51 protein-coding genes (1 of these 51 only partly in view) are annotated in these 55,598 nt (G+C 74.9%); 28 read left to right on the forward strand and 23 right to left on the reverse strand.

The features are described from left to right. The first annotated feature begins 147 nt into the window (after window positions 1-147). From ACGFSC_RS40080 to ACGFSC_RS40090, 3 genes are all read left to right on the forward strand, one after another. Window positions 148-954, forward strand: a complete 807-nt coding sequence (locus tag ACGFSC_RS40080; protein WP_359900235.1) for a Mut7-C RNAse domain-containing protein — start codon at window positions 148-150, stop codon at window positions 952-954. Between the two features lie 95 nt (window positions 955-1,049). Continuing rightward, a complete protein-coding gene (locus tag ACGFSC_RS40085) occupies window positions 1,050-1,175 on the forward strand; it encodes a hypothetical protein (RefSeq protein WP_359900237.1) in 126 nt (41 codons plus the stop codon). Window positions 1,176-1,183: 8 nt separating this feature from the next. Beyond that, window positions 1,184-3,049, forward strand: coding sequence for a CocE/NonD family hydrolase (locus ACGFSC_RS40090; RefSeq protein ID WP_359900239.1), 1,866 nt, complete (start codon window positions 1,184-1,186; stop codon window positions 3,047-3,049). Between the two features lie 70 nt (window positions 3,050-3,119). On the opposite strand, the gene ACGFSC_RS40095 is transcribed toward ACGFSC_RS40090, so the two are convergent. After that, window positions 3,120-4,196 carry a restriction endonuclease gene (locus tag ACGFSC_RS40095; protein ID WP_359900241.1) on the reverse strand — a complete coding sequence of 359 codons (1,077 nt, stop codon included), beginning with the start codon at window positions 4,194-4,196 and terminating at the stop codon, window positions 3,120-3,122. A gap of 296 nt (window positions 4,197-4,492) precedes the next feature. Here ACGFSC_RS40095 and ACGFSC_RS40100 point away from each other — a divergent pair, with 296 nt between their 5' ends. Then, window positions 4,493-4,993, forward strand: a complete 501-nt coding sequence (locus tag ACGFSC_RS40100) for an inorganic diphosphatase (RefSeq protein ID WP_359900243.1) — start codon at window positions 4,493-4,495, stop codon at window positions 4,991-4,993. A 52-nt stretch (window positions 4,994-5,045) separates the two neighbouring features. Here the strand turns inward: ACGFSC_RS40100 and ACGFSC_RS40105 are convergent, their stop codons facing one another. Then, entirely contained in the window at window positions 5,046-6,305 is a 1,260-nt protein-coding gene (locus ACGFSC_RS40105; protein WP_359900245.1) for a pyroglutamyl peptidase, read from the reverse strand. Between the two features lie 305 nt (window positions 6,306-6,610). Between ACGFSC_RS40105 and ACGFSC_RS40110 the strand changes: the two genes are divergently transcribed. Next, entirely contained in the window at window positions 6,611-7,711 is a 1,101-nt protein-coding gene (locus tag ACGFSC_RS40110) for a TerD family protein (protein WP_359900247.1), read from the forward strand. 115 nt (window positions 7,712-7,826) lie between these two features. Then, window positions 7,827-8,441: an SUKH-4 family immunity protein gene (locus ACGFSC_RS40115; RefSeq protein ID WP_359900249.1), complete on the forward strand. Its 615-nt coding sequence runs from the start codon at window positions 7,827-7,829 to the stop codon at window positions 8,439-8,441. Window positions 8,442-8,584: 143 nt separating this feature from the next. Here the strand turns inward: ACGFSC_RS40115 and ACGFSC_RS40120 are convergent, their stop codons facing one another. Next, window positions 8,585-9,220 carry a TetR/AcrR family transcriptional regulator gene (locus tag ACGFSC_RS40120; RefSeq protein ID WP_359900251.1) on the reverse strand — a complete coding sequence of 212 codons (636 nt, stop codon included), beginning with the start codon at window positions 9,218-9,220 and terminating at the stop codon, window positions 8,585-8,587. 117 nt (window positions 9,221-9,337) lie between these two features. On the opposite strand from ACGFSC_RS40120, the gene ACGFSC_RS40125 reads away from it, so the two are divergent. Next, window positions 9,338-10,375: an aldo/keto reductase gene (locus tag ACGFSC_RS40125; RefSeq protein ID WP_359900365.1), complete on the forward strand. Its 1,038-nt coding sequence runs from the start codon at window positions 9,338-9,340 to the stop codon at window positions 10,373-10,375. Window positions 10,376-10,540: 165 nt separating this feature from the next. On the opposite strand, the gene ACGFSC_RS40130 is transcribed toward ACGFSC_RS40125, so the two are convergent. Further along, window positions 10,541-11,515, reverse strand: coding sequence for an NAD-dependent epimerase/dehydratase family protein (locus ACGFSC_RS40130; RefSeq protein ID WP_359900253.1), 975 nt, complete (start codon window positions 11,513-11,515; stop codon window positions 10,541-10,543). Between the two features lie 381 nt (window positions 11,516-11,896). Between ACGFSC_RS40130 and ACGFSC_RS40135 the strand changes: the two genes are divergently transcribed. The 7 genes from ACGFSC_RS40135 to ACGFSC_RS40165 all read left to right on the forward strand — a co-directional run bounded on the left by ACGFSC_RS40135 (window position 11,897) and on the right by ACGFSC_RS40165 (window position 21,082). Beyond that, entirely contained in the window at window positions 11,897-14,668 is a 2,772-nt protein-coding gene (locus ACGFSC_RS40135; RefSeq protein ID WP_359900255.1) for an SdrD B-like domain-containing protein, read from the forward strand. A 119-nt stretch (window positions 14,669-14,787) separates the two neighbouring features. Then, window positions 14,788-15,597: a hypothetical protein gene (locus ACGFSC_RS40140; RefSeq protein ID WP_359900257.1), complete on the forward strand. Its 810-nt coding sequence runs from the start codon at window positions 14,788-14,790 to the stop codon at window positions 15,595-15,597. Between the two features lie 219 nt (window positions 15,598-15,816). Then, window positions 15,817-16,707: an ABC transporter substrate-binding protein gene (locus tag ACGFSC_RS40145; protein WP_359900259.1), complete on the forward strand. Its 891-nt coding sequence runs from the start codon at window positions 15,817-15,819 to the stop codon at window positions 16,705-16,707. A 31-nt stretch (window positions 16,708-16,738) separates the two neighbouring features. Beyond that, window positions 16,739-17,767, forward strand: a complete 1,029-nt coding sequence (locus ACGFSC_RS40150; protein WP_359900261.1) for an amino acid ABC transporter permease — start codon at window positions 16,739-16,741, stop codon at window positions 17,765-17,767. After that, the gene (locus ACGFSC_RS40155) at window positions 17,764-18,564 is read left to right on the forward strand and encodes an amino acid ABC transporter ATP-binding protein (protein ID WP_380351096.1); all 801 of its coding nucleotides are present in this window, start codon (window positions 17,764-17,766) and stop codon (window positions 18,562-18,564) included. Before ACGFSC_RS40150 ends, ACGFSC_RS40155 begins: the two co-directional genes overlap by 4 nt. 29 nt (window positions 18,565-18,593) lie before the next feature. Further along, the gene (locus tag ACGFSC_RS40160) at window positions 18,594-20,222 is read left to right on the forward strand and encodes a D-aminoacylase (RefSeq protein ID WP_359900263.1); all 1,629 of its coding nucleotides are present in this window, start codon (window positions 18,594-18,596) and stop codon (window positions 20,220-20,222) included. Then, complete coding sequence (locus ACGFSC_RS40165; protein WP_359900265.1) at window positions 20,219-21,082, forward strand: serine hydrolase; 864 nt, start codon at window positions 20,219-20,221, stop codon at window positions 21,080-21,082. Before ACGFSC_RS40160 ends, ACGFSC_RS40165 begins: the two co-directional genes overlap by 4 nt. A 65-nt stretch (window positions 21,083-21,147) precedes the next feature. Here ACGFSC_RS40165 and ACGFSC_RS40170 read toward each other — a convergent pair whose 3' ends face one another. Then, on the reverse strand, window positions 21,148-22,074 hold the full coding sequence (locus ACGFSC_RS40170; RefSeq protein WP_359900267.1) for a LysR substrate-binding domain-containing protein: 927 nt from the start codon (window positions 22,072-22,074) through the stop codon (window positions 21,148-21,150). A 9-nt stretch (window positions 22,075-22,083) separates the two neighbouring features. Continuing rightward, window positions 22,084-23,430, reverse strand: coding sequence for a diaminopimelate decarboxylase (gene lysA / locus ACGFSC_RS40175; RefSeq protein ID WP_359900269.1), 1,347 nt, complete (start codon window positions 23,428-23,430; stop codon window positions 22,084-22,086). Window positions 23,431-23,610: 180 nt separating this feature from the next. Between lysA and ACGFSC_RS40180 the strand changes: the two genes are divergently transcribed. From ACGFSC_RS40180 to ACGFSC_RS40190, 3 genes are all read left to right on the forward strand, one after another. Next, window positions 23,611-24,282 (forward strand): GntR family transcriptional regulator, encoded by a 672-nt coding sequence (locus tag ACGFSC_RS40180; protein WP_359900270.1) that lies wholly within the window; start codon window positions 23,611-23,613, stop codon window positions 24,280-24,282. A gap of 104 nt (window positions 24,283-24,386) precedes the next feature. Beyond that, a complete protein-coding gene (locus tag ACGFSC_RS40185; RefSeq protein WP_359900272.1) occupies window positions 24,387-25,646 on the forward strand; it encodes an MFS transporter in 1,260 nt (419 codons plus the stop codon). Between the two features lie 164 nt (window positions 25,647-25,810). Next, window positions 25,811-26,380, forward strand: coding sequence for a Uma2 family endonuclease (locus ACGFSC_RS40190; RefSeq protein ID WP_359900274.1), 570 nt, complete (start codon window positions 25,811-25,813; stop codon window positions 26,378-26,380). Between the two features lie 2 nt (window positions 26,381-26,382). Here the strand turns inward: ACGFSC_RS40190 and ACGFSC_RS40195 are convergent, their stop codons facing one another. Then, complete coding sequence (locus ACGFSC_RS40195; protein WP_359900276.1) at window positions 26,383-28,449, reverse strand: MDR family MFS transporter; 2,067 nt, start codon at window positions 28,447-28,449, stop codon at window positions 26,383-26,385. Window positions 28,450-28,737: 288 nt separating this feature from the next. Between ACGFSC_RS40195 and ACGFSC_RS40200 the strand changes: the two genes are divergently transcribed. Further along, window positions 28,738-30,243: an MFS transporter gene (locus ACGFSC_RS40200; protein WP_359900278.1), complete on the forward strand. Its 1,506-nt coding sequence runs from the start codon at window positions 28,738-28,740 to the stop codon at window positions 30,241-30,243. Beyond that, window positions 30,240-30,881, forward strand: a complete 642-nt coding sequence (locus ACGFSC_RS40205) for a maleylpyruvate isomerase N-terminal domain-containing protein (RefSeq protein ID WP_359900280.1) — start codon at window positions 30,240-30,242, stop codon at window positions 30,879-30,881. The genes ACGFSC_RS40200 and ACGFSC_RS40205 overlap by 4 nt, the downstream gene beginning before the upstream one ends. Before the next feature lie 118 nt (window positions 30,882-30,999). Here the strand turns inward: ACGFSC_RS40205 and ACGFSC_RS40210 are convergent, their stop codons facing one another. Both ACGFSC_RS40210 and ACGFSC_RS40215 read right to left on the reverse strand, forming a co-directional pair. Further along, window positions 31,000-31,875 carry an ABC transporter permease subunit gene (locus tag ACGFSC_RS40210; RefSeq protein WP_359900282.1) on the reverse strand — a complete coding sequence of 292 codons (876 nt, stop codon included), beginning with the start codon at window positions 31,873-31,875 and terminating at the stop codon, window positions 31,000-31,002. Then, complete coding sequence (locus ACGFSC_RS40215; protein WP_359900284.1) at window positions 31,872-32,795, reverse strand: ATP-binding cassette domain-containing protein; 924 nt, start codon at window positions 32,793-32,795, stop codon at window positions 31,872-31,874. The genes ACGFSC_RS40210 and ACGFSC_RS40215 overlap by 4 nt, the downstream gene beginning before the upstream one ends. Window positions 32,796-32,921: 126 nt before the next feature. Between ACGFSC_RS40215 and ACGFSC_RS40220 the strand changes: the two genes are divergently transcribed. Both ACGFSC_RS40220 and ACGFSC_RS40225 read left to right on the forward strand, forming a co-directional pair. Further along, entirely contained in the window at window positions 32,922-34,145 is a 1,224-nt protein-coding gene (locus ACGFSC_RS40220) for a sensor histidine kinase (RefSeq protein WP_359900286.1), read from the forward strand. 50 nt (window positions 34,146-34,195) lie between these two features. Next, complete coding sequence (locus ACGFSC_RS40225; protein ID WP_380351156.1) at window positions 34,196-34,831, forward strand: response regulator; 636 nt, start codon at window positions 34,196-34,198, stop codon at window positions 34,829-34,831. A 125-nt stretch (window positions 34,832-34,956) separates the two neighbouring features. Here the strand turns inward: ACGFSC_RS40225 and ACGFSC_RS40230 are convergent, their stop codons facing one another. Both ACGFSC_RS40230 and ACGFSC_RS40235 read right to left on the reverse strand, forming a co-directional pair. Next, window positions 34,957-35,796, reverse strand: coding sequence for an SAM-dependent methyltransferase (locus ACGFSC_RS40230; RefSeq protein WP_359900290.1), 840 nt, complete (start codon window positions 35,794-35,796; stop codon window positions 34,957-34,959). A gap of 145 nt (window positions 35,797-35,941) precedes the next feature. After that, on the reverse strand, window positions 35,942-36,691 hold the full coding sequence (locus tag ACGFSC_RS40235) for a hypothetical protein (protein WP_359900292.1): 750 nt from the start codon (window positions 36,689-36,691) through the stop codon (window positions 35,942-35,944). A gap of 454 nt (window positions 36,692-37,145) precedes the next feature. Here ACGFSC_RS40235 and ACGFSC_RS40240 point away from each other — a divergent pair, with 454 nt between their 5' ends. Further along, window positions 37,146-39,944, forward strand: a complete 2,799-nt coding sequence (locus ACGFSC_RS40240) for a hypothetical protein (RefSeq protein WP_359900294.1) — start codon at window positions 37,146-37,148, stop codon at window positions 39,942-39,944. Window positions 39,945-40,076: 132 nt separating this feature from the next. Here the strand turns inward: ACGFSC_RS40240 and ACGFSC_RS40245 are convergent, their stop codons facing one another. From ACGFSC_RS40245 to ACGFSC_RS40255, 3 genes are all read right to left on the reverse strand, one after another. Continuing rightward, the gene (locus tag ACGFSC_RS40245; protein ID WP_359900296.1) at window positions 40,077-41,090 is read right to left on the reverse strand and encodes a DUF1648 domain-containing protein; all 1,014 of its coding nucleotides are present in this window, start codon (window positions 41,088-41,090) and stop codon (window positions 40,077-40,079) included. After that, window positions 41,087-41,434, reverse strand: a complete 348-nt coding sequence (locus tag ACGFSC_RS40250) for a GntR family transcriptional regulator (protein ID WP_359900298.1) — start codon at window positions 41,432-41,434, stop codon at window positions 41,087-41,089. The genes ACGFSC_RS40245 and ACGFSC_RS40250 overlap by 4 nt, the downstream gene beginning before the upstream one ends. Before the next feature lie 122 nt (window positions 41,435-41,556). Then, window positions 41,557-43,347 carry an oleate hydratase gene (locus tag ACGFSC_RS40255; protein ID WP_359900300.1) on the reverse strand — a complete coding sequence of 597 codons (1,791 nt, stop codon included), beginning with the start codon at window positions 43,345-43,347 and terminating at the stop codon, window positions 41,557-41,559. 280 nt (window positions 43,348-43,627) lie between these two features. Here ACGFSC_RS40255 and ACGFSC_RS40260 point away from each other — a divergent pair, with 280 nt between their 5' ends. Both ACGFSC_RS40260 and ACGFSC_RS40265 read left to right on the forward strand, forming a co-directional pair. Next, window positions 43,628-44,176, forward strand: coding sequence for a universal stress protein (locus ACGFSC_RS40260; RefSeq protein WP_359900302.1), 549 nt, complete (start codon window positions 43,628-43,630; stop codon window positions 44,174-44,176). 6 nt (window positions 44,177-44,182) lie between these two features. Continuing rightward, window positions 44,183-44,599 (forward strand): hypothetical protein, encoded by a 417-nt coding sequence (locus ACGFSC_RS40265; RefSeq protein WP_359900304.1) that lies wholly within the window; start codon window positions 44,183-44,185, stop codon window positions 44,597-44,599. A 53-nt stretch (window positions 44,600-44,652) separates the two neighbouring features. On the opposite strand, the gene ACGFSC_RS40270 is transcribed toward ACGFSC_RS40265, so the two are convergent. Continuing rightward, window positions 44,653-45,081: an RNHCP domain-containing protein gene (locus ACGFSC_RS40270; protein ID WP_359900305.1), complete on the reverse strand. Its 429-nt coding sequence runs from the start codon at window positions 45,079-45,081 to the stop codon at window positions 44,653-44,655. 29 nt (window positions 45,082-45,110) lie between these two features. Continuing rightward, on the reverse strand, window positions 45,111-45,479 hold the full coding sequence (locus ACGFSC_RS40275) for an RNHCP domain-containing protein (protein WP_359900307.1): 369 nt from the start codon (window positions 45,477-45,479) through the stop codon (window positions 45,111-45,113). A 290-nt stretch (window positions 45,480-45,769) separates the two neighbouring features. Here ACGFSC_RS40275 and ACGFSC_RS40280 point away from each other — a divergent pair, with 290 nt between their 5' ends. Then, window positions 45,770-46,366: a GNAT family N-acetyltransferase gene (locus ACGFSC_RS40280; protein WP_359900309.1), complete on the forward strand. Its 597-nt coding sequence runs from the start codon at window positions 45,770-45,772 to the stop codon at window positions 46,364-46,366. A gap of 49 nt (window positions 46,367-46,415) precedes the next feature. Here ACGFSC_RS40280 and ACGFSC_RS40285 read toward each other — a convergent pair whose 3' ends face one another. Then, window positions 46,416-47,399, reverse strand: a complete 984-nt coding sequence (locus ACGFSC_RS40285; RefSeq protein WP_359900311.1) for a trypsin-like peptidase domain-containing protein — start codon at window positions 47,397-47,399, stop codon at window positions 46,416-46,418. Between the two features lie 185 nt (window positions 47,400-47,584). Here ACGFSC_RS40285 and ACGFSC_RS40290 point away from each other — a divergent pair, with 185 nt between their 5' ends. Further along, the gene (locus ACGFSC_RS40290) at window positions 47,585-48,559 is read left to right on the forward strand and encodes a Clp protease N-terminal domain-containing protein (protein ID WP_359900313.1); all 975 of its coding nucleotides are present in this window, start codon (window positions 47,585-47,587) and stop codon (window positions 48,557-48,559) included. A gap of 53 nt (window positions 48,560-48,612) precedes the next feature. Then, entirely contained in the window at window positions 48,613-49,293 is a 681-nt protein-coding gene (locus tag ACGFSC_RS40295; protein WP_359900315.1) for a GPP34 family phosphoprotein, read from the forward strand. A 90-nt stretch (window positions 49,294-49,383) separates the two neighbouring features. Here ACGFSC_RS40295 and ACGFSC_RS40300 read toward each other — a convergent pair whose 3' ends face one another. Then, complete coding sequence (locus ACGFSC_RS40300) at window positions 49,384-49,899, reverse strand: DUF3592 domain-containing protein (protein ID WP_392865098.1); 516 nt, start codon at window positions 49,897-49,899, stop codon at window positions 49,384-49,386. Between the two features lie 65 nt (window positions 49,900-49,964). Between ACGFSC_RS40300 and ACGFSC_RS40305 the strand changes: the two genes are divergently transcribed. Continuing rightward, on the forward strand, window positions 49,965-50,951 hold the full coding sequence (locus tag ACGFSC_RS40305; RefSeq protein ID WP_380351130.1) for a right-handed parallel beta-helix repeat-containing protein: 987 nt from the start codon (window positions 49,965-49,967) through the stop codon (window positions 50,949-50,951). Window positions 50,952-50,966: 15 nt separating this feature from the next. On the opposite strand, the gene ACGFSC_RS40310 is transcribed toward ACGFSC_RS40305, so the two are convergent. From ACGFSC_RS40310 to ACGFSC_RS40330, 5 genes are all read right to left on the reverse strand, one after another. Then, window positions 50,967-52,232 carry an FAD-dependent oxidoreductase gene (locus ACGFSC_RS40310; RefSeq protein WP_359900319.1) on the reverse strand — a complete coding sequence of 422 codons (1,266 nt, stop codon included), beginning with the start codon at window positions 52,230-52,232 and terminating at the stop codon, window positions 50,967-50,969. A 128-nt stretch (window positions 52,233-52,360) separates the two neighbouring features. Then, window positions 52,361-52,792 (reverse strand): nuclear transport factor 2 family protein, encoded by a 432-nt coding sequence (locus ACGFSC_RS40315; protein WP_359900321.1) that lies wholly within the window; start codon window positions 52,790-52,792, stop codon window positions 52,361-52,363. A gap of 7 nt (window positions 52,793-52,799) precedes the next feature. Beyond that, entirely contained in the window at window positions 52,800-53,603 is an 804-nt protein-coding gene (locus ACGFSC_RS40320; protein WP_359900323.1) for an MBL fold metallo-hydrolase, read from the reverse strand. Window positions 53,604-53,763: 160 nt separating this feature from the next. Beyond that, the gene (locus ACGFSC_RS40325) at window positions 53,764-54,330 is read right to left on the reverse strand and encodes a hypothetical protein (protein WP_359900325.1); all 567 of its coding nucleotides are present in this window, start codon (window positions 54,328-54,330) and stop codon (window positions 53,764-53,766) included. A gap of 108 nt (window positions 54,331-54,438) precedes the next feature. After that, window positions 54,439-55,598: the 3' portion of an MFS transporter gene (locus tag ACGFSC_RS40330; RefSeq protein ID WP_359900327.1), read on the reverse strand. It continues 115 nt past the right edge of the window; only the last 1,160 of its 1,275 coding nucleotides appear in the window; its start codon lies beyond the right edge, outside the window; its stop codon occupies window positions 54,439-54,441.

Here is a 55,598-nt window from a genome sequence, read left to right on the forward strand (position 1 = left end):
CCGGGAAGGTCGGCCCGGGGTCCGATCCGGAAGGCCGCGACGGCGGGCCCGAGCCGGGAGGCCACGACGGCGGGGCCGGGGGAGCGGCCCGGGGGCGGGCCGGAAACCCGGTGGCCCCGGCCCGCCGCCCGCTGGCATGCTGGCCGCGTGGACCGACCTCAGATCCGGCTCGACTTCGCCCCCGAGCTGCACCTCTTCGTCTCCGCGCCCCGGCGGGCCGGCCGCACCGCGCTGCGCACCGACGGCAGCTCCACCCTCGGCCACGTCGTCGAGTCGTTGGGCGTCCCGCTCACCGAGGTCGGCGGCCTGCGGGTGGACGGCCGGGCCGTGCCCGACACCCACGTGCCGGCCGACGGCGAGGAGATCGCCGTCCTGGCCGTGGCCAGGCCGCAGCCCGTGCCCGGCCCGGCGCGCTTCCTGCTGGACGTCCACCTCGGCACCCTCGCCCGGCGGCTGCGCCTGCTCGGCGTCGACGCCGCGTACGAGAACCCCGACATCGGCGACGCCGCCCTGGCCGCCCGCTCGGCCGCCGAACAGCGGATCATGCTCTCCCGCGACCGCGGACTGCTGCGCCGGCGCGAACTGTGGGCCGGCGCCTACGTCTACAGCCACCGCCCCGCCGAGCAACTGCGCGACGTGCTCTCCCGCTTCGCGCCGCCGCTCGCCCCCTGGAGCCGCTGCACCACCTGCAACGGCACCCTGCACCCGGCCACCAAGACCTCGGTGCGCGAGCAGCTGCGGGACGGCACCGAGCGCTCCTACGACGCCTTCGCCCAGTGCGCCGACTGCGGCCAGGCCTACTGGCGCGGCGCCCACCACGCCCGGCTGGAGGCGATCGTCACCGAGGCGGTGCGCGACTTCGGCGACGGCCGGGCCGGCGGACACGCCCAGGACTCGGGACACGTCCAGGACTCCGGGGAGGGTCAGGGCCGCATCGGGGTCGTCTCAGGGTAGGGCGCTCTGGTGGACGGCCGGGCGCGCGTGGTCCCATCGACGGTGGGGGACGGGACCACGCTACTCGCTCGTACGAGAGAGGCCAGGTCGTCGCAATGAGCATTCAGGCAGGTCGGCAGCCCTTCCACAGCGCGGACGTCGGGGACGCCGCCGTGGTGACGGTCCCGGACGGCGCCGAGGTACGCCCGGAGGAAGGCCCCCGGAAGGCGACCGTCCGATGAGGCGGGAGATGTCGCGCCGCCCGCTGGCGGCGCTGGTCGCGGCTGCCGCCGCACTCGGACTCTCGGTCGCCCCGGCGGCCGCCGCCGGGCCCGACGCGGGGGCCGGCGGGCCCGCCGAGCCGCATCTGCGGTCGCGCTACGTGGCGATGCCGGACGGGGTCCGCCTCGCCGTCGACGTCTACCTGCCCGAGGGCACCCGGGCCGGCGCCCACCTGCCCACCGTCCTGGTCACCCAGCGTTACTGGCGGGCCCGGGTTCGGGCCGGCCAACCCGGTGGCACCAGCGGCGAGGCCGAGCGGTGGACCGCCCGCGGCTACGCCTTCGTGACCGCCGACCTGCGCGGCACCGGCGCCTCCTTCGGCACCCTCACCTCCGAACTCGGCGCCGACGTGACCGCCGACAGCGGCCCGCTCAGCGACTGGATCGCCGCCCAGCCCTGGTCCAACGGCCGGGTCGGCACCACCGGCATCTCCTACGGCGGCGACACCGCGATGCTCGCCACCTCCCTCGGCAACCACCACATCACCGCCGCCGCCCCCATCTCCTACGACTTCGACCCGTACGAGGACCTGGTGCGCCCCGGCGGCGTGCTCATCGAACCGCGGATCGCCCAGTACGCGCTGCTGCTGCGCATCCTCGACGGGGCCGGCGGCACCACCTGCGAGACCGACGAGCAGACCCGCAGGCTCTGCGCGGACGTCGGCCTCACCGGCTTCCAGCCCCGGCCCGTCGACGGACCCGACGGCCCGGCCCTGCTCGCCGCCGCGCGCGCCGAGCACACGGACAACGCCAACCTCGTCGAGATGGCGCACGCCGGCGTCCACCGCGACTACCGGGACGGCCCGAAGAGCTGGACGGTCGGCAGCGTCGGCGAGCGGACCGACGCCGTCGAGGCCGGCCGGGTGCCCGTCCTCACCCGCGCCGGCTGGCTCGACGCGGGCACCGCCAACGGGGTGCTCTCCCAGTTCACCGGCCTGTCCAACACCCAGGACGACTGGATCGGCCCGTGGAACCACGGCGCCGGCTGGCTCGCCGACCCGTTCCAGCCCGCCCGCCCGCTCACCGCGCGGGAACACGAGGAGAACGACCGGCGCGTGGTCGACTTCTTCGACCGCTACGTCCGGGGGAACGCCCGCCCCGACGGCCGCCGGCAGGTGCACTACTACACCTTCAACGAGGGCGTCTGGCGCACCACCACCCGCTGGCCGGTGCCCGGCACCCGCACCCAGCGGTTCCCCCTCGGCGCGGGCGGCACCCTCGGCGGCCTGGCGGACGACCGCCGCGGCGGCTCCGACCTGCTGCGCCTCGACCCGACCGCGGGCACCGGCCCGCTGGACCGCTGGAACACCAACCTCAGCGGAGACGAGGTCAGTTACCCCGACCGCGCCGCCGTCGACGCCAAACTGCTCAGCTACACCACCGCACCGCTGACCGCCGACACCCGGGTCACCGGCAACGGCAAGGTCACCCTCGACGTCACCGGACTGGCCGGCTCGGCGCGCGGCGCCCTGCACGTCTACCTGGAGGACGTCTCCCCGGACGGCCGGGTCACCTATCTGACGGAAGGCCAACTGGCCCTGACCGAGCGGGCGGTGGCCGACCGCGACGACAACCCGGACTGGCGCCGGCTGCGCACCCCGCGCAGCTACGCGGCCGAGGACGCCGAGGACTTCCCGCAGGGCCGCGCCCAACGCGTCACCATCGACCTCCAGCCCGTCTCGGTGCTGTTCCGGCCCGGCGACCGGATCAGGCTCACCGTCGCCGCCGCCAACCCCGACTCCTTCCAGCTCCTCCCCGCCGACGGGCAGGCGGGCTACCGGATCGGCTGGGGCGGCGACCGGGGGTCGGTGCTGGAACTGCCCGTCGTGCACTGAGAGTTGCGCCGATAGTTGCGCCGAGGGTCGAACCGCGGGGCACCCGGTGGCGGCCGGGTGCCCCGCGCCGTCACGCGTCCACGACCTCCAGCCCGTACGCGGTCACGGCCTGGCGCAGCCCGCCCGGGTACCCGGCGAGCGCCGGGGTGAACTCCCAGTCCCCGGAGGGATCGCGGTCGAACCGACCGAGCCGCATCGCGGTGTTGGTCTCCGCGCCGTCCGCCAGGTGCACCACGGCCGCGTCCTGCCCGGAGCCCGCCTCCAGGATCAGCGCCGGCCCGGCGAATCCGCCCATGGTGCCCCCGGGGTGGTTCTCGGTGTCGGCGGCGGCGATGACGACCAGCCGGTCGACCTCGGCGGGCAGCGCGTCGAAGTCGACCATCAGGCAGGCGTTCGCGTCGCCGTAGCCGGTCACCAGCCGCACCGAACCGTCGGGCGTCGAGCCGTTGTTGTAGAAGACCAGGTGGTCGTCGGAGAGCGCGGCGTTGCCCGTGCAGACCAGCGCGGCGATGTCGTACTCCTCCTCCCCGGTCCAGTGCAGGAGCAGCCGGGAGGGCTCGGTGGCCACCTCGATCGCGGGCAGGTCGTCCAGGGCGCCGGCCGTGGCGGAGGCCCCGTCCTGGGCGTCCGCGAACACCTCGTCGAAGCCGTGGTGCCTGAGCAGCCCGACCAGTTCGGAGCCGTTGATCAGGCTGATCGGCTTGCCCGCGACGAACTGGTGCGAGCTGGGGCCGAACTTGCTGGTGGTGACCAGGACGGCCTTGGTCGCGTCCCGGTCGTGCCGCAGCGTGCCGTACAGGTCCCGCACCGCGGAGGGCGTCACCGTGTCCCGGTACCGCTTCACCTGCACGATGACGTTGCCGCCCCGGAACGGGTCCGGGTCGATGCCGCGGACGTCCACGCCGCCGTCCCGCGACCGGGCGGTGAGCTCGACCTTCATGCCCATCGCCTCCATCAGCCGGCCGATGAGGCCCTCGAACTCGACCGGGTCCATCGCCAGCAGGAGTTGGAGTTCGCGGACGCGCCTGGCCATCCGGCCGCGGTTGGCGTTGGTGTCGTCGCGGAGGTGACGGAACAGCGCGCGCTGGGCGCGGCGTTCGTCGGCGTCGGGGTTGCTGAGGCGGTGGAGCTTCCGGCTCCGGGACATGGGCGTGCCCCCTCTTGCGTGGTGACGGTTGTTGCAGGCGTCACGGTAGGGGAATCGTGGACGAAGAACTGTCGGGCCGTCGGTTCCGCCGCACAATCGAGACCTGGGCCGATACGGGCCGCCGCCGCGGCAGGTGCGGGTGCGGGTCGAGGGCCCGGGCGCGGGCGGCGCGGGTGCCCGTCCGGGTCGGGGGGCGTTCGCGCCGGAGGGTGGCGGCGCCGGTCGAACGGCGGGGGTGCTTTCGATGGCCGTCCGGACGGCGGACAATTCCCCCAGGAGCCGAGGAGGAGGCCGCGGTGGAGTTCGAGGTCATGATCGAGATCCCGCAGGGGTCGCGGAACAAGTACGTGATGGACTTCGCGGCGGGCCGGATCCGCCTGGACCGCACCCTCTTCACGGCCACCCGCTACCCGGCCGACTACGGCTTCGTCGAGGGCACCCTCGGCGGCGACGGCGAACCGCTGGACGCCCTGGTGCTCGGCGGCGAGCCGGCCGTCCCCGGCTGCGTGCGGACCTGCCGGGCGGTGGCCATGTGGGTGATGCGCGACGAGCGCGGCCCGGACCAGAAGGTGCTCTGCGTCCCGGCCCGCGACCCGCGCTACGCGGACCTGCGGGACATCGACGACCTGCGCGGGTTCGACCTGCTGGAGATCACCCACTTCTTCCTGGTCTACAAGGACCTGGAGCGCGGCAAGTCCGTCGAGGGCTCGCACTGGGCGGGGCGCGACGCCGCCTACGCCGAGATCGCCGAGTCGCGCGCCCGCGCGGTGGGCACCCGCTTCGCCGACCCGGTCTGAACGGGCGCCCGGGGGCGGGCCGGTGCGCCGGCGCCCGCCCCCGGACGGTCCGTCAGAGCCGGGCGGTGCTCAGGATCGCCCGCACCTCGTCGCCGATCGCGGCCTCGTTCCGCTCGAACTCCGGTGCGGTGAGCAGGTTCGGGTCGGCCGGCAGGCCGGTCAGGACCGGGGTGTGCAGATGGCCGCCGGGCAGGCCCGGGGCGAGGATCGTGCGCAGCCGGTTGGAGCGGTAGGCGACTTCGTTGGAGAGGTACCCGCCGCCGCCACCGGAGACCGCGCGGGAACCGGGGGTGGGGCCGTCCGGCCGGAACACGGGGGCGGTGGCGCCCGCCGGGATCTCGGTGACGAAGGTGTTGAGCAGCACCGGGTAGGGCTGCTGGACGGCCCTCATGGCGTCGGTCGGCAGGGTGGTGCGGACGAACTGCGGCCCGGGGGCCAGCCCCGGTGCGTCCACCGGGTGCTGGGTGGTGCCGCCGGAGAGCGCGGCGACGTTGTCGGTCGCCGGGTCGGCGGAGCGGGCGCGCCCGGCCCACTCCTCCAGGGTGAACTTGCCCGGGTAGCCCTGGCTGATGCTGGTGATCAGGTCGGCGGACTGCCGGCCCGGCCGCAGGTGCGGGGCGAAGGCGCGCTCCACGATCCCCCTGTCGAAGTCCCCGTAGCGCACCGGCAGCACGACCGCCCGGACCTCCGCGGTGCTGCCGTCGGCGAGCGTGATCCGCTGCCCGTGCAACTGCAGGACGGCCGAGCCGGAGGGGTTGGCGCGGCGCGGCTCGGTGTCCAGGCCGAACGGGTCGAAGCCGCTGACGAAGATCCGCCGGACGCCGCGGGCGGAGTCGAAGCCGTCGTCCAGACCGCGCGAGGCGTCCTCGAAACGGGACCGCAGCGCGGCGTGGTCGACGCCGAACCGGGGCTGCCAGCGGGCGAGCTGGACGGTCATGGCGAGCCTGGTCCAGTACAGCGGGCGGTCGTCCCGGGCGGGCAGTTCGCCGCTCGGCCGCCGGCCCTGGGCGCGGTCCAGTCCGGCCTGCCAGAGGGTCCGGCCCCAGGCGGTCACCACCCGCTCGGCCTGCCGGGCGTTGCGGGCCTCGCACAGGGCGGAGGGGAAGCCGCCGGGCAGCTCGCCCAGGCCGGAGCGCTCGGTGAAACCGGTCGTGCGGGCGTCCTGGAGGCGGGCCTGCTCGGCGTCCAGCGGCACCGTGGCGGAGGTGCGGCAGCCGGCCGGGGCGGCCTGGGCGGCGGCCGGGGCCAGCAGGGCGGCGAGCGTTCCGGTGAGCGCGGCGGCCAGTCCGGCGGCGCGGCGTAGATATGTCATGCCCGCTGACAATAGGTCCGGACCTGACGGCCCGCCAGAGTGCCGGCCCGGCGTCCCCGCTGCCGGGTGCTCCGCCCGTCCGGGGGAGCGGCCGCGCCCGCGCCCACCGCGCCCACCGCGGTGCTCCTCCGGCCGCCGCCGGGGCGCCCGGACGGTGTTCCGCCGCTGGTGGGACGGTGCTCCGTCGCTGGTGGGGCGACATTCCGGCCTTGACGGAAAACTGATGGTTCGACCGGGAACCGAGGCAACTTCTACAGCGTTGTCGTGGTCGAACAGCGGTACTCGTACGGTGGTGGAGGAGTTCCATGAGCGTGGCCCTGACGAAGGGCGGCAACGTCTCCCTGGGCAAGCGGGCCCCCGGGCTGGGGGTGGTCCGGGTGGGCCTCGGCTGGACGGCCGGAGCCGGGTACGACCTGGACGCCAGCGCGCTGCTCTGCGGGGCGGACGGGAAGGTCGCCTCGGACCAGCACTTCGTCTTCTTCAACAACCTGCAGAGCCCGGACGGCTCGGTCCGGCACCGGGGCGGGTCCGGCGGCGGCCCCGACCGCGAGCAGATCGAGGTCCGGCTCGCGGAGGTCTCCGCCGGGGTGGAGAAGATCGTCTTCGCGGTGGCGATCTACGACGCGGCGCAGCGGCGGCAGTCCTTCGGGCAGGTCCGCGGCGCCCACATCCGGGTCGCCGACCCGGACACCGGCGCCGAGGTGGCCCGGTACGACGTGGCGCCGGAGGCCGGCAGCGAGACGGCGATGGTGTTCGGCGAGCTGTACCGGCACGGCGCGGACTGGAAGTTCCGCGCGGTCGGGCAGGGGTACGCCGCGGGGCTCGCGGGCATCGCCGCCGACTTCGGCGTGGACGTCCTGCAGCCGGCACCCGCCGCCGCGCCCGCCCCGGTGAAGCCGCCGGTCGCCCCGCCCGTGCCGCCCGTGGCCCCGCTCGCGCCGCCGGTCGCGCCGCCCGTTCCGGTCGCGGCCGCGGTGCCGGCCGTGCTGCCCGCCGCCGTACCCGTCGTTCCGACGACCCCGCCAGGACCAGGGAGTTCCCCCGTGACGTGTTTCTTCGACCCCTCGCACGGCGCCGGCACCACGGCGGTGTACTGGTCGCCGCAGTGGGGCGTGCCGCGCCAGATCGAGGCCTGCGTGGCCTGCGCCCAGCGGGTGCAGACCAACGTGCCGCCGTTCTACACCCCGCAGCCGGCCGGCTACCCGCAGCCGGTCCAGCAGCCGGTCCAGCAGGGCCAGCCGCAGGTGCCCGGCCAGCAGGCCCAGGGCGGGCGTCGCTTCGGCACCGGTGCGCTGATCGGCGCCGGCGCGGCCGGCCTGGTCGGCGGCGCGCTGCTGAACGAGGCCTTCGACGACGACCCGCAGGTCGTCGTCAACAACTACTACGAGGACGACGGCTTCTTCTAGGCCGTCGTTACCGGAGTCCCGGAAGGGCCGTCGGGGCGTCCCCGGCGGCCCCCGCTGTCGGAGCGGTGCGCTTGAATGGCGCCGGAGTACCGTTCCGACCGGGGGAGACGCACCGATGACCACGACCGACGCCGAGCTGACGGCCGCCGTCCGGAACCCCGACGCGGCCTGGCTGGAGTCCTGCTTCGGCCCCGGCACGCTGTGGCGGCCCGAGCCCGCGGCGCTGCCCGAGCGGCTGACGTCGAAGGAGGCCCGGGCGTTCCTGGCCGAGGTCGGCGTGCCGGCCGTCGAACTGGAATTCCTCGGCTTCGACGCCACGAAGCTGCCCGAGCGCGGGATGTGGGAGGCGGATCTGGACGAGCTGTTCGGAGAGCGCACCCCGGACGACGACACCCCGCCGAGCAACTGGGGGTACTGCGTCGGCACGTTCGACGACCAGCACCTGATGGTGGCCGGCGACACCGGCGCCGTACGGATCTACGACCCGAACGGCTGGGACCACGGGAGCGGCTACGGCGGCCGGGCGGCCGACTCGCTGCCCGAGGTGATCGGCGCGCTGGGGCTGCTGGCCCGCCTGGAGGGCCGGATCCGCGGTGGGGACGCCAGGGCCGCGCTGGACGAGTTCGCCGCGCTGGTGGCCGCGGCGGGGCAGGGGCCGGAGGAGTCGGACCTCTGGGTGGGCCTGCTGGAGAACCTGCGCGAGGAGTACGAGGACCTGGACGAGGGCTGACGCCCCGGGCCCTTTCCGGCCCTTCCCGGCCCTTTCCGGGCCCACCCCGGCCCGCCCGGGCCCGACGGCCGCACAACGCTTCGGCGCTGTGCGGCCGTTCGCGTCCCTGGGGGCCGGCCGTTCGCGTCCGGGGCGTACCGGCCCTACGCGTCCCGGCGCCGGTACGCCCCGGCCCGGGCCGCCGCCTCGGCGGCCTCCGCCGCACGGTCGGCGGACGCCTCGTCCAGCGGCTCCGCGGTGGTGAGCATCCGGTAGTAGAGCGGCGCCGAGACCGCCCGGACGACCTCGGACCCGTCGGTGTCCGGCGGGAGTTCGCCGCGCTCGACGGCCGCGGTGACGCACGGCGCCCACTCCTCGACCCGGCGCCGGTAGAAGTGCCGCAGGGCCTCGGCCGCGTCCGGGTCGCAGGTCGCCGCCACGATGACGGCGCGGAAGAGCGCGCCCTGCCGCGGGTCGGCCAGGGTGCGCTGGACGAGCCGGGCGTTGGCCCGCAGGTCCCCGGCGAGGGAGCCGCTGTCGGTGCGCGGCAGCGACTGCTCGGCCATGTCCGCGAGCAGGTCCGCGACCAGGGCGGTGGTGCTGCCCCAGCGGCGGTAGACGGTGGTGCGGCCGACCTCGGCCCGCTGGGCGATGTCGCCGAGGTCGAGGCCGCTGAAGCCGTGCTCGACCAGGGCGTCCTCGGCGGCGCGCAGGACGGCGGCGCGGACCCGGGCGGTCCGGCCGCCGGGGCGGACCGTGCCGGGCGTGGAGGGCTCGGGCGTGGAGGGCTCGACGGCCATTAACGGGATTCCTGTTCCATTAGAAGTGCGGGGTCTGCTAGGTTCAGGGCATCCTAACGGAACGGGAGTCCCATTAAGGGCTCCGAGGGGAGAACCGTCATGACCATCGCCACCGACATGGAGTACCGCAGGCTCGGCGCGTCCGGGCTGAAGGTGCCCGCGCTCAGTCTCGGCACCGGCACCTTCGGCGGCCGCGGCCCGCTGTTCGGCGCCTGGGGCACCACCGACGTCCAGGAGGCCCGTCGGCTGCTCGACATCGCCATCGACGCCGGTGTCACCCTCTTCGACACCGCCGACGTCTACTCCGACGGCGCCTCCGAGGAGGTGCTCGGCCAGGCGATCCGCGGCCGCCGCGACCAGGTGCTGATCTCCACCAAGGCCGGACTGCCCACCGGCGACGGCCCGCAGGATGCCGGAACCTCCCGCGCCCGGCTGGTGCGGAGCGTGGACGACGCGCTGCGCCGCCTCGGCACCGACCACCTGGACCTCTTCCAGCTGCACGCCTACGACGCCGGCACCCCGATCGAGGAGGTGCTCGCGACCCTGGAGGACCTGGTCCGGGCCGGCAAGATCCGCTACACCGGCGTCTCCAACTTCTCCGGCTGGCAGCTGATGAAGTCCCTCGCCCTCGCCGACCGGCACGGCCGCCCGCGGTACGCCGCCCACCAGGTCTACTACTCGCTCGTCGGCCGCGACTACGAGTGGGAGCTGATGCCGCTCGCCCGGGAGGAGGGCGTCGGGGCCCTGGTCTGGAGCCCGCTCGGCTGGGGCCGGCTCACCGGGAGGATCCGCCGCGGGCAGCCGCTCCCGGACGGCAGCCGGCTGCACGACACCGCCGACTACGGCCCGCCGGTGGAGGACGAGCTGCTGTACCGGGTGGTCGACGCGCTGGACGAGGTCGCCGCCGAGACCGGCCGCACCGTCCCCCAGGTGGCGATCAACTGGCTGCTGCGCCGTCCGACCGTCTCCTCGGTCATCATCGGCGCCCGCAACGAGGAGCAGCTGCGCCAGAACCTCGGCGCGGTCGGCTGGTCGCTGACGGAGGACCAGGTGGCCCGGCTGGACGCGGCGAGCACGCGCACCGCGCCGTACCCGTACTTCCCGTACCGCCGGCAGGAGGCCTTCGCCCGGCTCAACCCGCCCGTCGCGGGCTGAGCGGCCTCGCGGGCCGGGCGGCGCGGGGGCGAAGCGGTGCGCGAGCGGCGCGTGGGCCCCGGCCCGGGAGATGTCCGGGCCGGGGCCGGACCGGCTGCTGCGGGGCGGCGGTCGGCCCCACGCCGGTGGCTGCGGTGGTGGCTGCGGCGGCTGTGGCCGCGGCCCTCAGGCCTGCCGCCGGTGCCAGGCGGCGAGGAGTTCGGCCTCCCGCTCCGGGGTCAGGGCGTCCGGCAGGGGCTCGAACGGCCGGATGTCGCGGGCGGTCTCGGCCACCGGGCGGAGGGTCAGGCCGGTGGCGAGGGCGGCGGCCGGATCGGCGGTGCTGGTGGCGCGGAGCTCCGGGTCGGCGGGCCACAGCGGCAGGGCGCGCTCCGGGACGCCGGCGGCGCGCAGGAAGTCCTCGGACACCCAGGTGAGGGTGGTGCCGGGCGGGGCGACCGCGGCGGCGACGGCGTCCAGCAGGTCGCCCATGCCGAACGGCGGGGGCGTGGCGGCGTGGTAGGCGCCGCGGGCGCCCTGTGCGAGGAGGCCGAGCATCCAGGCGGTGAGGTCGCGGACGTCGACCACCTGGAGCGGCGCGTCCGGCCGGCCGGGGGCGAGCACCTCGCCGCCCCGGGCGAGCCGCTGCACCCAGTGGTCGAAGCGGTGGGTGTAGTCGCGGGGGCCGATCACGTACGTCGGGCGGATCAGCAGCGTCTGCGGGCCGAAGGCCTCCCGGGCGGCGCGCTCGCACTGGACCTTGAGGACGCCGTAGCTCTCGGCGGTGACCTCCGCGGCCTCCGGGCCGTCGGCGGGGAGCAGCGGGGAGTCCTCGGCGAAGCCCGGGGCGGCCGGGGCGTCGTACACCGAGAGCGAGGAGACCAGCAGGTAGCGCCCGGCCGCGCCGGGATCGAGGGCGGCGGCCAACTCCCTTACCTGGCGCGGGAAGTAGGCGCAGAGGTCGACGGTGGCGTCCCAGCTGCGGCCGCGCAGCGCGGACAGGTCGGCGTCGCGGTCGGCGATCAGGTGGGTGGCGTCCGGGAGCAGCCCGGCGCCGGAACGGCCGCGGTGCAGCACCGTGACCTCGTGCCCGGCGGCCAGGGCCGCCTCGGCGAAATGGAAGCCGATGAAGCGGGTGCCGCCGATGACCAGAATGCGCATTCGGACATCGTGCCAGCCCGCCCCGCACCGGGGCCAATCGGTGCGCGATCGTTGCTCAAGTTGTGCGTGGGGTGGGTGAGTCGGGGCGGATGTGCGGGGTTCCGGCGGGAAGCGTGTTCGACGGTCAACGGCGCGGGAGGTCGACGATCGTCGGCGGAGAGGCCTGGCCGGAAGGTCCCCGCTGGTCAGCCGGGTGCGGGCGGGGGTCGGCCGAACGGCCGCGACGGTCTCGTAACGCCTGATGACGGGTCAAAGTTCCTTGTTCCCCGGCGAACTTGTGTGAAGTCCCTTTAAGCTCCCGCTAACAATGGCGGCTTTCCGCCACTCTCGAACTCGCTCATGAGGTCGGGCGGCAGGCCCAACTTGACGATGAGAGCAGGGATGACGACGACAAGTGAACGAACCGCCGGTGCCGCGCGCGGCCCCGGCGGGCGGCGGACGGGCCCGCCCGGCCGCCGTGCCGCGGGCCTTCGCACCGCGGGCGGCGCGGTGACGCTGGCCGTGCTGGCCGGTTCCTGGTCCCTGGCGGCGGCCCCTCCGGCCTTCCCCCAGACCGGTGACGGTACGGTGGCGGTCCACGTGATCCGGGCCGTGGACACCGACGGTGTGTGGACGCCCGGGCTGGAATCGGGCATGGCGGGCGTGAAGGTGACGCTCACCGACGAGGCCGGGGTCTCCGTCGAGGGCACCACGGCGGCGGACGGCACGGTGACGCTGGCACCGGCCGCGAGCAAGCTGACCGGCGGCAAGTACCGGGTCCAGGTGGTGAATCCGAAGCCGGGCGTGCTCTACCCGGCCTTCGCCTCCCGCGAGGGCCTGGACGGCGGGGCGAACAAACTGAGCTCCAACGAGGAGTTCGTCGACCTCTCCGGCGGCAAGAAGGTGGAGATCACCACGGGGCTCTGGAGCCCGGGCGACTACTGCCAGAAGAACGCGCCGCTGGTGTCGACCTGTCAGAACCCGCCCCAGGACGGGGACGCCCAGCACACGCTGGTGTCCTTCCCGTACGAATCCCGCGGAACGGCCGGTACCGGCTTCACCCTGACCGACGTGGCCACGGCCGGGCAGACCGGGAACCTGTACGGCATCGCCTGGAACAAGGCCGACCGGCGGGTGTTCTCCTCGGCCCAGGCCAAGCGGACCACCGGCTACGGCCCCGGCGGCCCGGGCGGGATCTACGTCACCGACTGGGCGACGAAGAAGACCACGCTGTTCGCCACCGTCCCGGACGCGGGCACCACCCCGCACAGCCCGGGCAACGACGACGGCTTCCTGGTCGCGGTGGGCAAGGAGAGCCTCGGCGGCATCAAGATCACCGACGACGGCAAGGACCTCTTCGTCGTCAACCTGAACGACCGCAAGCTCTACCGCTACGACGCCACCGCGGCGACGGCGGCCGCGCCCAAGGCCGCCTACGCCATCCCGGACCCGGGCTGCCCGGCGCCGGGGGACTGGCGTCCGTACGGCCTCGGCATCCAGGACGGCACCGGCTTCCTCGGCGGCGTCTGCTCGGGCGAGTCCACCGGCAAGGCCTCGGACCTGCGCGCCGTGGTGCTGCCGTTCGACCTGTCCACGGGCGCGTTCAAGCCGGCCGTGCTGAACCAGCCGCTCGACTACCCGCGCGGCACCACGGTCGGCACCCCGTGCCCGGGCACCGCCTGGTTCCCGTGGCAGGACACCTTCCCGACCACCCAGAACGGCCAGGCCTGCGGGGCCAACTACCTGGCCAACCCCGAGCCGGCGGTCGCCGAGATCGCCTTCGAGACCGACGGCTCGATGCTGCTCGCCTTCCGGGACCGCTTCGGCGACCAGTCGGCGGCCAGCCCGACCGGCGGGGCGATGTCCAAGGTCCTGCCCGGCGGTGACCTCCTCAAGGCCTGCCCGGAGAACGGCACCTACGTGCTGGACACCAACCTGGGCTGCGGGTCCAAGGCCCGGGGCCAGCGGTTCTTCGACAACGCCCGGATCGGCCACAACAACCCCGCCAACGCCGGGATGGCGTTCTCGAAGGCCGAGGACTCCATCGTGACCTCGGGCTACGACAGCGACAGCCAGGCCTTCGGTTACGGCAGCGCCTTCCAGAAGCGCGACGGCAAGGCGGACGGCGGCGTGCGGCTCAACACGGGCCCGGGCATCCCGCCGTTCGGCAAGGGCGCCGCGATGGGCGACCTGGAGGTGCTCTGCGACCAGGCTCCGCTCCAGATCGGCAACCGGGTCTGGTACGACCCCGAGCGCAGCGGCCTCCAACTGCCGGGCCAGAAGCCGGTTCCGGGTGCCACCGTCCACCTGTACGACGAGACGGGGAAGCTCGTCGGTACGACCAAGACGACCAAGCGCGGCGAGTACTACTTCGACGACAGCAACGTCGAGGGCGGCCTCAAGCCGAGGACCAAGTACACGATCAAGCTGGACAACCCGGCGGACTACGCCAAGGACGGCCCCCTCTTCCAGTGGGTGCCGACCGACCACGACGTCGGTGACAACCACTTCATCGACTCCAAGGGCATCGTTCCGAAGGACGGCAGGTTCCCGGAGCGGGCGCTGACCACCGGCGGCCCCGGCGAGAACGACCACACCTACGACTTCGGCTTCCGGCTGCAGGAGGGTGCGCTGCGCCTGGTCAAGCACGACCAGGACGGCAAGCCGCTGGCCGGCGCCAAGTTCCAGCTGTGGCACGAGACCAACGGGACCGACGGGCTCCAGCCGACCGGCGACAAGCCCGACACCAAGGTCGGTGAGCCCTGCACGACCGGCGCCGACGGCATCTGCCAGGGCACCGGCGTGCCGGGGACGTACTACTGGCAGGAGCTGAGCCCGCCGGACGGCTACGCGGCGCCGGAGGTCACCGTCCTCGGCCCGCTCAAGCTGACCTCGGCGAACCTCGACGCCGGTGTGGAGGTGACGGCCGTCAACAAGCTGATCCCCACCCCGACGCCGACCCCGACACCCACCCCGACCGAGACGCCGACCCCGGCGCCGACGTCGGCGGCTCCGGTGCCCCCGGCCCCGGTGCCCCCGGCGTCCGGGCACCTGCCCAACACCGGTGCGGGTGAAGGGATGCCGATCGTGTTGACCAGCGCGGCGGCGCTGATCGCCCTCGGCACCGCCACGGTGCTGATGGCCCGCAGGCGCAAGGCCGCCCGGCGCGGCTAGCCCCGCGCGGGGTGCGTGAAGTGGGGCCCGGCAGCGGGCCCGATCGGGCGGGTTCGTGGGACCGTTGGTCCCCGGGCCCGCCCGACTGTTGTGTCCGACCGAGGAAAGGGAGCGGCTGCATGCCCCGCAGGACGAAGGCCGAAGGCCGCGGACCACGGCGGTCCCACTGGCTCAAGGCCCTGATCGCGATCGTGGTGTGCGGCGCCGCGGCGGGCGGCGTGGCCGTCTACCGGACGGTCTCCGACGAGGCCGTCGAACGCCCGGTGACCACCGACGAGGCCGGCCGGCTCGCCCTGTCGCGCCTGAACCTCTACCAGGCGAGCCCGGTGGCGGTGACGCTCACGGCCGAGGAGGGCGGGGGCGTCACCATCCGGGTCGACGGGGTCGTCGACTACCGCAACCACCGGGGGGTCGGCCGCTACCGGACCACCGGCGCGAGCGGACCGCTGGACCACGGCCTGATCGTCTGGGACACCGGCGGCCTCGGGCTGGCCCCCGACCGGGCCGGCACCGACACCGCCACCGCCCCCGCCACCGATGCCCCGGCCTGGCAGCAGGCCGAGCGCATCCCGCGCCAGGGCTGGTCACCGCGGACCTACACGGCGGACCCGCTGGACGCCGGACTGAACCTGCTGGTCCAGCTCGGCGCGGACCGCCCCGACAACCCGCTGCTGCTCGCCCAGTCCGGGGCCCGCTGGCTGGGCCGGGACCGGATCGACGGCAAGGGCTACGACCGCTTCGCCGGTCCGCGCGCCCAGGGCTCCGCGCCCGACGGCGCCCGCTCGCCGCTGACCTACTGGGTCGACGGCGACGGAGGGCTGCGCCGGGTGACGATGCGGATGCCGGGGCTGGGCACCCCCACCACCGTCGAGCTCACCGGACGGCAGGCGGACGCCAAGCTGCCCGAGGCCCCGTGGCTCACCGGCTGACCCGGTTGACGCCGCTGACCGGCTGACGCCGCTGACCGGCTGACGGCTGACCGGTTGACCCGGCCGGCCGGGCACGGCCGGGTACGGCCGGAAGCCCGCAGGACAGGGCGGTCAGCCGTACCAAAATCGTTGGTGAGGCAGCAATGGCTTCATCATCTTCCGTTCACCCGGACCCGGCTGCCAGCATCGGCGCACCGTCACCGCCCGAGGGAGTAGCCGATGAACCGCCCCCGTTCCCTGCGCTGTCTGGCCGCACTGTCCCTGGTCGTCCTGGCCGCCACCGCCTGCGGGCGCTCCGACCAGGGCGGCTCCCCGGCCGCCGGCGCGGCGCAGGCCGGACAGAACTCCGGGAAGAGCGCCGCCGAGCTGCTCCCGGCGAAGAACAAGCAGAGCGGCGTGCTCAGAGTGGCCACCTCCGTCGGCTACCCGCCGATGGAGATGTACAAGACCGGCACCACCGAGCTGACCGGGGTCGACCCGGACCTCGCCGCCGCCGTCGCCGGGAGGCTCGGGCTGAAGCTGGAGCTCGCCAACTCCTCCTTCGACGGCCTGATCCCCGGCCTCCAGGCCGGCCGCTACGACCTGGTGATGTCCTCCATGACGGACAGCGCGCAGCGCCGCCAGGCCGTCGACTTCGTCGACTACTTCCGCACCGGCGGCGTGATCATGACGAAGAAGGGCAACCCCGAGGGCATCAAGTCCATCGAGGACCTCTGCGGCAAGAAGGTGGTCCTCGCCAAGGGCAGCTCCAACCTGGAGATCGGCGAGCAGCAGAACGCCAAGTGCGCCACCAGGATGGCGATCTCGCAGAGCGAGGACGCCCCGACCGGGCTGCTCCAGCTGGACAGCGAGCGGGCCGTCGCCACGATCGTGGACTACCCGGTGGCGCAGATGTTCGTGCAGAACAGCGGCTCCTACGAGGTGCTGCCGGAGCAGTACGGCACCGCGCCGTGGGGCATCGCGGTCGCGAAGAAGGACGCCGGGCTGCGCGACGCGGTGCAGAAGGCGCTCCAGGAGCTGATCGAGAGCGGCGAGTACCGCAAGGTGCTGGACACCTACCAGGTCGGCGGCAGCGCGGTGGAGCGCGCCACCGTCAACGCGGCGCAGTGAGAACGGCGGCACCGACGAGATGAGCACCGACATGAGAGACCCCGGGATCCCCGCCGACCCCGCGACGCCCGCGCCCGCGACGCCCGCCGACCCCGCGACGCCCGCCCCGGCACCCCGAACGGCCGCCGCCGGCCCCGTCAACGACGACCTGGCCTTCGAGGTGACCGGCCGGCCCCGCCCGGCACGCTGGTTCGCCGTGCTGGCGGCCGCCTTCGTCGCCGTCTGGCTCGCCTGGACCGTCATCGTCAACCCCAACCTGCACTGGGACATCGTCGCCAAGTACCAGTTCGACGGCGTGATCCTGGAAGGGCTCTGGGTGACGGTCCAACTCACCCTGATCTCCCAGGTGGTGGGCATCGTCATCGGCGTGGTGGCCGCGGTGATGCAACTGTCCGACAGCCCGGTGCTGCGGACCACCGCCGGCGCGTACACCTGGTTCTTCCGCGGCACCCCGCTGCTGGTCCAGCTGATCTTCTGGTTCAACCTGGCGCTGCTCTTCCCGGAGATCAGCATCGGCATCCCGTTCGACGGGCCCAAGCTGGTCAGCTGGCAGTCCAACACCCTGATCACCGGCTTCGTGGCGGCGCTGCTCGGCCTGTCGATCAACGAGGGCGCCTACATGTCCGAGATCGTCCGGGCCGGCATCCAGAGCGTCGACCCCGGGCAGCGCGAGGCGGGCGCCTCGCTGGGCATGTCCAACCGGCAGATCCTCACCCGGGTGGTGCTGCCGCAGGCGATGCGGGTGATCATCCCGCCGTTCGGCAACCAGTTCATCTCGATGCTGAAGACCACCTCGCTGGTCTCCGTCATCGCCGGCGCCGACCTGATGACCGTCTCTCAGCACCTCTACCTCGCCAACTTCGAGGTGATCGCGCTGCTGATCGTCGCGTCCATCTGGTACCTGGTGCTCACCACCATCGCGAGCGTCGCCCAGCACGCGGTGGAGCGGAGGTTCAACCCGGCCGGCGCCCCGCCGGCGCTGCACCGCCGAGTGCTGGCCAACCTGCGCCCCGGGCGCGGCGGAGCGGGAAAGCGCGTGAAGAAGGGGGAGGTCAAGTGACGACCACGGACCTGGGGAAGGCTGCCGCCGAGGTGGTCCTGTCGGCCCGGAAGGTACGCAAGCGGTTCGGGGACCTGGAGGTGCTGCGCGGCATCGACCTGGAGGTCCGGGCGGGGGAGGTGCTCTGCGTGATCGGCCCCTCCGGCTCCGGCAAGTCCACCCTGCTGCGCTGCTTCAACCACCTGGAGAAGATCGACGCCGGGCGGATCGAGGTGGACGGCGAACCGGTCGGCTACGAGCCGTACGGCGCCTCCGGCAGCAGGCTGCGCGAGCGCCGGCCGCGCGACATCCGCCACCAGCGCGAGCGGATCGGCATGGTCTTCCAGCGCTTCCACCTCTTCCCGCACCGCACCGCGCTCCAGAACGTCATGGAGGGTCCGATCGCGGTCAAGGGCCGCCCCCGCGGGGAGGCCGAGCGCCGGGCCCGCGAACTGCTCGCCCGGGTCGGCCTGGCCGACCGCGCCGACCACTACCCGGCCCAGCTCTCCGGCGGCCAGCAGCAGCGGGTCGCGATCGCCCGGGCACTGGCCATGGAGCCGACCCTGATGCTCTTCGACGAGCCCACCTCCGCGCTCGACCCGGAGCTGGTCGGCGAGGTGCTCGGCGTGATGCGCGACCTCGCCCGCAGCGGCATGACGATGATCGTCGTCACCCACGAGATGGGCTTCGCCCGCGAGGTCGCCGACCGGGTCGTCTTCATGGACCAGGGCGCCGTCGTGGAGGCCGGCAGCCCGGCCGAGGTGTTCACCGCCCCGCGGCACGACCGCACCCGGGCCTTCCTCTCGACGGTGCTCTGATGGGAGCGATGGGACTGATGGGAGCGGACGTGACCACGACCCCGGTCGACCTGCTGCTGCGCGGCGCCACCCTGGTGGACGGCACCGGGGCGCCCGCCCGCCCGGCCGACCTCGCCGTCGCCGACGGCCGGGTCACCGTACTGCCGCCCGGCACCGCCGTGACCGCGGCCGAGACCCTGGACGTGACCGGGCGGGTCGTCACCCCCGGCTTCATCGACGTCCACACCCACTCGGACGCGCTCGCCGCCCCCTTCGGCGGCGGCACCCACACCGACGGCGACGCCCTGGACGAGCTGCGGCTGGCCCCGCTGCTCCAGGGCGTCACCACCGAGATCAGCGGCAACTGCGGGATCAGCCTGTTCCCGGCACTGCCCGGGCGGCTGCCCGAACTGGCCGAGCACCTGCGGGTCTCCTTCGGCCTCGGACCGGTGCTGCCCGCCGAGGACTTCGACGCCTTCGCCGCCGGCCAGCGGCCCGAACTGCGCCGCAACCACATCACCTCGCTGGTCGGCCACGGCACGCTGCGCGCCGGAGTGATGGGCTTCGAGGACCGCCCGCCCACCGACCAGGAGCTGGCCGCCATGTGCGGGCTGCTCGACCGGGCGCTGACCCAGGGCGCGGCCGGACTCTCCACCGGGCTGATCTACCCGCCCGGCGTCTACGCGGACACCGAGGAGATCGTGGCCCTGGCGAAGGTCGCCGCGCGGCACGGCAAGCCGTACGTGACGCACCTGCGCGACGAGATGTCCCAGGTGGAGAAGGCGCTGGAGGAGGCGCTGGAGATCGCGGTGCGCTCCGGCGCCCCGCTCCAGGTCTCCCACCACAAGACCGCCGGACGGCACGCCTGGGGCGCCACCCTGCGGACCCTGCCGCGCCTGGAGCAGGCCCGCGCCGAGGGCGTGGACGTGCTCTGCGACGTCTACCCGTACACCGCCGGCAGCACCGTGCTGCACGCGATGCTGCCGCCGTGGACCAGCGAGGGCGGGCCGGCCGCGCTGCTGGAGCGGCTGCGCAGCAAGGAGGTCCGGGACCGGATCCGGGCGGACATCGCGCACGGCGTCGAGGGCTGGGAGAACACCGTCGGCAACGGCGGCTGGGACCTGATCTCGGTGGCCGCCGCTCCCGCCCGCCGTACGGCCGAGGGCCGCCGGATCGCCGACCTGGCCGCCGAGCGCGGCGCCGACCCGGTGGACCTCGTCTGCGACCTGCTGCTGGAGGCGCAGGGCGAGGTGACCATCATCAGCCACTCGATGCGCGAGGACGACGTCCGCCGGGTGCTGGCCAGCCCGCTGTCGATGATCGGCTCGGACGGGGTGCCCAAACCCGGTCGCCCGCACCCCCGCTGGGCGGGCAGCTTCGCCCGGGTGCTCGGTCACTACGGGCGCGAGCAGGGGCTGCTGCCGCTGGAGCTCGCGGTGCACAAGATGACCGGCCTGCCCGCCGAACGGTTCCGGCTGGCCGGGCGCGGCGTGGTCCGGGACGGCGCCGTCGCGGACCTGGTGGTGCTCGACCCGGCGGCCGTTCTGGACGGCGCGACCTTCGAGCGGCCGCTGCTGCCGCCGGTGGGCGTGGAGACCGTCGTGGTGGCCGGGCGGGTCGCGGTGCGCGGCGGCCGGCCGACCGCGATCCGGGCCGGAGAGGTGGTGCGGGTCCGATGAGCCTCGCCCAGGTGGCCGCCGCCGCGCGCAGCTCCGCGGCCCTGCCGCTGACCCTCGCGGTGGCCGCCGTCGACGTGGACGCCGCCGAGGCGGACCGCGGAGTCGACGCCGGCGCGGTCGGGGTGGACGACACCGTCGTCCTGCCCGTCGCCAGCGCATCCAAGCTGCTGCTGCTCGCCGAGGTCGCCCGGCGGCTGGAATCCGGGGAACTGACGGCCGGACAGCCGGTGGAGATCCTCCCTGAGGACGTCACCGGCGGCACCGGCCTGCTCGGCCGGCTGAGCCGCCCCGACTGGACGGTGGAGGACCTGGCCTGGCTGACCGCCGCGGTCAGCGACAACACCGCCACCAACGCCCTGCTGCGGCTGGTCGGCCTGCCGGCCACCGCCCGGCTGGCGCGCGAGCTCGGACTGGAACGGCTCACCCTGCACGACCGGGTGCGCGACGAGCGCGGGCCGGACGTCCCGCCGGTCTTCGCCACCGGCACCGCCCGCGACCTGGCCCGGCTGGTGGCCCTCGCGGTCCGGGGCACCATGGCCGGCCCGGCCGCCTCGGCCCGGCTGCTCGGCTGGATGCGCGCCAACACCGACCACGGCCTGGTGCCCGCGCTGATCGACCACGACCCGTTCGCCCCCGGCTTCCCCGAGCCGCTGCCCGGCCGCCTGCTGGTCGCGAACAAGACCGGAACGGACACCGGGGTGCGGGCCGACGCGGGCGTCATCGTGGGCGCCCGCCGGGTGGCCTACGCGGTCGTCGCGCACTGGGACGTGGCGCTCGGGCCCAGCACCGAACGGGCCGCCGTGCACGCGATCCGGGACGTCGGCCGCGCCCTCGCGGCCTGGGCCCAGCGACCCGCCTGAGCCGAACCGCCCGAGCCGGCCGGCCGGTGGGCTCAACGGCCGGCCGGCTCAGGCCGTGGGGGAGCTCAGTCGCCCCACCGCATGTCCAGCAGCGACCTGATCTCCCCGGCGGCGGAGCCGAGTTCGGCGAGGAAGGCGCGCAGCACCGGATTGCGGTTGGTGGGCCGGGTGGCCACCCCGATCCGGCGGTGCAGCTGCGGATGGTCCAGCCGGCACACGTGCACCCCGGCGCTGTCGGCCAGGCCGAGCGCCGGGATCAGCGCGACGCCCATGCCGGCCCGCGCGAGGTTGATGGTCACCTGGTAGTGGTCGCTGCGGCAGCGCACCCGGGGACGGAACCCCTCGGCGGCGCAGGCGCGTTCGAGCACCGGTTCGCCGGTGCTGCCGCCGTGGGTGCCGATCCAGCTCTCGCCCTCCAGCTCGGCCAGCCGCACCACCGAGCGCCGCCCGAGCCGGTGCCGCAGCGGCACCACGACCAGCTGCGGCTCGTCGAAGTACATCCGCACGTCCACCGCCGCCCGGCGGCACCACGGGTCCAGCGGGTGCTCGAAGACGACGGCCGCGTCCAGCCGGCCGGCCTCCAGGTCCGGGACCAGCTCGTGCGGCTGGCCCATGATGAGCTCCAGCTCCACCTGCGGGTGCCCGGCGGCGAAGGCGGCCAGCGCCCGGGGCAGCAGGTCCAGCCCGGCGGAGGCGAAGAAGCCGATCCGCAGCACGCCGGCCGCGGCCTGGGCGTGCGCCCGCAGGTCGTCCTGGGCGACGGCCATCAGATCGGCGATCGCCTGGGCGTGCTCGGCCAGCCGGACACCCGCGGGCGTCAGGCGGAGGGACTGCGGGGCCCGTTCCACCAGCGCGACGCCCAGCTCCTGCTCCAGACGGGCGAGCTGGTGCGAGATGGCGGACGGGCTCAGGTGCAGGGCCTGTGCCGCGGCCACGATGGTGCCCCGGCGGGCGATCTCCAGGAGGACGTGCAGTCGGGCGCTGTTCAGCATCGGCCCAGGTTAGGCCGTGTGCGCCGGGAGTGCGGCCACCGGTTCCCCGGTCGGTCGCGCCGTCCCGTCGGCGGCGGTGTCCAACCGGAGCAGGTCGTGCTCGGTCTCCCGGCGCACCACCAGGCGGGCCTCGCCGTCGCGGACGAAGACCACGGCGGGCCGCGGCAGCTTGTTGTAGTTGGACGCCATGGCGTAGCCGTAGGCGCCGGTGACCGGGGTGGCCAGCAGGTCGCCGACCCGGAGGTCGACGGGGAGCGCGGCGTCGTCGATGATCACGTCGCCGCTCTCGCAGTGCTTGCCGACCAGCCGGGCGCGCCGCGGGCGGGGCGCCTCGGGGCAGCGCGGCAGGAAGGCCTCGTAGCGGGCGCCGTACAGGGCGGGGCGCAGGTTGTCGCTCATCCCGCCGTCCACGCTGACGTAGGTGCGCACGCCCTCGATCCGCTTGACGGTGCCGACCCGGTACAGGGTCAGCCCGGCCCGGGCGGCTATCGACCGGCCGGGCTCGACGCCCACCGGGCCGCTCCAGCCGGCGCCGCGCACCGCCGCGCGGACCCGCTCGGCCCAGTCCGCGAAGGAGGGGGCGGTCTGCCCGCCCAGGTAGGCCACGCCCAGGCCGCCGCCGACGGTCAGCCGGCGCAGGCCGTGCTCCACCGCGAACCGGGCCACCGCGGCGGCGCCGTCGGCCAGCTCGGCCGGGTCCAGCACCTGGGACCCGACGTGGGCGTGGACGCCCTCCAGCCGTACGGCGGCGGAGGTCCCGGCCCGGTGCACCGCGGCCGCGGCGGCGCCGCCGGCCAGGCCGAAGCCGAACTTGGAGTCGTGGCCGCCGGTCCGGATGGCCTGGTGGGCGCCGGCCGCGACCCCGGGCGCCACCCGCAGCTGGATCCGGGCCGGGGGCAGGCCCTCCTCGTGGTGCAGCCGTTCGATCCGGTCCAGTTCGTCGAAGCTGTCCACCACGATGTGGCGCAGGCCGACGGTGAGCGCGGTGCGCAGCTCGGCCTCGTCCTTGTTGTTGCCGTGCAGCACGATCCGGTCCGGGTCGACCCCGGCGTACAGGGCGGTGCGCAGTTCGCCGCCGGAGGCGACGTCCAGCAGCAGGCCCTCCTCGGCGGCCAGGCGGGCCATCGCGGTGCACAGGAAGGCCTTGGAGGCGTAGGCGACGTTGCCCCGGCCGAAGGCGGCCACCGCCTCGCGGCAGCGGCGGCGCAGGTGCTCCTCGTCGTAGACGAACAGCGGTGTGCCGTACCGGCGGGCCGCCTCGTCCAGGAGCACCCCGCCGACGGACAGGCCCTCGGGGCGGAACTCGGCGGTGAGCGGCAGCAGGCCCGGGTCGACGGGCGACAGGGCTGGCGACACAGGGGACACGGCTTCCTCCCGGGGAGCTGGTTGGCCCCGCCCATCCTCGGTCCTGCGGAGGGGGTGAGAAAGCGCATTCTTCCGGCCCTGAGCAGTACGGAAACCGATGCTCCGTCCCGCGGGCGGCCCTGTCCCGGGCCTTGCATCTAAGCTTGCATCTATGGTGCTACGGTGTGGTCCATGGCCGACACCCCGCCTCCCGCCCGCGTCCCGGTCCCATCCCGCGTCCCGGCCGCGGACCGCGCGTACGAACTGACCAAGGACCTCATCCTCGGCGGCGGCCTCCCCGGCGGGACGCTGATCAGCGAGGGCGAGATCGCCGAGCGCACCTCGCTCAGCCGCACCCCGGTCCGGGAGGCCTTCCTGCGGCTCCAGGCCGAAGGACTGCTCCAGCTCTTCCCCAAGCGCGGAGCCGTCGTGGTGCCGGTCGGCCCCGGCGAGGCCGAGGACGTGCTGGAGCTGCGCGAGGCGCTGGAGAGCACCGCGGTACGCCGGATCACCCGCCGCGCCGAGCCGCTCGACGACCTGCTGCGGCAGCTGACCGACCTGATCGACCAGCAGCGCGAACCCGCCCGCCGGGCCGACCTCGGCGCCTTCGCCGACGCCGACGAGGCCTTCCACCGGGGCATCGTGACGGCCTCCGGCAACGCGCTCGCCGAGCGCTTCTACGAGACGCTGCGCGACCGCCAGCGGCGGATGGCCGTGCAACTGCTCCAGGTGCGGCCGGAGCGGCGGCCGCAGCGGCTGGCCGCGCTGGTCGAGGAGCACACCGCGCTGGTCGAGCGCATCGCGGCCCGCGACGCCGCCGGCTTCACCGAGGCGCTGCGCGCCCACCTGGACGCGCACCGCTGAGCCACTGCACCGCTGAGCAACTCCTCCCCTCTCCTCCCGCGCGGCGACGGCCGCGCACCCCGACGGACCGCCGGGACCACCATCCGACAAGGAGCAGCACCACCATGAGCACCACCCGGCCACCGTCCGCCGGTCCCGTCGCGCCCACCGGTCGGGGGAGGCCCTGGCTGGTCGCGGCCCTGGCCATGCTCTGCTGCGGCTGGGGCGGCAACCAGTTCACCCCGCTGCTGCTGATGTACCGCCACCTCGGCGGCTACTCCGAGGTCACCGTCGACGCCTTCCTGGGGGCCTACGTCCTCGGCCTGGTCCCCGGACTGCTGGTCGGCGGTGCGGCCTCGGACCGCTACGGGCGCCGTCCGCTGATGATCGGCGCGGTCGTCGCCTCGCTCGCCGCCAGCGGCGTGCTGTGCGGCGGCGTCACGGGCGAACTCCCCATCTACGCCGGTCGGTTCCTCACCGGTACAGCCGTCGGCATCGCGATGGCCGTCGGCACCAGCTGGGTCAAGGAGCTCTCCCGGGCTCCGCACGACCCGTCCGCCGACCAGGGCGCCGGCGCCCGCCGCGCCTCCCTCGCCCTCACCGTCGGCTTCGGCCTCGGCGCCGGCGTGGCCGGCGCGCTCGCCCAGTGGGGCCCCTGGCCGATGGTCACCCCGTACCTCGCCCACCTGCTGGTCACCCTGCCCGCGCTGTTCCTGCTCCCGAAGGCCGTCGAGACCCGGGCCCGCTCGGCCGCCGTCCGCAGCCTCTGGGCCGACCTCAAGGTCCCGGCGGCCGGGCACCGGCGCTTCCTGCGGGTGGTCCTGCCGATGGCCCCGTGGGTGTTCGGCTCGGCCGGCGTCGCGTACGCGGTGACCCCGCAGCTGGTCGGCGACCGGCTCGGCGACTGGTCGCTGGCCTACGCGACCCTGCTGACCGTCCTCACCCTGGGCACCGGCGCCCTGGTCCAGCCCCTCGCCAAGCGCCTGGACTCGCTGGACTCGGCGCGCGGCGTCGTCGCCTCCATGGTGCTGATGGCCTGCGGCATGGCCGTCTGCGCCGGCGACGCGGCGGTGCGCTCCCCGCTGCTCGGCCTCGGCGGGGCGGTCCTCCTCGGCGCCGCCTACGGCATCGGCGTCGTCTCCGGGCTGCTGGAGATCCAGCGCCTCGTCACCCCCGACGACCTGGCCGGCATCACCGGCGTCTACTACGCCCTCTGCTACTCCGGCTTCCTGCTGCCCGCCGTGCTCGCGGCGCTCTCATCCGTGGCCTCCTACACCGTGATGCTCTCGGCGGTGACCGCCCTCGCCCTCGCCAGCCTCGCCGTGATCGCCTTCTCCTCCCGCCGCACCGCCCCCGCCCCGATCCCCGCCGAAGCCTCCCGCTGACCGTCGGTCTCGTGCCTCCCCGCCCGCTCCCGGGCGGGGAGGCACGATGCTCTGCGAACCGGTCTTGTTGCGAGCACGAACGGTCAGTGTGCATCCAATGTCGGTCGACGAGCGGGGCGACCGCATGATCCGGGGGAGAATCGCACGACGGAAGGAGACGCGCTGTGAGTACGGCACCCCAGGTCCCCGGTGACTACAGCACCGTCAGCGACCCCGAGCGGGCACTGAAGTACGCGATCCGGCACATCGCGGGCGACCGTACCGAGATCATCGAGGGAGTCATCACCCCCGTGTCGCCGTCATGGGCGAACGAGTCCGCCGCCGGGATCGTCCGCCGCCGGCTCGGCCCCCGCATGGACCAGCTCGATCTGGTGTCCGGGTCCGGCAACCTCGACCTGCCGGGCAGCGAGAACTGGTACATCCCGGACCTGGCCGTCGTGCCGGCCGAACTCGCCCTGAAGACCGAAGGCGCACTGCTGCCCGACCAGACCCTCCTGATCGTCGAGGTCGGTTCACCGTCCGACGCGGAGACCGACCGCGTCGTCAAGCGCCGTCGCTACGGCCAGTACGGCGCTCCGCTCTACCTCCTGGTCGACCGCCAGAACCGCAGCTGCACCCTGTACAGCGAGCCGACCCGGCTCGGCTACGCCGCGGAGAGCGGGCCGCACCCCTTCGGCACGCCCGTTCTCCTCCCGGCGCCCTTCGACCTGGAGCTCGACACCTCCCGGCTGTAGGGCTAGACCTTCGCGTCGTCCTTGGGGCGGGCGTGGGCGGGGAGGCCGTTGGCGAGGTCCTCGACCAGGAGGCGCCAGGCGATGGCGTCGGCGGCGGCGCGCAGTTGGGGACTGCGGGGGCGGCCTGCGTCGGCGTCGAGGCGGGCGTTGAGCCAGTCGGACCAGGCGTGGGCGAGGGTGCGGACCTCGTGGGTGCCGGCCTCGGTGGGGGAGAGGGCGTCGCCCTCGCGCAGGAGGTAGCCCTCGGCGGCCATCCGGTCGAAGACCGGCTCCAGCACCTCGGGCGGCACCCGCTTGCGGGCGGCGATGAGGTCGAGCGAGGCGTGGCCGACGGCCCTGGTGTGGCCGGCCACCTCCATCAGCGCCCAGGCCCCGGCCAGGTCCACCCGGGCGCCGGCGCCGGCGACGATCGTCCGGACGGCGTCGAGGTCCACCCCGCGCACGATCCGGCAGACCGAGTACTCCAGGTGCGGGTCGGAGTCGGCGGTGGTCGGCTGGGCGAAGGCCTCGCCCATGTCGGTGGAGCCCGCCCGGGCGGTGTCGCGCAGCTGCACCTGTTTGAGGAAGAGGGACACCACGAAGCCGATGACGGCCACCGGGATGGTCCACAGGTACACGGTGTGCAGGGCGTCGGAGTAGGCCTGGACGATCGGCGCGGCCTGGTCGGCGGGCAGCTGGTGCAGGCCCTGGGGGCTCTGCGCGGCCTGGCTGAGCACGGCCGGGTCGGCGCCGGTCAGCCGGGCGGCGGTGGCGATCCCGTCGGCGAGTTCGGTCTGCAGGCTGTTGGCGTAGATGGTGCCGAACACCGCGGTGCCGAAGGAGCTGCCGATGGTGCGGAAGAAGGTCACCCCGGAGGTGGCGGTGCCGAGGTCGGCGTAGTCGACGGTGTTCTGCACGGCGATGGTGAGCACCTGCATGCTCAGCCCGATGCCGACGCCGAGCACGAACATGTAGAGCGAGGCCAGCGCGGATCCGGTGTCGGGCTCCAGCCGGGACAGCAGGTAGAGGCCGAGCGCCATCACCGCCGTGCCGACGATCGGGAACACCCGGTACTTCCCGGTCTTGCTGACCGCGTTGCCGCTGGCGATCGAGGCGATCAGCAGACCGATCACCATCGGCAGCGTCCGCACGCCGGAGACGGTCGCCGAGTCGCCGTCCACGTACTGGAGGAAGGTCGGCAGGAAGGTCAGCGCGCCGAGCATGGCGAAGCCGACGATGAAGCTGAGCACCGAGCAGACCGTGAACACCGGGTTGCGGAACAGCCGCATCGGCAGCATCGGTTCGACGGCCCGGGTCTCCACCCAGCAGAACAGGCCGAGCGCCAGCGCGCCGCCGACGAACAGGCCGATGATCACCCCGGAGCTCCAGGCGTACTGGTTGCCGCCCCAACTGGTCGCCAGGATCAGCGCGCCGGCGCCGACCGCGACCAGCACGATGCCCAGGTAGTCGACGACCGGGCGGGTCGCCGAGCGGACCGAGGGGATGGTCCGGGCGGCCAGGGCCACTACCACGACCGCGATCGGCACGTTGACGTAGAACGCCCAGCGCCAGGACAGGTGGTCGGTGAACAGCCCGCCCAGCAGCGGCCCGATCACCGTGGCCACGCCGAACACCGCACCGATCGCGCCCTGGTACTTGCCGCGCTCGCGCAGCGGGATGACGTCCGCGATCAGCGCCATGGAGGTGACCATCAGGCCGCCCGCGCCGAAGCCCTGCACGGCGCGCCAGGCGATCAGCAGGGTCATGTCGGTGGCCAGGCCGCACAGGAACGAGCCGCCGACGAAGACGATCGCCGAGGCCTGGAACAGCAGCTTGCGCCCGTACAGGTCGCCGAACTTGCCGGCCAGCACGGTGGCCACCGTCTCGGCCAGCAGGTAGGACGTCACCACCCAGGACATGTGCGCGGCCCCGCCGAGGTCCGCGACGATGGTGGGCAGGGCGGTGCCGACGATGGTCTGGTCGAGGGCGGCCAGCAGCATGCCGAGCACGATGGTGGCGAAGACGACGTTCCGCTGCCGGACGTCCAGCACCGGAGGGGCGGAGGGCGGGGTCTCGGTGGCGACGGTCATGCCGTCAGCCTCCGGGGTGAGGGCGGCGGTCGCGATCCGGTTCGGCCGTTCGGGTGAGGACGGGCGGCGACTCGGGCGGCGCCCCGAGCGCAGGTCCGAGTGCAGCCCCGAGTGCAGGCCCGGGCGGTGGCCCGGGTGGCGGCCCCGGGAGGCCCGGGCGACGATGGGCCGAACGAAGCCGACCGAGGCCGACCGAGGCCGACCGAAGCCGACCGACGACGGGCCGAACGAAGCCGACCGGCGATCATCCACCGACCCGGACGCCCCGGCCCCGGGAAGAGGCTCCCCATGAACGCCGACCCCCCGCGCAGCAGCGTGCACCCGCCCCGGCCCGGCGCCACCGCCGTGGGCGCCCGGGCCGCCACCCGGCGCTGGCGGGCGCTCGCCGTCTGCCTGGTCGCCGGCTTCATGACCCTGCTGGACGTCAGCATCGTCAACGTCGCCCTGCCGACGGTACGGGCCGGGCTGCACATGTCCGACAGCGGTCTGCAGTGGGTGCTCAGCGGCTACGCGCTGGCCTTCGGCCTGGTTCTGGTGCCCGCCGGGCGGCTCGGCGACGCGCGCAGCCGACGGGCCGTCTTCCTCGCCGGGCTGGCACTGTTCACGGTGGCCAGCGCGCTCGCAGGGGCGGCGCAGAGCCAGGAGTGGCTGGTGCTGGCCCGGCTGTTCCAGGGCGCGGCCGGCGGGGTGCTGGTGCCGCAGGTGTCCGGCTTCATCCAGGTGCTGTTCCAGGGCGCCGAGCGCGGCCGGGCCTTCGGCGCGCTCGGCGCCACCATCGGACTGTCCACCGCGGTGGGGCCGCTGCTCGGCGGGCTGCTGATCCACCTGGTCGGCCCGCAGGACGGCTGGCGCTGGGTGTTCCTGGTCAACCTGCCGATCGGGGTCGCCGTGCTGCCGATCGCCCGCCGGCTGCTCCCGGGGCCCCCGCCCGCCGACCAGCGGGCCGGGCACCGGGACTTCGACCCCGTCGGTGTGCTGCTGCTCGGCGCCGGGACGGTCGCGCTGCTGCTGCCGTTCGTCCAGGCGCAGCAGTGGCACGGCTCGGCCCGCTGGCTGCTGCTGCCGCTGGCGGCGGTGCTGCTCGCGGCCTTCGTCGGCTGGGAACTGCACTACGGGCGGCGGCGCGAACCGCTGGTGAGCATGGCGCTGTTCGCGGTGCGGCCGTACGCGGCGGGCACGCTGCTGTCGCTGGTGTACTTCGCCGGGTTCACCGCGATCTTCTTCATCTTCACGCTCTACCTCCAGGCGGGCCTGCACTACTCGGCGCTGACGGCGGGCCTGGCGATCACGCCGTTCGCGGTCGGCTCGGGGGTGTCCGCGGCGGTGGGCGGGCGCCTGGTGAGCCGGCTGGGGCGGCGGCTGGTGGTGGCCGGACTGGTGCTGGTGCTGGCCGGGCTGCTGGCCTCGGCGCTGGCGGTGCAGCTGTGGTCGGGGCCCCGGGTGGGCTGGACGACGGCGCTGCCGCTGCTGGTCGCCGGGGTGGGCAGCGGGCTGGTGATCGCCCCGAACCAGACGCTGACCCTCCAGCAGGTGCCGGTGGCCCGGGCGGGCAGCGCGGGCGGGGTGATGCAGACCGCGCAGCGGGTCGGCTCGGCGGTGGGCATCGCCGTCGTCGGCTCGGTGTTCTTCGCCCACGCGGCCGGCCCCCGCCCGGACTGGGCGCTGGCCTTCCAACTGGGCGTGACGGTGGCGGCCGGGCTGGTGCTGACGGCGCTGCTGGTGGCGGTCGCCGACATGGCCTCGGGCCGGGGCGGCTTCCGGGCCGCCGGGCCGCGGGTGGGGAACGGGCCGTGACGGGCGCCCGGAGGGACTTCCTGGCCGCCGCCGGTACGGCCGAGGAACTCCTGCGCCGCCCGGAGGTGGCCCGGGCCTGGCAGCGGCCGAGCGCGCTGGCGCGGTGGAGCGTCGGCGGGCTGGCCGGGCACCTGGCCTACCAGGTCCTCTGCCTGCCGGAGCTGCTGGCCGCCGCCGTGCCGGCCGAGCCGGTGGTCGGCCTGCTGGAGCACTACGCCCGCTCGGCCTGGGTCGGCGCCGCGCTCGACGCGGACGCCAACGTGCGGATCCGGCAGGGCAGCGAGGCCTTCGCGGCCGACGGTCCGGCCGCGCTGCACCGCCGGCTGGCCGCCGTGCTGCCGGAGCTCGCGGGCACGCTCGCGGCGGCGGACGGCACCCGGCCGGTCCGGCTGCCGTTCTGGGGCCCGTGGTCGCTCACCCTGGACGACCTGCTGGCCACCCGGACGATGGAACTGGCCGTCCACGGCGACGACCTGGCGGTCAGCGTCGGAGTGCCGGGCCCCGAACTCCCGCCGGAGGCCTTCGAGTCCGTCGTCGTCCTGCTGACCCGGCTGGCCGCCCGGCGGCACGGCCGGGCGGCGGTGCTGCGGGCGCTCAGCCGGGCCGAGCGGGCGCCGGGGAGCATCGCGGCGTTCTGAGCGCCTCCGCTCGGGGCCTTCCGGTGCGGGGCTCTCCACTGCGGGCCCATCCGCTGCGGGGCTCTCCACAGCGGGCCCATCCGCTGCGGGCCTTCCGCTCCGGGCGCCCTCCCGGCCGTCAGTGGTCCCGGCGGCGGACCGCGGCCGCGGCGACCGCCACCGAGGCCAGCGACCACACCGCGAAGGTGACCCAGGCGCCCGTGACGGTGGCCGGGTACTCGGACGGGCGCATTCCCGCCAGGGTGGTCCGGGCCAGCCGCTGCCAAGCGGGCATCGGCAGGGCGTGCAGCAGGTCGGCGCTCCAGCGGTAGCGCTCGGTGACCAGCGAGGGGAGGAAGAACAGCACCACGACGGTCCCCACCACGGCACCCGCGCTGTGCCGGATCAGAGTGCCGAGGCCGAGCCCGACCAGGGCGCAGACCGGGCCGAACAGCACCGCCGCCGCGACGTACCGCAGCGCGGCCGGGTCGGTGACGGAATGTCCGATGCCGGTCCCGGCCAGGATCGCCTGGCTCCCGCCGAAGGAGACGCCGACGGTGAGCACCCCGTAGCCGAACAGCACGGCGGCCAGCACGCAGGCCTTGGCGAGGATCACCGCCCGGCGGTCGGGCACGGCCGCCAGGGTGGTGCGGATCAGCCCGGTCGCGTACTCGCCCGCGATGACGATCGCGCCGAGGCCGCCCGCGACCAGCATCAGGATGTCGGCGGAGACGACGTTGAAGGCGTCGTTCAGCGCGGTCTGCGCCATGACCGCCGGATCGCCCTCGCCCGGCGTCCAGTGGTCGCGGGTGTACACCGCGGACTTGAGGTTGGCGGCGATGCTCGCCAGGGCGCCGAGGCCGAGCACCCAGGGGATCGAGCGCAGTGACCAGAACTTGATCCACTCGGCGGCCAGCAGGTCGCCGAAGCGGGCGCGCGGCTCGGTGGCGGCGCCGGTGGGCTCGATGGCGGCGCGGGTGGGCAGGGCGGCGGTGCGGGTGGGCAGGGTGTTCATCGGGGCTCTCCGGCGAGGTATTCGACGCTGTCGGCGGTCAGGTCCATGAACGCCTCCTCCAGGGAGGCGCCCCGGGTGGTCAGGGCGTGCAGCAACAGGCGCTGTTCCAGGGCGATTTCACCGATCCGGGTGGCGTCCAGGCCGCTCACCGCGAGGGTGCCGTCCGGGCCGGGCCGCACGGCCGCGCCCGCCGCCGTCAACACGGCCGCCAGCCGGTCGGGTTCGGCGGACCGGACGGTGACGGCGGCCCGGCCGGCCCGGGCGGCGAACCCGGTGAGGCTCTCGTCGGCGAGCAGCCGCCCGCGTCCGATCACCACCAGGTGGTCGGCGGTGTGCTCCATCTCGGCCATCATGTGGCTGGAGACGAAGACCGTGCGGCCCTCGTCCGCGAGCCGCCGGAACAGCCCGCGCACCCAGAGCACGCCCTCCGGGTCGAGCCCGTTCAGCGGCTCGTCGAACAGCAGCACCGGCGGGTCGCCGAGCAGCGCGCCGGCGATGCCCAGGCGCTGGCGCATCCCCAGCGAGTAGCCGCCGATCCGGCGCCCGGCCGCCGCGGCGAGCCCGACCTCCTCCAGCACCTGATCGACCCGCGCGGCCGGGATCGCGTTGGCGCGGGCCAGCGCCCGCAGGTGGGCCCGGCCGGTGCGCCCGCCGTGCGCGTCGCCCGCGTCGAGCAGCGCACCGGCGTGCCGCAGTCCGCGCGGCCGGTCGGCGAAGGGCACGCCGGCCACGGTGGCGGTGCCCGCGGTGGGGGTGCTGAGGCCCAGGATCATCCGCAGCGTGGTGGACTTGCCCGCGCCGTTGGGCCCGAGGAAGCCGGTGACCAGGCCCGGCCGGACGGTGAAGGAGAGGCGGTCGACGGCGGTGCGGACGTGCCGGCCGCGGCCGTAGCGCTTCGTCAGTTCGGTAACTTCGATCATGGGGTCCACGGTGCCCGGGGGAACCGGCCGGGCGCATCGGACCGGCGTCGACACCGCAGGTCACCCGCGGTCGTACAACCAGGGCTGGATGACGGCGGGCGGCGGCCGTCGCTACGATCTCGAACCATGTCCACGACCCCCTCCCTGCCGCTGTTCCGGCGCGTCCCGTCCGAGGTCTGGGTCGGTCTCGCCTGGTGCGCGGCCGCCGGCTACCCCGCCGTACGGCTCGGCGGCGCCGCCGCGCAGCACCCCGGCGCCGCCGCGCACGGCGGCTGGGCGTTCACCCTGGCCGACACGGTGCTCGCCTTCACGGGCGCGGCGCTGGTGCGGCGGCTGCCGGTGCTCTCGGTCGCCCTGCTGCTGGTCGCCGCGTTCACCGAGACCGACGGCTGGGCCGGCGGCGCCCAGGTGCCGCCCGGTGCGCTGCTGGCCGTGGACACCGCGCTCTGCCTGATCACCGCCGACCGGCCCCGGCGCAGCTCCCGGGCCGCGTTCGCGCTGGTCATGGTCTTCCTGGTGCTGCACATCGGCCTGGTGCGCGGCAGCACGGTGGGCATCTTCACCGGCACCCACATCGGCTCGGCCGACGGCGCCGCGCTGCTCGCGCTGGTCGCCTGGCTGGTCGGCCGTTCGGTGCGGCAGAACCGGGAGCACGCCGAGGCGCTCAGCGCCCGGGCGGCCGAGGAGGCGGTCACCGCCGAACGGCTGCGGATCGCCCGCGAGATGCACGACACCGTCGCGCACAGCCTCGGCATCGTCGCCCTCCAGGCCGGTGCGGCCCGCCGGGTGATCGACCGTCGGCCGGAGCGGGCAGCGCAGGCGCTGGGCGAGATCGAGGCCGCCGGGCGGGAGACCCTGGCCGCGCTGCGCCGGATGCTGGTCGCGCTGCGGCGGGCCGACGGCGAGGCCTCGGCGACGCTGTCGCAGGGCCTGGCCGACCTCGACCGGCTGGCCGGGGCGACCACGGCGGCGGGGGTGCGGGTGGAGGTCCGGCGGCACGGCGAGCCGGGGCCGCTGCCGCCGGAGGTCGACCTGGCGGCCTTCCGGATCGTCCAGGAATCCGTCACCAACGTGGTGCGGCACGCGGACGTGGACGCCTGCGTGGTGGCGGTGGACCACCGCACGGCGGGGGAGCTGTCCGTCGAGGTCACCGACCGGGGCCGGGGCCGGGGCCGGGCGCCCGGGGCCGGGTTCGGGCTGGCCGGGCTGCGGGAGCGGGCCGTCCTGCTGCGCGGGGAGTTCGAGGCCGGGCCGCTGCCCGGCGGCGGCTTCCGGGTGGCCGCCCGGCTGCCGGTGCCGGTATCGGTGTCGGTTCCCGGGCCGGTCCCGGTCGAGGGGGCGGGCGCGTGATCCGGGTGGTGCTGGTGGACGACCAGCCGTTGGTGCGCGCCGCGCTGGAGATGGTGATCGCGGAGACGGACGACGTCGAGGTGGTGGGTGAGGCGGGCACCGGGGCGGAGGCCGTCCGGCTGGCCGCCGAACTGCGGCCGGACGTCGTGGTGATGGACATCCGGATGCCAGGCATGGACGGCATCGAGGCCACCCGGCTGGTGACCGCCGACGGCGGGCCGACCCGGGTGGTGGTGCTCACCACCTTCGACGAGGACGAGCACGTGTACGCGGCGCTGCACGCGGGGGCGTCCGGCTTCCTGGTCAAGGACATGGCGCTGGACGACATCCTCGGGGCGGTGCGGGTGGTCGCCGCCGGGGACGCGCTGATCGCGCCGGGCGTCACCCGGCGGCTGATCGGGGCGTTCATCGCCGGCCGCCCGCAGTGGCCCGGGGGCGGTGGGCACGCCCCCGCCGCCGCTGCGGTGGCGGCCGAGCGGCTGGCGGCGATCACCGGGCGCGAGCGGGAGATCCTCACCCTGGTCGGCCGGGGTCTGTCCAACACCGAGATCGCCGCCGAACTGGTGCTCAGCATCGCGACCGTCAAGACCTACATGACACGGCTGCTGGCCAAGCTCGACGCCCGGGACCGGGTGCAGCTGGTCATCCTGGCCTACGAGGCGGGCCTGGTCTCCGTATCCGCTTGAACGGTCCTGCTGGAACGGGCCTGCTCTAACGGGCTTGCCTTCAACGGTCCTGCTGGAACGGGCCCGGCCGGTCGGCCGGGCCCATCGCAGAAACGATTCGGCACTCGATCACGAGGAGCCGGGGCTCAGCGCTTGACCGCCACGCCCGCGTACATCGCGATGTCCCGGTCGCGGACGGGCGGGGCGTCGGCGTCCGGCCGCCAGTTGTGCACCAGCGTGACGCCCGGGTCGAGCAGCTCGTAGCCCTCGAAGAACGCCTCGGCCTCGGCCTTGTCGCGGATCTGGAGCGGGATGCCGCGCGCGTTGTACTCGCGGCCGACGCCACCCACGCCCACCGGGTCGGTGTCACCCGTGAAGACCGTCAGGGCGAGGAAGCTGCCGGGGGCCAGGGCGTCCATGAAGCGGCGCACGATGCCCTGCGGGTCGTCCTCGTCCAGCACGAAGTGGACGATCGCGATCAGCGACAGCGCCACCGGCTGCGAGAAGTCGAGCACCTCGCGCAGCCGGGGGTTGTTGATGATCGACTCCGGGTCGCGGAAGTCGGCGTCCACGTAACAGGTGCGGCCCTCGGGCGTGCTGTCCATCAGGGCCCGCGCGTGGGTCAGCACGATCGGGTCGTTGTCCACGTACCCGACCCGGGCCTCGGGGGCGATCGCCTGGGCGATCTCGTGCAGGTTCGGCGAGGTCGGGATGCCGGTGCCGACGTCCAGGAACTGCCGCACGCCGTACTGCTCGGCGAGTCGGCGCACCGAGCGCTGCATGAAGTCGCGGGTGGTGCGCATCGAGATCGGCAGCGACGGCCAGGCCTGCACCGAGGCGTGCGCCGCGACCCGGTCCGCCTCGAAGTTGGTCTTGCCGCCGATGAGGTAGTCGTAGACCCGGGCGGAGTGCGGAACGTCCATCCGCAGGTCCACCGATGGGTAATCCTCGTGCGGACCGCGCTCCGCCCGGATCTCGTTCGCCATGCTCGTTCTCCCGCTGCTGGGCGTCCGTCAGCGACCGCCGAGGTGGCGGCCCATGGTGCGCATGGTAACGGTCGACCGGTGCGGCGGAATGACGGGCCCTCAGGCCCGTGCCTCCGGGCGCTTCGGGCCCGCGCCTCCGGGTGTCTCAGGCCCGCGCCTCCGGGTGCTCCGGGTCGAGCGCGGCGGCGCCCGGCTGACGGGGGACGGCGGCGGACCCGGCGTCGCCCCGGCCGTGCGCCGCCAGTTCGAGTGCGGCGCCTGTCCACGCGATGCCGAAGGCCCACGTCGCCAGCCACTCGCACAGGTACAGCGGCCGTACCGACCAGCCCGAGCCGAGGCCCGTCACCCCGGCCAGGACGGAGAGCGCCAGGGCGACCAGGATCACCACCCCGGCCACCAGGTAGGCCGTGCTCACCCGGGCCGGCTGGGTGGAGCGGGGATTGCGGAAGGAGTGGAGGCAGAACATCGCCAGCATGACGAACAGCAGGCCGGCGAAGACGAGGTGGAACACTCCGACGGTGCGCTGGAGGCCGGAGGCGCCCGCCGGGGCCGTCGGGCACAGCGCGACCCCGACCGCGAAGAACCCGGCGGCCGTGCTCCAGCGGTCGTCCCGGCGGTCGAAGCGGTAGCAGATCAGGAACACCCCGAGGGCGCACAGTCCGCCGACGAAGAGGTTCCGGGTGTCGGTGTAGTAGGCGGCGCTCATCGAGCCCGGCCAGAAGTCGTCGGTGCCGCGCCCCGTCACCTCGGCGGCCAGCCAGTTGCCGAACGGCAGGGCCGGCGGCAGCAGGACGCCGATCAGGCCGACGCCGAGGCGAAGGATCGCGATGGTTCGAACGTCCTGGATGCTCCGCCGGACACCGGGGGAGTTCTGCGTGCGCGAGTCGTGCGTCACGGACGCCTCCTTGCCTTTCCACGGGCTCCTCGGCCCGCTGTTCCTCCGGTCGCGGGGGACGGGGTGGGGCGGCGTCGGACGGGCGCCGCCACACACCTGAGCGACCGTCACCTTGTGTACCCGCATCGGCGTTCGAAGCACCACCGATTTGAGCGGTTTACGCCCTCAATGACCGTCCGGAGAACCTCGGGTCACCATCCACCACGGCCGTGACGGCTCCACCGGTTCAACTCCCCCGCGGAGAACCGGGAAGGCGGCTGCCACCAGCCCAATCCTCACCGACCGAGCGGGAATTGATTCGTGCGATTCCCTTCCGATCGGCGATCGGATCTGACAGCATCGTCCGCTGTCCGGTCGCCGGAGCCCCGCGCACCGGTGACCCGTGCGCCGCCGTGCGCCGTGTCCACCCCGGCCGATCGGCGGCCGCCGTCCCGCTGCGCCTCGTGGAGGAACCGTGACCACCAAGGCCGACCCCGCCGGGACCGCCCTCCGTCCGGCCCGCTGGGTCCGCACCCGGCTGCGCGCCAGCCCCTCGGCGGCCCTGCTGACGGCCGCCCTCGCCTTCGTCACCGTCCTGCTGGCCGTGGCCGTCCCCCGCGTCACGGACCGGAACGCGGACGCGGCGCTGCGGGACTTCGTGCGCCAGAAGGGCATCCACGCGACCAGCCTGCACTTCGCCTCCAAGGCCCGCCCGACCGACACCGCCGCCGCCCTCGACGCCGTCGACCGGGACATCGTGGCGCGCGTCGGCGCGACGGTGGCGCTGGCACCGGACCGCCTGGCGCACGGCACCAGGACCGAGACCAACCCGGTGTACAACCCGGGCTACCACCGGGTGAGCCAGGACATCCCGCCCAGGATCCTGCTGATCCGGCTGCAGGGCCTCGCCGACCGGGTCACCCTGACCGAGGGCGGCTGGCCCGGCCCCGCCGCGGCCGGCGCCCCGGTGCCGACGGTGGTGAGCCGGGAGGCCGCCGAGGCGATCGGCATCAAGGTCGGAGACGTCCTCGACAACGGCAGCAGCGGCCCCGACAGCCGACGGACCACCGTGGTGACCGGCATCTACCGGCAGAACGACCCCTCGGACCCGTTCTGGGTCGGCATCGGCTGCCCGAACCGCCCCTGCCTGGGGCTCGACGCGGAGCACGGCAACTGGCAGGAGGTCACCGGTTTCGTCGACGACGGCAGCGTGGGCGCGCTGACCGCCTGGAGCCCGTCCGTCCAGAACTTCTGGCGGGTCTCCGTCGACCCCGCCCCGCTGCGCGCCGACCGGCTGGAACGGACCCGCGCCGCCGTCGCGCCCCTGCTGGCCGGGCCGGAGGCCGACGCCCTGGTCACCGCGACCGGGCGCGCCGACCTGCGGGTCGTCTCGACGCTGCCCGTGGTCCTCACCTGGGCGGCCGAGCGCTACCGGGCAGCGATGGCGCTGGGCGCGGTCGGCCCGGCCGGCGTCGCGGGCGTCGCCGCCGTGGTGCTCTGCCTGGCCGCCGCGCTCGGCACCGACCGGCGCGCCGCCGAACTGCGGCTGCTCCGGGCCCGTGGCTGCTCGCGCGGCGGGGTGCTGCTGCGGCTGCTCGGCGAGAGCGCGGTGACGGTCCTGCCCGCCGCGGTACTCGGAGCGGTGCTCGCCCTGGTGCTGCTGCCCACACCCCGGTGGGGCTTCGCGGTGGCGGCCGGCCTGGTCGCCACCCTGTTCGCCCTGCTCGCCTTCCCGGTGCGCGCCGCCCTGCTCCGGACGCACCCCCGGCGGACCGGGCCGTGGCGCCGGCTGATCGGCGAAGTCGCGCTGCTGGCCGTCACCGCGGTGGCGGTGGCCGAGGTCCGCCGGCGCGGCGTCGGCCACCCCGGCCGGGGAGCGGATCCGCTGCTGGTGGCCGCGCCGCTGCTGCTCGCCGTCGCCGGCGGGCTGCTGCTGGCACGGATCGAGCCCGTGGTGATCGGCCGACTGGCCGCCCTGGCCCGCCGGGGCCGCGGCCTGATCGGCTTCCTCGGCCTCTCCCGGGCCTCCCGCGACCACTCCGGCCGGCGCCGGCCCTCCGCGCTGCCGCTGCTCGCCCTGCTGATCGCCGTCACCGCGACCGGCTTCGGCGCCACCCTGCTCGACGCGGTGGACCGCGGCAGGCTGAGCGCCGCGCGCCTCGCGACCGGCGGCGACGTCGCCGTCTCCGTCCCGGGCTACGCGACCCTGCCGGAACCGTTCCTCAAGGCCGCGGGCGACCTTCCGCAGACCCGGGGCGCGACGGCGGTCCGGGTGGACCCCCGGGCGCTGTTCGTCGGCGCCGACGCGAACAACTACACCAAGGTGACCCTGGTGGTCGCCGAGCCGACCGCGTACGCCGAGATCGCCCGCACCCTCGGGGCCGGCGGGTTCGACCCGGCGAAGCTCGCCGGCACCCCCGGCGGCCCGGACACCCCGGTGCCCGCGCTGTTCAGCAGCGACCTGGCCGCGCGGCTGGGCGCCGGCGCGCCGACGGTGCACCTGTCCACCGCGAGCGAGCTGCGCACCACCGTCGCCGGGATCGTCACCGCGACGCCGGCGCTGCCGGAGCCGGCCCTGCCCTTCGTCGTGGTGCCCAGCGGTCCGGCGGTGGAACGCCTGCCGGAGCTCGGCCGGTGGACCGGGTGGCTGGCCGTGGGCGACGGCCTCGACCCCGGGCGGATCAGGTCGCTCCTCCTGGAACGCGGCCTGGTCGAGCCGACCGGCCTCGCCAAGCTCATCTCGGAGAACGCCGCGGCGGACGGCAAGGGCGACCACGGGCTGCCGCCCGCCTACGCGGTGGGCAGCAGCCGCGAGTACGCCGCGCAGCTCGCCGCCGACCCGCTGCAGCAGGCCGCCGGGCGGCTGTTCTGGTACGCGGCGCCCGCCAGTGCCGGATTCGCCGTCCTCGCGGTCCTGCTGACGCTGCTGCGCGCCGCACCCGACCGGACGGCGGTGCTCGCCCGGCTGCGCACCATGGGCCTGCGACCCCGTCAGGGGCTGGCGCTGATCGTCGCCGAGGCACTGCCGCGGACGCTGGCGGCGGCCGTCGGCGGTGCGGTGGTCGCGGCGGTGGCGGCCGTCCTGCTCGGGCCGGCCTTCGACCTCTCCACCCTGATCGGCGCCGAGGCCCGCGACGGCCTGGGCCCGGCGGTGCTGCCGGTGCTGCTGCCCACGGCGGGACTGGCGCTCGTGGCCTGCCTCGGGGTGGTGCTGGAGACGCTGGTCGCGGGACGGCGGCAGATCGCCACCGAACTGCGCGCGGGGGAGTCCTGACGGCGGCGGAAGCGGTGCGAGCGGTGCGAGCCGTGCGAGCGGTGCAATCCGTGCGAGCGGTGCGAGCAGTGGAAGCGGTGGGGCGGTCCGGCCGTGGTGGCCGAACCGCCCCTTCGCCTCCGCCGGGACGGTTCAGCCGGCCGGCTGCCCGGTGCGCGCGATCAGCGCGTTGAGCAGGGCGGCCCCGCGCTCGGCGTCGTCGACGCTGACCGCGAAGTCCGTGCCCTGACGGGTGCGGACCACCAGGCAGACGCCCCCGCGCAGCATCACGGTGGTGCCGAGCCGGTTCATCCGGTAGCCCCAGCCGCCCGCCTGCGCGGCGGTGCGCTGCTCGGCGCGGGCGGATTCGAGCTCGGCGGGGGACCAGTGGCGCACGGGCCGGCCGAACGGGCCGAATCCGACGGTCAGGCCGCCGGCGGTCACCCGCGCCCGCACCGAGGAGCAGGCGAGGCACGCGAGGGAGACGACGGCGAACGGCACCACCAGCGCCCAGTCCAGCTCGGCGACCCCGCTCGCGGCGGCCAGCACTCCCGCCACCGTCACCAGCGCGAACACCGCGGCGGCCAGCTGCAGCCACGGGTTGGCGGCCCGGGAGAGCCAGACGAACCGCTCGCCCGCGGGCATCTCCAGCGGATCCGCCCCGGCCGCCGGGAGCCGCTCGGGCCGGCCGCCGAAGCGGCGGCCGGCCAGCAGGGCCAGCAGCCCGGCGAGGCCGGTGGCCAGCAGGATCAGGACCACCTCGACGCCCATCGGTGCGGCGTCCTGCCGGCGGGCGCGGTCGAGGTTGGCGTGCACGATCGAGGTCTGCGCCCCCGTCAGCAGCACCCCGCCGGCCGCCAGCGTGGCCGCCGCCGCCCCGGGCGACCGGTCGGCCCAGTACCGCCGCACGGCCACCGAGGTGAGCACCAGGACCGCCCAGAACGCGGCCGGGAACAGCGCGGCCGCCGTCAGCGACATCGAGCCGTTCGGCTCCCGCCCGCCCCAGTGGGTGGCCAGCGGGTCCGGCAGCCGGTGGCGCGCCACCAGCGGCAGGGCGACCAGCAGTGCCAGCACGCCGACGGACCAGGCCGCCGCGGCCCAGAGGGCACCGCGAGCCGCCGGTCGTTCCGCCGTGGTCGCTTCCTTCGTTGTGCCGTCGTCCGTCACGACATCCCCCTGATCATGTCCACGAGATCGTTCCTGCTGTAGCCGAACCGGGCCGCGTCCTCGACCAACTGCCGTACGCGGTCCACCAGTTCGGAGCGGGTGTCGGCGCCGGTCGCGATCGTGATGCCGCGGCCCCGGCGGAACTCCAGCACCCCCTCGTCGCGCAGCGTCCGCAGCCCGCGCAGGACGGTGTTGGTGTTCACCCCCAGCGCCCGGGAGAGCTCCCGCGCCGGGGGCAGCTTGTCCCCGGGGGCGCACTCGCCCTCGGCGACGGCCCGTCTGATCGCGCCGGCGACCTGTTCGTGCAGCGGTCGGGTGTCCCCGATGTCCAGCTTCAGCAACATAGTGCTACTGACGATAGCACCATCCATGTCTTGTGCCACTGTCACTGCCACTGCCACTGGCCGCGGGCGGTGCTCCCCGCCCGCGGCCACCCCCGCTCGTCGGCTACCCCCCCGCTCGTCGGCTACCTCCGCTCGTCCTCGATCAGGCCGAACTCCTGCATCAGCTCGCCGATCTCGGTGGCCTCCAGCCGCCGCAGCAGCCGCTTGCGCAGGAACTCCGGCCCGGGCAGGTCGAGTTCGGCGCCGTCGCGGAGCCGGGTGGTGGCGGCGAGCAGCTTGCGCACGTCGTAGGTGGAGTTGAACACCTCGGGCACGCCGCGCTCGACGTCGAGCAGCCGGTAGACGGCCTCCATGCCGGTGCGCACCGAGTACTCGGTGGTGAAGACGCAGTCCCGGGTGGTCTCCGCGAACTGGCCGATGAAGGCGAAGTTGACGGCGCCCTCGGGCACCACGTCCGGCCGGTCGCCCGCGTGCCGGGGCAGGAAGAACGACGTCACGTACGGCATCATCACCGGCACGCAGCGGGCGGCGTTCGCGGCCAGGTCGGGGATCTCGCCGACCGGCACGCCCAGGTGGTACAGCCACTCCTGGGTGATCTCCTCGCCGGTGCACGCCTGCATGGGCTTGCGCACGAAGTCGCCCGGGCGGTCGACGAACAGCGAGTAGACCCAGACCACGATCCGGTCGGCGGGCTGCTGCTTGAAGTGCGGCTGGCGGTTGACCGTCCAGCTCAGCAGCCAGGAGGAGTCCCGGGCGGTCACGATGCCGCCGGTGACCACGCCGCCGCTGAACGGGTCGCGCTTGGCGACCTTCTGGATGTAGTGCGGGATGCGCGGGTCCAGGGTGGTGACGGTCGCCGACTCCCACTTGCTCTCGGCGATGTTGCCGCAGAACACCTCGGGGCGGCCGAAGGCCGGGTCCTTGGCGGCGATCCGGCGCCACAGGTCCCAGGCCGGGGCCGGGCCCTCGTCCAGCCGGGCCGGGGTGTGCTGGTCGCCGTCGTCGGAGTTCTCGGTGAGCGAGCCGATGGTGGTGAACACCAGGTCGTCCGGGCCGAGGTCCACCCCGCCCTCCCGGCCGGCCTCCCGCCAGCGGATCCGGGTGGCCTGCTTGCGGCCGGGGGCGTCCCGGGTGGCGGGGGAGACGTCGAAGTCGATGTCGGTGACCTCGACCTCGTACCGGAACCGGACGCCCTGGTCCATCAGCCAGTGGGTCAGCGGCAGGACCATCGACTCGTACTGGTTGTACTTGGTGAACTTCAGCGCGGACAGGTCCGGCAGGCCGCCGATGTGGTGGATGAAGCGGTGCAGGTAGAGCTTCATCTCCAGGGCGCCGTGCCACTCCTCGAAGGCGAACATGGTCCGCCAGTACAGCCAGAAGTCGCTGTCCAGGAAGTGCCGCGAGAAGACCTCGTCGATCCGCTTGCCCTCCAGCTCCTCGCGGGTCGCGAGGAAGACCCGGACCAGGTCCTTCTGGGCCTTGTCGTCGAGTGCGAACAGGCCGTCGGTGCGGGCGTCCTGGCCGCGGCGCTCGGTGACCCGCTGGAGGGAGAAGTTCGGGTCGTCCTTGTTGAGCCAGTAGAACTCGTCCAGCACGGACGCGCCCTCGATCTCCAGCGAGGGCACCGAGCGGAAGAGGTCCCACAGGCACTCCATGTGGTCCTCCAGCTCGCGCCCGCCGCGGACCACGAAGCCCTTCTCGGGCACCTCGATCCCGTCCAGCGCGCCGCCGGCCAGCTTGAGCCGCTCCAGGATCGTGATCCGCTCGCCGGGCACCTGCCCGTCCCGGACCAGGAAGGCCGCCCCGGCCAGCGCCGCGAGCCCCGACCCCACGAACCACGCCCGCTTGCGCTCGGCCCCCTCGGGCTTCCTCGGCCGGGCGAACGCCTCGTAGTTGCCGCTGCTGTAGTACAAGCCCGTGCTCCCTAGAACGTTCGACAGAACCGCCCGTCGGGCATGCCGCATCCCGGCGGGCCGTCTCCATCCACCCATCCGGCGGTGACCCTCGCCTGTTGAGTACGCCGAACGGGTGAGGCCCGGACGATCCGGACGGTCCGGACACCCGGCGGGCCGCGTATGGAGCGCGTTGGGAACACCGGCCGGAACGTCAGGAAGCCGTCAAGGAGAGCAGGTCAGCCCCGTCGCGGCGGTTGGGTGGAGGACGACGGCGAACACGACCACACGAGGACGGATCATGCACGGCAACGGGAGTTCGAAGGCCGCCCCCAGGGTGGTGGTCGGGGTCAGCGGGTCGCTGGGAAGCCTGGCCGCCCTGCACCGCGGCGTCGCCGAGGCCCGCGACCGCGGCGCCGTCCTGGTGCCGGTGCTCGCCTGGGAGCCGCCCGGCGGCGAACACGGCTACCGGCGCTCGCCCTGCCCGCCGCTGCTCGCCGCCGTCCGGGAGGCCGCCGAACGGCGGCTGCGGGACGCCCTCGACGAGGCCTTCGGCGGCGCCGACCCCGGCGTGCCGCTGAGCCCGGTCGTGGTCCGCGGCGAGACCGGACCGGCCCTGCTGCACATCGCCGACCGCCCGGACGACCTGCTGGTCCTCGGGCGCAGCGGCGGCCCGCTGCACCGCCGGCTGCGGCGATCGGTGCCCGGCCACTGCGCCCGGCGGGCGGGCTGTCCGGTGCTGACCGTCCCGGTGCCCGAGCTGCTGCACGACCTGGAGGCCCTGCACCGGCGCACCCGATGGCACCTGCCGGTCGCCACCGAGCGCGAACTCGCCTCGATGCAGCGGTAGTCCGCGGTGCGGATGTACTCGGCCCGGCCCGGCGGGCGGCGCTGCCGCCCGGTGCTCGACCGGTTCCCGGACGGCACCTCCGGCGCCGTCGCGCTGCTCGCCGGCGGCGCTCTGGCGCTCGCCCTCGGTGCCGTCGGTGAACTGCGCGCCGGCCCGCTGCCGTACCTCGCCCACCTGGCGCTGTGCGCCCTGGTCGGCCGTCGTTCCCGGCCGGTTGACGCACCGCTGATCGGCCTGGCCGCTTGGCTCTGCCACAACGCCTTCTCCGAACACCGCCACGGCGAACTCGGCTGGGCGGGCCCCGGGCCGGAGGCCGGGCACTACGCGCTGTTCACCGCCGCCGCGCTGCTGGCGGCGCTGTCCGCCGCCCTTCCGCGCCGCACCGTAGGGGCGTTCCCGCCGCGCCTCGACGGCCCGCGCTGAGGCGCCGCCCGCGACGGTCCGCCCGTTCGGACGGACCGTCGCGGGGCGCGCGCCTACAGGGTGAGCAGGGTGCGGTGGGCCAGGGTGGTGTCCCGCAGGGGCCTGAGGGCGAGCCGGACCAGGGTCAGGGCGTTGTCGTCCCCGGCGATCCGATTGGCGCTCAACTCGCCGCAGGACAGGCACTGATGGATGATCATCCACTCGCCGTCGGCGCGGACCGACAGGCTCAGCGCGGTCATCCGGCCGCCGCAGTCGGCCGCCCGGTCACCCGGTGTCCGGCCGTCGACATGACGGCTGGCCAGGCAGTTCGGGCAGTGGTTGCGGTGGGCGCTGCCGGGGGCGTCCACCGGGACGTCCAACCGGCAGTCCACGCAGCGGAAGGCGTGCGCCCGGTGGCCGCCCCGTCCGTGCAGGACGTCCTTGTACCGCTGCGGGCGGCGTTCCCGCCGGCCCCGGCCGCCGGTGTTCCTGTGTCGTGGCACGGTTCGCTGCTCCCTCTTCTCCGCGCGGTTCAGAGGGTGCCGAACGCTTCGAGCGGGAACGGCGGTTGGGCGAGCGGCCGGACGGCCATCCGCATCAGGACGAGCTGGTTGTCGTCCGTGCGGACGGGCGTGGACGTCAGCTCGTCGCAGCGCACGCACCGGTGGACGACCGTCCAGTCCCCGGTGCGCAGCACGGCGATGGCGATCGGCGACATCCGGCCCAGGCACTCGCTGGGACCGCCCTCGACGTGGTCGAGGACGTGCCGTGAATGCAGGCAGGACGGGCAGTGGTTGCGCCGCGTGCCGTCGGCGGCACGGGTGGAGACGGTCAGACCGCACCAGGTGCAGGCGAAGGTGGAGGTCTTCAGAACGGGGGGCGTGCTGGAGGTGCTGGACACCCGGGGTGCTCCTTGCTGAGGGGTTTCTGCGATGGCAGCAAGAGCGGGCCGAGTGGCCTCGACGGTTCGTCGGGTGGTGGTCGTCAGCCGGCGTGGCGAGGCGCACTCGGCGCGAGGCGGGACATCAAGACACCCTCTCCGGTCGGGCGGTGGCCCGGGTCGGTCGGTACGGAACGGCGTCAGCGTAACCACACCGGTCGCACGGGCGCCAACGGATTTCCGTGCCAACGGATTTCCGTGCCACCGACCCTCGCCGCCACGACGGGGATAAGGGCGCGCACGATGTCCGTATGCAGATGACCAACGTGCCGCGGCCGGCGACCCCCGACGACGCTTCGGCCGTCAGCCGATTACTGGCCCTGGCCTTCGCCGACGACCCGGTGATGTGCTGGTTCTTCCCCGACCGGGCCACCCGGCAGGCGGGGCTGGGCGGCTACTTCACCACGCTGTTCACCCGGCAGTTCGGCCGGCACGGCGTGTGCGAGCGGACCGCGGACGCGGCCGCGTTCTGGATGCCGCCGCAGGCGCAGGACAAGGTGCTCCCGGACGAGGAGACGCTCCGGGAGCTGGCGGGGCTCCTCGGCGACCGGGCCGAACCGTTCCGGCGCTCCGTCGGGGCGGCCGCCGCCAACCTGCCGCAGGAGCCCTACTGGTACCTGGCGGTCATCGGCGCCGACCCGGTCGCCCGGGGCCGGGGGCAGGGCGGCGCCCTGCTGCGCTCCGGACTGGCCAAGGCCGACGCGGACGGGCTGCCCGTCTACCTGGAGTCCTCCACGGAGGAGAACCTGGCGGTCTACGGACACTTCGGCTTCGAGGTGCTGGAGGAGGTCCGGCTGCCGGAGGGCGGGCCGGCGCTCTGGGTGATGCGGCGTGCGGCCCGCGTGTAGTGCCCATCGTCGCCGCGGCCCCCGCTCCCGCCCGGGTCCGGGGCCGCGGTCAGTCGTCGACGGGCAGCTCCGTCGGGACGGCGAGCACGTCGACCAGGGCCTCGCCGCGCAGGACGGTCAGCGGCAGCGGGCGGCCGATGGCGTCGGCCAGCATCAGGCGCTGGAGGGCCTGGGCGCTGCCCATCGGCTCGTCGGCGGCGGTGAGCAGCAGGTCGCCCTCGTGCAGCCCGGCGCGGTCGGCGGGCGCGCCGGGCACCACCTCGACGATCCGCAGGCCGGTGGGCTGCCCGGTGCGGTGGCGCAGGGCGGGCGACAGGGGCGCGGGCACTCCGGCGAGGCCGAGGTAGGCGCGGCGGATCCGGCCGTCGGCGAGCAGGGCGGCGACGATCCGGCGGCTGGTGGCGTCGATCGGGACGGCCAGGCCGAGCCCGTTCCCGGCCACCGCCGTGGTGATGCCGACGACCTCGCCGTTCGCGGTGGCCAGCGCGCCGCCGGAGTTGCCCGGGTTGAGTGCGGCGTCGGTCTGGATCACGTTGTCGATCACCCGCGCGGTGCTGCCGGAGCGGGCCGGGATCGAGCGGCCGAGCGCGCTGACCACGCCCGCCGTGACCGTCCCGGCCAGCCCCAGCGGGTTGCCGACGGCGACGACCAGCTGTCCGACCCGCAGGCCGGTCGCCTCGCCGAGTGCCACCGGCTTCGGGGTCGGCCCGTCGGCGTGCAGCACGGCGAGGTCGGAGAGCGGGTCGGCGCCGATGGTGTGGAACGGGGCGGTGGTGCCGTCCGCGAAGGCGAGCGTCCCGGCGTCGGCGTGGCCGACGACATGGGCGTTGGTGAGCAGGAATCCGTCCTCGGTGAAGACCACGGCGGAGCCCAGCGCCGTGCTGAACCAGCCGCCCCGGCCGCGCCGGGGGACCTGCAGCGCGGCGACCCGCGGGGTCAGGGTGGCGGCCACGGTGGTGACGATCAGGGAGTAGGCGTCCAGCGGGGCCTGTGCCTCGGGGGCCGGGCCCGGCCCGGGGAGCGTGTCGGCCATGGTGCTCACCCCTCTCGCGGGCGTGGTTCTCACGATGGCACCAGGTGGCAACAACGCCGGGGCGCCCGGTCTTCCGCGTTCTTGCGCAGGTGCCGTCCTGACGCGTTCTTGACGTGCGGAAAATTCCCAAGAGAAGGAAAAGCGGGAATATAGTTCGAGCAAAGCCGCAGTCGTGGGAGGGGCCGATGGACACGACCATGCTGGAGCCGGACTGGCACGCGCTCGGTGGGCCGGGGGACGGGCCGCTGGGGACGGAGCACCTCCTGGTCGCCGTGGCCGGGGAGACGGGCCCCGCCGGTGCGGCCCTCGCCGCGGCCGGGGCGGGGGCTGACACCCTGCGCGCCCTGGTCCGGGAGCGGGAGGGGCGCTGGGCGGCCGACGACGGGCCCGCCACTGTGCCCGCCACCGTGCCCGACCGGGAGGCGCCCGGCGCCGTCGGGGCGGACGGCCGGCCGCTGAGCGGGGCGGCCGCCCGGGCACTCGCCGTGGCGACGGAGCACGCCCGCCGGGACGGCGAACCCGCCTGCACGGCCGCACACCTGCTGCGCGCCCTGCTCGCCGACGGGAACGCCCTGCTCGCCGACGGGAACGGCGCGAACGGCGCCGGGCCCGGCGACCGGACCCGCGCCGCCGAGCTGCTGCGCGCGGCCGGCGTCGCGCCGCAGGCCGTCCTGGACCGCCTCGACGGTGCCGTGCGCCAGGGCGGTGACCTCGACCCGCTGCTCCACCCCACCCGGGAGGCGCTGCTGGCCCGCCGCGGCCACCGGGCCCCGCGCTGGAAGCGGCTGCTGCAGCCGGGCCCGTCCGGCCCGGCGGCCTGGATCCGGCCGGAGGCCGACGCCCAGGCCGAGCGCCTCGGCCGCCGGACGCCCGGCACCGAGCACGTCCTGCTCGCGCTGCTGGCCGTGCACGAAGTGGCCCGCCACGAGCCGGGGTTGGCGGCGGAGGACGGCGCCGGCGAGCTGCTCGCCGGGCTCGGCCTCGACTACGCCCGGGCGCACGCCGCGCTCGACTCCGGTGGGGTGACGCTGCCCGCCGACCCGCGCGCGGTCGAGGCCTACCTGACCGAGATCGCAGGTCAGGGCACTGATCGGCTGGTCCGGGCGTTGCTGGATGAGGACACCCGGGCCCGGCGTCTGGTCGAAGCCCTGCGCGGCTGAGCCGCCGGCGGGTCGGTGAACCGCGACACGGAGAAGAGAGGAAGGGACACCCGATGCTCGTCACCCTCGCCGAGGAGCTGATGCTGCTGTCGCTGGACGACGAGTCCGGCGTGGCGAAGGACGCCCCCACCGCCGCCTGGGCGGCCGCGGGCGGCATCCTGGCCGAGCTGGTGCTGGCCGGGCGGGTCACGATCGAGGACGGCCGGCTCACCGTCACCGACCGGACCCCGACCGGGGAGCCCCTGGTGGACGGCCGGCTGGCCAGGCTCGACGCGTGGGCCGCCGGCCGCCGCTCCGGCAGGGCCAAGGCGGGCGACTGGCTGACCAAGGACCGGTCCACGGCGGTCGCCGACACGGTCGGGCGGCTGTGCGAGCGCGGCCTGGTGGTCGAGGAGCGGCGCCGGGCGCTGGGACTCTTCCCGGTCCGCCGCTACCCGGAGGCGGACGGCAGCGTGGAGCGGGAGCTGCGCGGGCGGCTGGCCGCGGTCGTGCTGAACGGCGCCGAACCGGACCTGCGCACCGCCGCCCTGGTGGCCCTGCTGCACGGCTCCCGGCTGCACCGGCTGGCCTTCCCCGAGCTGCCCCGCAAGCAGGTCGAGCCGCGCTTCGCCGAGATCGCCGCCGGTGACGGGGCGGCCGAGTCCGTCCGCGAGGCGATCCGGGCCGTGCAGCTCACCATGGCCGCCGTCTCCATCGCGGCCACCGTGGCGGCGACCACCGCCGCCACCGTCTGAGCACGCCGGGCGGGCTGCCCGCGGAGCCCTGCGCGGCCCGCCCGCCCGTGTGGGGCCGCCCGCCCGTGTGCGCGGCCCCGTTCGGACCGTTCAGAGCACCGCGGCGCCGAGGGTGATCGAGCCGAGCACCACCAGCACCCCGAGCGCGAGGAACCCGTACTCCAGCCCGGCCCGCTCCCGCCCGTCCACCAGCACCTGCCGCGGGTCCGCCGGGTCGTAGCGGACCGGGACGAAGCCGCCGTCCGGCAGCGGGTGGCGGGCGGTGGAGGGGACGGGCGAGAAGACCTCGACCACCCGGCCGTCCTCGGTCTCGAACTGGAGCAGTGGCCGCGGCGGCAGCGTGCGGTCCTCCGGTGCCGGGGCGCGTTCGCGCACCAGCGCCCGCACCGGAACGCCGACCCGGCGCAGCCGCCGCAGTTCGCGCAGGCCGACCACCCCGGCGAGGTAGGCGACCACGCCGCCCAGCGCACCGAACACCACCACGGCGAACCCGGCCGTTCCGCCCACCGCCGCCTCCCTGTCCGAGACTCCCCAGGGCTCCAGTATCACGCTGCCGGGGCGCTCTTGACGTCCCGGAATGGTCCAGTCCACGCTGAGAGCCGACATGTTCCTGTCACCACCGGGCCGCCCGCCGCCCCGCCCGGCCCCGACCACCGCAAGGAGCACCGTCCGTGACCAAGCGCCCCGCCGTCCTCGCCGCGCTCACCGCCCTCACCCTCGGCTGCGCCGCCCCCGCGGCCGTGGCCGCCCACCCGGCCGCCCCCGCGGCCGTCGCGGCCGTCGTCAAGGTCGGCACCGCCAAGCAGCTCCAGAGCGCGCTCGCCGCCGCCGTGCCCGGCCGGACCATCCAGCTCGCCGACGGCACCTACACCGGCAACTTCAAGGCCACCGCCCCCGGCACCGCCGCCGCCCCGATCACCCTCACCGGCTCGGCGAAGGCCGTCCTCACCACCCCCACCGGCGGCGGCTACGGCCTCCACCTCGACGGCGCGAGCTACTGGACCGTCCAGGGGCTGACCGTCACCGGCGCCCAGAAGGGCATCATGGCCGACTCCGCGGACCACGTGGTCCTCGACGACGTGACGGTCCACCACACCACCATGGAGGGCGTGCACTTCCGCAACTCCAGCGCCTACGGCACGCTGCGCAACTCGCGCATCCACGACACCGGCCTCGGCCGGGACGGCATGGGCGAGGGCGTCTACGTCGGCACCGCCAACACCCTGACCGACCGCAGCGACCACGTGCGGATCACCGGCAACACCTTCGGCCCGAACATCGGCGGCGAGAACGTCGACCTCAAGGAGGGCACCACCGGCGGCCTGGTCTCCGGCAACACCTTCGACGGCGACGGCCTCACCGGGCGCAACTCCGACGACTCCTGGGTCGACGTGAAGGGCAACGACTACGTCATCGAGAACAACACCGGCCGGCGCACCACCGACGACGGCTACCAGACCCACAGCCTCCGGCCGGGCTGGGGCTGCGGCACCGTCTTCCGGGGCAACCGCTCCGACCTCACCGGCGCCACCGGCCCGAACCGGTACGCGATCGACGTGACCGACTACGACGCGGCGACGTGCAAGGTCACGATCGGCGCGGGCAACACCGTCACCGGGGGCCGGGGCCTGGTCAACCCCGGCGTCCCGGTGGGGTGATCGCCGGCCAATCGGTCACACGTCCCCGAGCGGCACGTTCGGGTCGGCCAGCGCCTTGGTGTCCACCACCCGCCCCGAGCGCACCAGTTCGCGGATCGGGTCGGTGACGTCCCAGACGTTGACGTTCATCCCCGCGAGCACCCGGCCGCCGGACAGCCAGAACGCGATGAACTCGCGGGTGGAAGGGTCCCCGCGGAACACCACCCGGTCGTAGCCGTCCGGCTCGACGTAGCCGACGTACTCGGCGCCGAGGTCGTACTGGTCCGTGAAGAAGTAGGGAACGCGGTCGTAGACGGCGTCCTCCTGCCCGAGCAGGGCGCGGGCGGCCGTCTGCGGCTGGTTGAGGGCGTTGGCCCAGTGCTCGACCCGGATGTGCCGCTCGAACAGCGGGTGGTACGCGTTGGCGACGTCGCCGGCCGCGTAGACGTCCGGGTCGGAGGTGCGCAGGTGCCGGTCGGTCCTGACGCCGTTGTCGATCTCCAGCCCGGCCGCCTCGGCGAGGCCGGTGGCGGGGGAGATGCCGATGCCGACCACCACCGCGTCGGCGGCCACCGTCGTGCCGTCCGCGAGCCGCACGCCGTTCACCGTGCCGCCCTCGCCGGTCAGTTCGGCCACCTTGACGCCGAAGCGCAGGTCCACGCCGTGCTCCCGGTGCAGGTCGGCGAAGACCTGGGCGACCTCCCGGCCGAGCACCCGCAGCAGCGGCAGTTCGAGCGCCTCCAGCACCGTCACCTCGGCGCCCGCCTCCCGGGCCGCGGCCGCCACCTCCAGCCCGATCCAGCCCGCGCCGATCACCGCGATCCGGGCCCCCGGCCGCAGCGCCGCCTTGATCCGGTCGCTGTCCTCGACCCGGCGCAGGTAGAGCACCCCGTCCTGGTCCGCGCCGGGCACCGGCAGCCGGCGCGGCACCGAGCCGGTGGTCAGCAGCAGTTTGGAGTACTCCACCCGGCCGTCGTCGGCGAGCGTCACGGTGTGCCCGGCCGGGTCGATCGAGGCCACCGCCGTGCCCAGGCGCAGCGTGACGTCGTGCTCCGCGTACCACTGCGGCGGGTGGACGTAGATCTTCTCCCGGGGCGTCTTCCCCAGCAGGTAGCCCTTGGACAGCGGCGGCCGCTCGTACGGGCGCTCGTGCTCGTCGCCGATCAGGACGATGCCGCCCCGGTACCCGGCCTCGCGCAGCGCCTCGGCCGCCTTCGCGCCGCCCAGGGACGCCCCGACGATGACGACCGGGCGCTGCCGCCCGCCGTCCGCTCCGGTGGTCCCGGTGTCCGTGCCCGCCATGCTCGACTCCTCGTTCTCCGGCCGTGATCGGGGTCAGCCTGCCGCCGTGCGGGTGGTCTGTCGAGACCGCGCCTGGCGCGCCGCGCCGCGCTCGCCCGTACGAGTGAATGTGACCCCCCGGGCGGGCCTCAGCCGGTCATCGCCTCCCTGACCAGTGCGGTGTCGGTGAACTGCTCGAAGCGCACGATCCGGCCGCCGCGCACGGTGAAGCGGTGGGCGATCCGGACCGCGAGCGGTTTTCCGGTGGTCTTGTGGACCGCCGTGTAGCGGCCCAGCACCACCACCGTCTCGCCGTCCACCACGTAGGTGTCGTCGTGGGCCGTCCAGTCGTCCCACTCGGCTGCCAGCCGCTCCATCACATGGGTGGTGACGCCCTTCGGGGTGCGGTAGGTGCCGGCCAGCGGGAAGCCGGCCATCTCGGTCCACTCCACGTCGTCGGCCAGGGTGGCGCGCAGCGCGGCCAGGTCACCCCGGGCGGACGCCAGGTACTGGCGGCGCACCACGTCGGCGGGGGCGGACGACTCGGCGAAGGAGGAGACGTCCCGGGGGATCTCGATCATCGTCCGCTCACCCCCAGGCCATCTCGCCCATGGCGACCTTGGTGCCGATGTCCACCGCGATCCGCAGCCCCAGCTTCGGGAAGCGCCGCTCCAGCGACTCCTTGGCGGAGGCCGCGTCCGGGGCCCGGCCGATCTCCGTCTCGAAGGCGCGCAGGTAGGCCCGGGTGTGGTCGACGGCGTTCAGGTCGGTGGGCGCGCCGGCGACCCGGTGGCCGGCCGCCACCCAGGTCGGGTGGAGCGCCTCGATGCCGTCCAGCAGGTCGATCCAGGCGGCCCGTTGGGCGGAGGTCGGGGTGTCCGCCGTCCACACGTGCAGGCCCTCGAAGAGCAGCACCCCGCCCAGCACGGCGCGGTGGTGGTGCTGCCAGAGGTAGTGCCGGTCCGGCAGGTGGAAGTCGGCGCCGCGCAGCTCGAAGCGGTGGCCCTCGAAGACCAGCTCGTCCCCGTGCAGCACCTCGGGCCGCACCAGCCGGGTGGGCAGCTCCGGGCCCAGGTGCGCCCAGGCGCGCAGCTTGGCCTCGTACGTCTCCTGGATGTGCTCGACGGTGGAGGCGGTGGCCAGGAAGCGGGCCTGCGGGAAGGCGTCCTGGACCTCCTGGGCGCCGAAGTAGAAGTCCGGGTCGCTGTGGCTGACGAAGACGGTGGTCAACCGCTTGCCGCTCGCCCCGATCCGTTCCACCAGGCGGCGCCCGTCCGAACGGGTGAACCCGGCGTCCACCAGCAGGGCGTCGTCCGGGCCGGTGACCAGGACGGAGGTCTTGTTGAGCGAGCTGTCGGGGGTGTCGACGATCTCGAAGTCGAGCGCACTCATGCGCCCACCTCGCTGTGCTCGGCGGGCGCTTCGCGCAACACGCACCGCTCGATGGTCCGCTGACTGCGTTCGCTCACGTTCGGTGTCCTTCCTCGGGCCGGGCACGCCTCGCCGTCAGCATCGGCGGTCCGCGGCCCGTCCGCATCCGGAGCCGGAACACCTACTGGCGGCTCCAGAGCGTGAGGTCGCTGCTGGTGGCCACCGCGAGGGTCCGGCCGGTCGGGGAGAATCCGGCCGCGCGGAAGGTGGACCGGTCGGAGTCGAGGACCAGCCACCAGCTCTCGCCGTGCTCGCCCTGCCACGGCCCGCGGCCGCTGGCGAGCAGCACCCGGTGGTGCGGCCACTCCGGGGCGGCCACCTCGATGTGCCAGCCGCCCTCGGCGGCCGTGTGCAGCCCGCCGCCCCACGTCCCCGCCACCGGGATGCGCACGTCCGCGACCTGGCCGAGGCCGGGGCAGGAGAGGTCCAGGCCGTCCGGGTCCTCGGCGGGCTCGTGGTCGCGGGCCAGCTTGAGGCCGGTCACCGCGTCGAACAGGCCGTGGCCGCCGTGCGAGACCGTCAGCACCAGGTCGTGCCCGCTCTCCGGGTGGACGGCGAAGCCGATGCCGAGCAGCCCGCCGACCGCGATCAGCCCCCGGCCGACCGGCCGCCACGGCTCCGGCGGCGCGGTCACCCCGGCGGCCATGATCCGGTCGCGGAGGTGCTGCTGGTGCGGGGTCAGGGCCATGCAGCCGATCATCCCACCGGGGCGTTGCCGCCGCGCCGGCCCGTCGGCGCGGCGCTCCTCCGGCGCTCCTCCGGTCCTCCTCCGGTCCTCCTCCGGCGCTCCCTCCGGTCAGTGGGCCGGACCCAGCCGCAGCACCGCCAGCGCCCCCAGCGCGGTGGCCGCGGCCAGCGGCACCCACAGCTCCCCGGAACCGCCCGCCAGCAGCGCCGTCAGCACGGCCGGGGCCGCCGCCCGGCCCACCCCCGCCGACAGCTCCCAGCGCGCCAGCGCCCGCCCCAGCAGGTGCGGCGGGGCGACGGACGCCACCAGCGCCGTGCCCGAGCCGGTGTAGAGGATCTCGCCCAGCGTGTACAGCACCGAGACCGCCGCGATGCCCACCGACCCCGGCACGCCGCCCAGCGAACCGACCGCCCAGAAGCCCAGGTACGACACCGCCAGCACCGCCCCCGAGGCGGCGAGCACGACGTGCCGCGGACGGTCCGCCAGCCGCAGCACCAGCGCCAGCTGCAGGGCGATCACCAGCACCGTGTTGCCGACGAAGATGCCCGAGGACCAGGCCGGCGAGGCGTGCAGCCGCAGCACCAGCAGCGCGGGCAGCGCCACCTCCAGCACGTCGAAGCAGAACGCGTACGGCAGGTTGGCGACGCCCAGCAGGGTGATCCGGCGCAGCGGCTCCGCCCGCTCCGGCACGTCGGCCGGCCGGTCCAGGCGCGGAGCCCGCACCCGCAGCGAGCCCACCAGGACGGCCGCGCCCAGGCAGGCCGCGCCCGTCACCCCGGCCAGCAGCCGGATCGCGCCCGCCCCGCCGCTCACCGCCAGCGTGGCCAGCAGCGCGCCCGCACCCATCCCGGCGTTGCGCAGCGACCTCCCGGCGGCCAGCGCGGCGTCCCGCAGCCGGCCCTCGGTCAGGGTGCTCACCACCGCCGCGTGGGTGGTCGGCCAGGACTGGCTGCCCACCCCGAACAGCACCGCCGCCGCCGTGAACCCCGGCAGGCCGTCCGCGAGCAGCAGCGTCAGCGCGCCCGCCGCCCGCAGCAGCAGGGTGGCGGCGGCGGGCAGCGTCCGGGCGCCGCGGTCGATCCACCGGCCGGTCAGCGGCACCACCAGCAGGCCCGCCAGCATCCCGGCCGAGAGCGCCAGCCCGGCCGCACCCGCGCCCAGGTGCAGCATGCCGACGCCGTACAGCAGCAGGAACGGCCGCAGCAGGCCGCCGCCCACCGCGTCCACCGCCAGCGCGACGGCGTACCGGGGCCCGCCGGCCGCGGTCA

Source organism: Kitasatospora sp. NPDC048715 (genome assembly GCF_043198905.1).
GTDB lineage: Bacteria > Actinomycetota > Actinomycetes > Streptomycetales > Streptomycetaceae > Kitasatospora > Kitasatospora lactacystinica.

Coding starts and splice junctions, on each gene's coding strand:
- ACGFSC_RS40085 (WP_359900237.1), top strand. CDS start 1,050: ATGAGCATTCAGGCAGGTCGGCAGCCCTTCCACAGCGCGGACGTCGGG.
- ACGFSC_RS40090 (WP_359900239.1), top strand. CDS start 1,184: ATGTCGCGCCGCCCGCTGGCGGCGCTGGTCGCGGCTGCCGCCGCACTC.
- ACGFSC_RS40095 (WP_359900241.1), bottom strand. CDS start 4,196: ATGTCCCGGAGCCGGAAGCTCCACCGCCTCAGCAACCCCGACGCCGAC.
- ACGFSC_RS40105 (WP_359900245.1), bottom strand. CDS start 6,305: ATGACATATCTACGCCGCGCCGCCGGACTGGCCGCCGCGCTCACCGGA.
- ACGFSC_RS40110 (WP_359900247.1), top strand. CDS start 6,611: ATGAGCGTGGCCCTGACGAAGGGCGGCAACGTCTCCCTGGGCAAGCGG.
- ACGFSC_RS40115 (WP_359900249.1), top strand. CDS start 7,827: ATGACCACGACCGACGCCGAGCTGACGGCCGCCGTCCGGAACCCCGAC.
- ACGFSC_RS40120 (WP_359900251.1), bottom strand. CDS start 9,220: ATGGCCGTCGAGCCCTCCACGCCCGAGCCCTCCACGCCCGGCACGGTC.
- ACGFSC_RS40125 (WP_359900365.1), top strand. CDS start 9,338: ATGGAGTACCGCAGGCTCGGCGCGTCCGGGCTGAAGGTGCCCGCGCTC.
- ACGFSC_RS40130 (WP_359900253.1), bottom strand. CDS start 11,515: ATGCGCATTCTGGTCATCGGCGGCACCCGCTTCATCGGCTTCCATTTC.
- ACGFSC_RS40135 (WP_359900255.1), top strand. CDS start 11,897: ATGACGACGACAAGTGAACGAACCGCCGGTGCCGCGCGCGGCCCCGGC.
- ACGFSC_RS40140 (WP_359900257.1), top strand. CDS start 14,788: ATGCCCCGCAGGACGAAGGCCGAAGGCCGCGGACCACGGCGGTCCCAC.
- ACGFSC_RS40145 (WP_359900259.1), top strand. CDS start 15,817: ATGAACCGCCCCCGTTCCCTGCGCTGTCTGGCCGCACTGTCCCTGGTC.
- ACGFSC_RS40150 (WP_359900261.1), top strand. CDS start 16,739: ATGAGAGACCCCGGGATCCCCGCCGACCCCGCGACGCCCGCGCCCGCG.
- ACGFSC_RS40165 (WP_359900265.1), top strand. CDS start 20,219: ATGAGCCTCGCCCAGGTGGCCGCCGCCGCGCGCAGCTCCGCGGCCCTG.
- ACGFSC_RS40170 (WP_359900267.1), bottom strand. CDS start 22,074: ATGCTGAACAGCGCCCGACTGCACGTCCTCCTGGAGATCGCCCGCCGG.
- ACGFSC_RS40180 (WP_359900270.1), top strand. CDS start 23,611: ATGGCCGACACCCCGCCTCCCGCCCGCGTCCCGGTCCCATCCCGCGTC.
- ACGFSC_RS40185 (WP_359900272.1), top strand. CDS start 24,387: ATGAGCACCACCCGGCCACCGTCCGCCGGTCCCGTCGCGCCCACCGGT.
- ACGFSC_RS40195 (WP_359900276.1), bottom strand. CDS start 28,449: ATGACCGTCGCCACCGAGACCCCGCCCTCCGCCCCTCCGGTGCTGGAC.
- ACGFSC_RS40200 (WP_359900278.1), top strand. CDS start 28,738: ATGAACGCCGACCCCCCGCGCAGCAGCGTGCACCCGCCCCGGCCCGGC.
- ACGFSC_RS40210 (WP_359900282.1), bottom strand. CDS start 31,875: ATGAACACCCTGCCCACCCGCACCGCCGCCCTGCCCACCCGCGCCGCC.
- ACGFSC_RS40215 (WP_359900284.1), bottom strand. CDS start 32,795: ATGATCGAAGTTACCGAACTGACGAAGCGCTACGGCCGCGGCCGGCAC.
- ACGFSC_RS40220 (WP_359900286.1), top strand. CDS start 32,922: ATGTCCACGACCCCCTCCCTGCCGCTGTTCCGGCGCGTCCCGTCCGAG.
- ACGFSC_RS40225 (WP_380351156.1), top strand. CDS start 34,196: ATGGTGATCGCGGAGACGGACGACGTCGAGGTGGTGGGTGAGGCGGGC.
- ACGFSC_RS40230 (WP_359900290.1), bottom strand. CDS start 35,796: ATGGCGAACGAGATCCGGGCGGAGCGCGGTCCGCACGAGGATTACCCA.
- ACGFSC_RS40250 (WP_359900298.1), bottom strand. CDS start 41,434: ATGTTGCTGAAGCTGGACATCGGGGACACCCGACCGCTGCACGAACAG.
- ACGFSC_RS40260 (WP_359900302.1), top strand. CDS start 43,628: ATGCACGGCAACGGGAGTTCGAAGGCCGCCCCCAGGGTGGTGGTCGGG.
- ACGFSC_RS40280 (WP_359900309.1), top strand. CDS start 45,770: ATGCAGATGACCAACGTGCCGCGGCCGGCGACCCCCGACGACGCTTCG.
- ACGFSC_RS40285 (WP_359900311.1), bottom strand. CDS start 47,399: ATGGCCGACACGCTCCCCGGGCCGGGCCCGGCCCCCGAGGCACAGGCC.
- ACGFSC_RS40290 (WP_359900313.1), top strand. CDS start 47,585: ATGGACACGACCATGCTGGAGCCGGACTGGCACGCGCTCGGTGGGCCG.
- ACGFSC_RS40295 (WP_359900315.1), top strand. CDS start 48,613: ATGCTCGTCACCCTCGCCGAGGAGCTGATGCTGCTGTCGCTGGACGAC.
- ACGFSC_RS40300 (WP_392865098.1), bottom strand. CDS start 49,899: ATGTCGGCTCTCAGCGTGGACTGGACCATTCCGGGACGTCAAGAGCGC.
- ACGFSC_RS40310 (WP_359900319.1), bottom strand. CDS start 52,232: ATGGCGGGCACGGACACCGGGACCACCGGAGCGGACGGCGGGCGGCAG.
- ACGFSC_RS40315 (WP_359900321.1), bottom strand. CDS start 52,792: ATGATCGAGATCCCCCGGGACGTCTCCTCCTTCGCCGAGTCGTCCGCC.
- ACGFSC_RS40320 (WP_359900323.1), bottom strand. CDS start 53,603: ATGAGTGCGCTCGACTTCGAGATCGTCGACACCCCCGACAGCTCGCTC.
- ACGFSC_RS40325 (WP_359900325.1), bottom strand. CDS start 54,330: ATGGCCCTGACCCCGCACCAGCAGCACCTCCGCGACCGGATCATGGCC.